Source organism: Streptomyces tuirus (assembly GCF_014701095.1).
GTDB classification, from domain to species: Bacteria; Actinomycetota; Actinomycetes; order Streptomycetales; family Streptomycetaceae; genus Streptomyces; species Streptomyces tuirus.
The window spans coordinates 2,119,559-2,176,729 of sequence record NZ_AP023439.1; the positions used below are offsets into that span (position 1 = coordinate 2,119,559).

Consider the following 57,171-nt stretch of genomic DNA (forward strand, 5'->3'; position numbering starts at 1 on the left):
CAGGGCGGCGGCGGAGTAGATCAGGGTGCGATCGAGGTCGCTCGCGACGAGGACGGGCATCAGACCGACACCGCCTTGCCGTCGGCGCCGGTCGCGCCCCGGGTGTACTTGGGGTGGATCAGGCCGACGCAGGTGTAGGGCAGTGCGTCGACCTCCTCCACGGGCACGCCGCGTTGCTCGGCCAGCAGGCGCACATGGTCGAGGTCGCTGCCCGCCCCGGCGCGCGCCAGGACCTTCCATGGCACGCGGCGCAGCATGACCCGGGTGGTCTCGCCGACGCCGGGCTTGACGAGGTTCACGTCGTGGATGGCGTACTCCTCGCTGATGCGCTCGACGGCGGCCCAGCCCTCCCAGGTGGGTGAGCGGTCGGTCGCGAGCAGTTCCTTGGCCTGGGCGCAGGCGGCGTCGGCGACCTCGGGGAAGCGGGCGGACACGGCGTCCAGGAAGGCCACCGAGACGTCGGTGCCGGCGAGTTCGCGGTAGAACTTCGCGCCGTGGAAGTCGTCGGGGCCGACCAGGTCCGCGCGCAGCACGGTCCGCGAGATGAGGCCGGAGACGGTGGAGTTGAGGCAGGCGGAGGGGATGAGGAAGTCCTCGCGGGTGCCGTAGGTCCGGACGCAGGAGCCCGGGTCGGCCAGGACGGCGATCTCGGGGTCGAAGCCGGTGATGCCGTCGGACTTCTCGAACTCCTCCAGGGCCTGGGCAAGTTCGCGGGTGATGGCGCCCTTGCCGGTCCAGCCGTCGACGAAGACGACGTCCCGGGGGTCGTGGTGCCGGGCGAGCCAGCGCAGCGCGTTGGCGTCGATGCCCCGGCCGCGGACGATCGACACGGCGTAGTGCGGCAGATCGAGGCCGTGCCGGTGCTGGGCCCAGCGGCGCATGAGGATGCCGACGGGGGTGCCGGCGCGGGCCAGGGAGACCAGCACGGGGCGCGGGGACCGCTCGGCGAGGACCGTCTCGGTGACGACGCCGACCGCCTGGGCGATACGGGCCGCCGAGTCCTCCAGCGCGGCGTGGAACAGCTCCTGGTACTGCTCGCTCGGCTGGTACTCCACGGGCAGCGACTCCGCGTAGTGCGCGCCGCCGCTCTGGATCGCCTCCTCGCGCTCCTCGGTCGGCGCCTCCAGCGTCACGTCCGAGAGGTCCTGGAGCAGCCAGCCGACCTCCTCGGGCGCGTACGAGGAGAAGGCGGGGCCGCGGAGGGGCTCGGGCAGCATGGAGGGCCTTTCGGGGGCGTACGACGGTATGACGGCGAGCAGGACCCGGGGCGTGTGCGCGGCGAGGCGGGCCAGCAGACCGTCGGGCGCGTGCAGCGCGGGGGTGTCCCCGGCCGAGTCGACCACCGCGACGACGGCGTCGAATCCGGCGCCGGCGACGTTGTAGGCGTAGCGCTCGCCGGGGCCGTCGGCGGGGTCGTCGTGGGCGGGGAAGGCGAGGCGGGTGCGTATCGCGTAGCCGGGGTCGTCGACGGCCAGGACGGGTGAGCGGGTGGTGGTGGAGTAGCGGACCTCGAGGTCCGTCGCCCGTTCCAGCTCCCGGGCCAGCCTCAGCGGCGCGTACATCAGCTCTTCGAAGCCGAGGATGTGCACGCGGCGGGCGTGGTGAGGCAGGGCCTCGGCGATCCTGGCCGCCATCGCGGGGAGGGCGTCCTCCAGGAGCTCCCGATGCGCGGGGGTGAATCCGTGTCGGCCCCCGTCGGGGAGACCGGCGGGCCAGTGCAGGTCTATCCGGCTGTCGTCCGGGTGCGGGTCGGTGGGGGCCGCTCGCGCAGTTCCCCGCGCCCCTGGGGGCGCGGGGAACTGCGCGAGCGACCACGACGGCGCCGCACTCTCCGACTCGTACCGCGCCACCAGCTCCTGCCCCTTCTCCAGCACCCCCTCGGGCAGCCGCACGGTCCCTCTGGCAGCCGTCACCAGATCGACCCGGGCTCCGATCTCCTCGGCGAAATCCGCGAGGCGCCCCGCATCGGCAGCCGACCGCATGTCCACCAGCGCCACCACGACATACCTCCGCCGCGGATACCGGGCATGAAGATCGCGCACGGTGTTCAGCACCGTGTTCCCCGTGGAGAACTCGTCGTCGACCAGGACCAGCGGCCCGTCGCCGCCGAGCAGCGCCGGGTCCTCCGGCAGGAGCAGGTGCGAGGTCGCGTGGGAGTGGGCCTCCTCGAAGCCGCCGGCCGCCGCGACACCGGCGACCGGGCGGCGGGTGGAGTGCAGATAGGGGGCGAGGCCCAGCCCGTCGGCGACGGAGTGGCCGAGGCCCGTCGCGGTCTCCGCGTAGCCGAGGACGACGGCCCGGCCCGCTTCCTCCGCGCCCAGCAGCTCCCGCACCCGGCGGCCCAGCTCGACGCCGTAGCCGTAGACGACGGACGGCGACTGCGGCACGTGCTTGCCGAGCACGTTCGACACCAGCAGATGGGCCCGCTTGGGGTTGCGGCGCAGCGCCAGCCCCAGCAGGCCGGTCAGCGGGTCGTCGCCGACGAGCTCGACGCCGAGCCGCTCGGCGACCCAGCTGCCGGACCAGACGCGGTCGCCCTCGTCGCACACCTGATGCTCCCCCTCGTTCACTGCCGTCTCAGCCTTCTCAGCCTTCTCCATGGATCCCCTGCGCCGTGCCGTCAGCCCGGCAGACCCGCCGCCAGCAGTTCCACGAAGCCGATGTCCTGGTTCGCCACGCCGAAAACCTCGGCCCGCAGCAGGGTCCGCTCGGCCCAGGCCCGGTGCGGCTTCACCTCGTTCATCTTGTTCGTGTACGCCGATCTCAGCACACCCCCGCCACCGCGCTCGGGCCGCAGGATGTCCTGGGCGTCCGAGAACTCCTCGTGACTGACGACCGACAGGGCGTGCACCGGCAGTACGTGTGAGGGGTGGATGCAGGTCTTGCCCAGCAGGCCGTTGGCATGGTCCAGGGAGATCTCCCTCAGCAGGCCGTCCATGGCGTGCTCAATCAGCTTCTCGCGCAGTTCCGCGGCCTGCACCTCAAGGAAGGGGCTCTGCCGCAGCTGCGGCTTGAACATGCGCTCCTGGACCCGGAAGTACTCCCACACGGGCCCGGTCACGGTGAAGCCGGTCCCGTCGGCGCGGCCGAGCATGTTCACCACGTCGGCGATCACGGAGGCGACGATCTGCACGTCGTAGGCCGTCATGTCGGGTCCCCGGCGCAGGCCGTAGGAGGAGCAGAAGTCCGTCACGCCGAGGCGCAGGGCGAGCACGCGGTCGCGGTACTTGTCGATCGCCCGGGAGATGCCCTCCAGGGTCTCCACGCGGGACTCCCGGTAGAGCAGCTCCGGGGACTCCAGCACGGGCATGGCGAAAAGGCGACGGCCGCTTTCGGTCTCGGCGGTGGCCAGGGCCTCCAGGAACGGGATGCCGCGTTCCTCGGTGAACTTGGGCAGGACGAACCCGGACAGCTGCCGGACGGCGGGGCCGAGGCGGCGCACCAGGTCGGGTATCTGCTCGGGGGTGCGGACCCGGATGAACAGCAGCGGCAGATCGGCGTCCGGGAGGTCGTCCAGGGCCGTCAGCTGGCGGACGAGGTTCTCCTCGCCGGGGCCGACGTCCGCGTCGTCGATCGAGTCCTCCAGGCACAGCACCATCGACACCACACCGCGCCCGGCCTGCTTGAGGACGTCGTCGGCGAGGCGCGGCCTGGTGGCCGGGCTGTACAGCGTGGCGCCCAGGGCGGCGGCGAGCAGCCGGGCCGGGGAGTCCGGGGTGAACACGCCCGGCTCGCGGTGGAAGAGACGCTTCCGCACCTCAGGGGCGACGTGCCCGAAATGACGCATGAGACTCCCCCGTGGTGGTGGTGCGACCTGTGAATCGACGAAAGGTGGCCGGTAATAGTACGTAGAAGCCCATGTCAGAGGTTCCCGCCAGGCATGAATTTCAGGTAACGCGGGCAATCACAGCCAGTACCCGGCCAGGACAACCGTATTCCGCGACGGCGGTCGGCGCCGCTCGCGACCAGGCCCCCCGCGTTGTCGTGAGCAGGACCGAGCAGGCAGGATGACCGCATGACGCACGCGATGCTGAAGGGGTCGAACGTCCCGCTGGAAGCCGCCACGGTGCGCGCCGTGCTGCGCTGGACGCCCGGGCAGGGGGTTCCGGACGTCGACGCCTCCGCGCTGCTCCTCGGCCCCGACGGCCGTGTGCGCTCCGACGAGGACTTCGTCTTCTACAACCAGCCCCGGCACCCGGCCGGAAAGGTGTGGCGGCTCGGTAAGAAGCGGGTCGCCGAGGGCCTGACCGACACGATCCAGACAGAGCTCACCGGTGTCGAGTCCGAGGTCGGCCGGATTCTGCTCGTCGCATCGGCGGACGGCGTGACGTTCGACCGGGTACAGGCCCTGCGCATCCTGCTGTACGACGCCGCGGACACCGGCGCGGAGGCGCTGGCGTACTTCGACGTCAAGCCGGAGACGGGCGAGGAGACCGCGCTGATCTGCGGCGAGCTGTACCGGCGCGGGGAGGGCTGGAAGTTCCGGGCGCTCGGCGAGGGCTATTCGAACGGGCTGAAGGGGCTCGCGACCGACTTCGGCATCTCGGTCGACGAGTCGGAGGCGCTGGAGGAGACGACCACGACGGTCCCCGCTCCTCCCACCACGAACACGCCCGCGCAGCCGACGACCGCCGGCCCCGCCCAGCAGTCCCCCGAGGTCTCCCTGCCGCTGCCCCCGGAGCAGCCGGCGGCGGCGCCCGCGCAGCCCGGCTACGGCTACCCCCAGCAGCCGCCGACGACGCAGCCGGCCTACGGCTACCCGCAGACCACCGGACGGCCCGCGTACGGCTACCCCCAGGCACCGGCCGCGGCGGGCGCCGTGGGGGCGCAGACCGGTTACGGCTATCCGCCTCCGGTCACGGCGGTCCCCGACCCCGACTTCCGGCTGCCCCCGCAGGGCCCGCAGTTCATCGGGCGCTAGGGCCCGTCGTCGGATCGGGTCGCGGATGCGGGGCCCGGCAACGCCTGCGCACGGCCGCGCAGCGGGTCGCACCGGGCCGCGCCGTCAGCGGTCGATCTTGCTCTTGTAGCCGCGCCCCCACTGCAGCCCCCACCCGTACAACCGGTCGAGCTCGGCCTGGAAGCCGTAGACGAACTTCGCCTCGCGGCGGACGACGATCTCGTCCTTCACCTTCTCGATCATGACGACGGCGCAGGAACGGGCCTGCGGCTGGCGTTCGTCGAGGTGGACCTCGATGCGGGGGCCGCTGCTCGGGTAGAGGGTGACGCTGGCGTGCGTGCGGTCGAAGGCGGGCGTCTGGTCGTAGATGTAGACGAAGACCAGCAGCCGCTTGATGCTGTCGCGGTGGTCGAGGTTGATGTACATCGTCTCGCCGGACCCGGAGCCGAACCGGTCGTCGCCGCTGAGCTTGACGTACGGCGCGGCGTTGGCGTCGCCGTAGTAGCCGCCGAGGGGCTGGACGACGCCCTTGCTGCCGTCCTGGAGTTCGTAGAGGCAGCCGAGGTCGAGGTCGACGTTGACCATGCTCTGGCTGTGGCCGACGACCTCGGGGGGCCTGAGTGCCCGGAAGGGATGGCGCAGCAGGCTCTCGCGCTGGGAGCCGCCGATGTCGGACGTGCGCATCCGCCAGCTGAGGTTGACGCGCAGATGACCGGAGGCCGCGCCCTGCTTGGTGAGTGATATCTGCGCCCGCCGCTTGGTCAGTTCGATCGCGTTGGTCGACGCGTCGCCCGAGTCGAACTGCACATCGCCGCGCCGGAGTCCGTCGAACAGTCCCATTCCGCCCCCACGTTCACTTGGAGACCGCAGGTCATCGCCGTACCCGCGGCCCATGACGACCGAACGGGGCGGCCGCCGAGGAGTCCTCGGTAACCGCCCCGCTCAGAGCGTTCCTCACTGACAGGGGTGTCACACCCCGGACGAGACCTCAGTCTTCTCGTCCGAGCCGGCCTTTCCCTCGGCCGCCGCGATCGCCCTGTTGCGGCGCACGGAGGACCAGAAGGAGGCGGCGATCAGGACGACGCCGATGAGGCCGGTGATGATCTCGTTGATCTGGTACTGGATGGTGACGAGCAGCAGCACGGCGAGGGCGCCGATGGCGTAGTGCGCGCCGTGCTCCAGGTAGACGTAGTCGTCGAGGGTGCCCTGGCGGACCAGGTAGACCGTCAGCGACCGGACGTACATGGCGCCGATGCCGAGGCCGAGGGCCATCAGGACGATGTCGTTGGTGATGGCGAAGGCGCCGATCACGCCGTCGAAGGAGAAGGACGCGTCCAGGACCTCGAGGTAGAGGAACATGAAGAACGCGGCCTTGCCGGCCAGCGCGACGGCGGAACGGGGCTTGCCGGTGCGCTCGGCCTCTTCCTCGGCCTCGTGCTCGCGCTCCTCCTCCTCTTCGAGCTTGTCCTCGAAGTAGCCGGAGAGCCCGCCGACGATCATGTAGGTGATCAGACCGGCGATGCCGGCGAGCATGACCGTCTCCGCCTTGTCGACATGGGTGCCGCCGTGCTGGTGGGCGTGGGTGGCGACGGTCATCGACGCGATCAGCAGGACGATCAGCGCGATGCAGACCGACAGCATGTCGACCTTGCCGAGCTTGGCCAGCGGGCGCTCCAGCCAGCCGAGCCACTTGATGTCCCGGTCCTCGAAGATGAAGTCCAGGAAGATCATGAGCAGGAACATGCCACCGAAGGCGGCGATCGACGGGTGGGCGTCGGTCACCAGCTGCTGGTAGCGGTCCTTGTCGTTCAGCGCGAGCTCGACGGCCTTGATCGGGCCCAGCTGGGCGCTGACCGCGACGATCACGACGGGGAAGATCAGTCGCATGCCGAAGACGGCGATCAGGATGCCGATCGTGAGGAAGATCTTCTGCCAGAAGGCATTCATCTTCTTCAGGATCCCGGCGTTGACCACCGCGTTGTCGAAGGACAGCGAGATCTCGAGGACGGAGAGGATCGCGACGATGCCGAGCGCGGTCCACCCGCCGAACAGGACCGCCGCGACCAGGCCGAGCGCGGTGACCGCGAACGACCACCCGAAGGTTTTCAGAACCACTGGCTACCCAATCGTGTGTGTACGGGGCTCCCCCGCGCCGTACCCGGCTTTACGAACTTTTGAAGCCGAAGTCTAGTCGTCCCCCCTCAGCACCCCACTGGGCCCCGGATTTTGCTCATAACGCGTTATGAGACGTTGACCCCGAAGTCCAGCGCGATGCCCCGCAGCCCCGACGCGTACCCCTGTCCCACGGCCCTGAACTTCCACTCGCCCTGGTAGCGATAGAGCTCGCCGAAGATCATCGCGGTCTCCGTGGAGGCGTCCTCGCTGAGGTCGTAGCGGGCGAGCTCCTGGCCGTCGGCCTGGTTCACCACGCGGATGAAGGCGTTGCTGACCTGGCCGAACGTCTGGCCGCGCTCGTCGGCCAGGTGGATCGAGACGGGGAAGACGATCTTGTCGCACTGCGGCGGCACCTTGGGGAGGTCGATCAGGAGCGACTCGTCGTCGCCGTCGCCCTCGCCGGTGAGGTTGTCACCGGTGTGCTCGACCGAGCCGTCCGGGCTCTTGAGCTGGTTGTAGAAGACGAAGAACTCGTCCCCGAGCACGCGCCCGCTGCTGCACATCAGGGCGCTGGCGTCGAGGTCGAAGGGCGCTCCGGTGGTGGAGCGCGCGTCCCAGCCGAGCCCGACCATCACCTGAGTGAGGTTCGGCGCGGCCTTGGACAGGGAGACATTGCCCCCTTTGGCGAGCGTGACGCCCATGATGCTGTCCCTCCCCTTGGGGCCACAGGCCCGGTGGTGTCACTGAGGTGGTCCTGCGCGTCCGGCGCCGCACGTAAACCGTGCGGCGCCGGACAAGAAGACCTTTCGTGCCCTGTCGCCAGGGCCCTCTCGGTGGTTCAGACGTTCACGCCGAAGTCCTGCGCGATGCCGCGCAGGCCCGAGGCATAGCCCTGGCCGATGGCGCGGAACTTCCACTCCGGGCCGTGCCGGTAGAGCTCACCGAAGACCATGGCGGTCTCGGTGGAGGCGTCCTCCGACAGGTCGTAGCGGGCGATCTCGGCGCCGCCGGCCTGGTTCACGACGCGGATGAAGGCGTTGCGGACCTGGCCGAAGGACTGCTGGCGGGTCTCGGCGTCGTAGATGGAGACCGGGAAGACGATCTTCTCGATCTCGGGCGGGACGGTCGCGAGATCGACCTTGATCTGCTCGTCGTCGCCCTCGCCCTCACCGGTGATGTTGTCACCGGTGTGCTCGACGGAGCCGTCCGGGCTCTTGAGGTTGTTGAAGAAGATGAAGTGCTGGTCGTTGCCGACCTTGCCGGAGTTGTTCAGCAGCAGCGCGCTGGCGTCCAGGTCGAAGTCCGTGCCGGTCGTGGTGCGGACGTCCCACCCCAGACCGATGATGACCGCGGTCAGGCCCGGCGCCTCCTTGCTCAGCGATACGTTGCCGCCCTTGCTGAGGCTGACTCCCACGAGTCCTCCATTGGTGTCCAGGGGCGGATGCCCCGTTGTGCTCGGATGTCGGATCAACGAGTCGATCCTAGTGACGGGTTCCCGCCCCTCGCAGGCCCTGGAGCCCAGATTTCGGCGGGTGTCGGGCGCATGCCGCCCGACCGGCGTCACAGGGAGTCGAGCGCCTTCACGTAGTCGTTCAGGTCGCGCGCGTCCGGCAGGCCGTTGACGACGGTCCACCGCACGACGCCCTCCTTGTCGATGACGAAGGTGCCGCGCACGGCGCAGCCCTTGTCCTCGTCGAAGACGCCGTAGGCGCGCGAGACGTTGCCGTGCGGCCAGAAGTCGGACAGCAGCGGGTACTCCAGGCCCTCCTGCTCGCCGAAGACGCGCAGGGTGTGGATGGAGTCGTTGGAGACGGCGAGCAGCTCGGTGTCGCGGTCGGAGAACTGCGGCAGGTTGTCGCGCAGCTCGCACAGCTCGCCGGTGCACACGCCGGTGAAGGCGAAGGGGTAGAAGAGCAGGACCACGTTCTTCCGGCCCCGGAAGTCGGACAGCCGCACGGCCCTGCCGTGGTTGTCCTTGAGCTCGAAGTCGGGGGCCTTCTCGCCGGCCTGGATCGCCATCGCTGTGGGTGTCCCTTCGTGGGGCTTTTCGGGTGAGACCACCCTACGCAGACACCGGCGCAGGCCGATGGGCGGGCCGACGACGCCGGCCCGCCCGCCGTACGACTAGCGCTTGGACTTGGCGGCCTTCGGCGTCGCCAGCCGGCTGCCACTCCAGTCCTTGCCGACGCTGACGCTCTTGGACGCCGTCAGACCCGCCGTGGTGGCGGCTTCCGAGATGTCACTCGGCTCCACGTACCCCGAACGGCCGGTCTTCGGCGTGAGGAGCAGGATCGCGCCGCCCTCTTCGATGTACGTGGTGGCATCGACCAGCGAGTCCGTCAGGTCGCCGTCGTCGTCACGGAACCACAGCACAACGGCATCGGCCACGTCGTCGTAGTCCTCGTCCACCAGGTCGGCCTCGATGATGCCCTCGATGGCCTTGCGGAGCTCCTGGTCCACGTCGTCGTCGTAGCCGATCTCCTGGACCACCTGCCCGGGCTGGAACCCCAGCCTGGCGGCAGGGTTCGTCCGCTCCTCCGCGTGGTCCGCGGTCGCGCTCACGGGTTGCCTCCTGATCATGTCTTGGGAATAACTCAGCCACGCGCGTGCGCGAAGCATTGGCCGTAGTCCACACGGGCGGGACGGATCGCGCAAGTACCCGGCCGTTCAGACCGCCGAAACGGTGACGATCCTGGCGGTGTCACCGCAACTTCAGGCACACCATCATGGCCCGAGGTGACGCACACCACACCTTTCTGCCCTGTTTGGGCGTTTGGGAATCGTCCGTGGGTACGAGACTCGAAGGTATTCGCCCCATACGTCACGGAGTCGATCTCGCGTCTGGGTTACCGCTGGGTAGAGATGACGTTTCCCGGCCCCGAGGTGGACCATGGGAGCGGCGCGCCCCCCAGCGACGACGCCCCGGCGACGACAGCGAAACAGCGGCCCTCGCAGGCCCTCTGACAGGTAAGGAACAGCGTGGCTTCCGCATCCGATCGCAACCCGATCATCATTGGCGGCCTTCCGAGTCAGGTTCCTGACTTCGACCCCGAAGAGACGCAGGAGTGGCTCGACTCCCTCGACGCCGCCGTCGACGAGCGCGGCCGGGAGCGGGCCCGCTATCTGATGCTCCGGCTGATCGAGCGGGCCCGTGAGAAGCGCGTGGCCGTGCCGGAGATGCGCAGCACGGACTACGTCAACACCATCCCCACCAAGAGCGAGCCGTTCTTCCCGGGCAACGAGGAGATCGAGCGCAAGGTCCTGAACGCCACCCGCTGGAACGCGGCGGTGATGGTCTCCCGCGCCCAGCGCCCGGGCATCGGCGTCGGCGGCCACATCGCCACCTTCGCGTCCTCCGCCTCCCTCTACGACGTCGGCTTCAACCACTTCTTCCGCGGCAAGGACGACGGCCTCGGCGGTGACCAGGTCTTCTTCCAGGGGCACGCCTCGCCGGGCATCTACGCCCGCGCGTTCCTGCTGGACCGGCTGAACGAGGGGAACCTGGACGGCTTCCGCCAGGAGAAGTCGAAGGCGCCGCACGGCCTGTCGTCGTACCCGCACCCGCGGCTGATGCCGGACTTCTGGGAGTTCCCGACGGTGTCGATGGGCCTCGGCCCGATCGGCGCGATCTACCAGGCGCGGATGAACCGCTACATGCACGCGCGCGGGATCGCCGACACCTCGCAGTCCCATGTCTGGGCGTTCCTCGGCGACGGCGAGATGGACGAGCCGGAGTCGCTGGGCCAGCTGTCCATCGCCGCGCGCGAGGGCCTGGACAACCTCACCTTCGTCGTCAACTGCAACCTGCAGCGCCTCGACGGCCCGGTGCGCGGCAACGGCAAGATCATCCAGGAGCTGGAGTCGATCTTCCGCGGGGCCGGCTGGAACGTGATCAAGCTGGTCTGGGACCGCAGCTGGGATCCGCTGCTCGCCCAGGACCGCGACGGCGTGCTGGTCAACAAGATGAACACCACGCCGGACGGACAGTTCCAGACGTACGCCACGGAGACCGGCGCGTACATCCGCGACCACTTCTTCGGCGACGACCACCGGCTGCGGGCGATGGTCGAGGGCATGACCGACGACCAGATCCTGCACCTGGGGCGCGGCGGCCACGACCACCGGAAGATCTTCGCGGCGTACAAGGCGGCCGTGGAGCACAAGGGCCAGCCGACGGTGATCCTCGCCAAGACGATCAAGGGCTGGACGCTGGGCCCGAACTTCGAGGGCCGCAACGCCACGCACCAGATGAAGAAGCTGACGGTCGACGACCTCAAGCGCTTCCGCGACCGTCTGCACCTGCCGATCCCGGACAAGGAGCTGGAGTCCGGCGCGCCGCCGTACTACCACCCGGGCCGGGACTCGGAGGAGATCCAGTACATGCACGACCGCCGCAAGGGTCTCGGCGGTTACGTCCCCACGCGCGTGGTGCGCTCCAAGCCTCTGGCGCTGCCCGAGGACAAGACGTACGCGACCGTGAAGAAGGGCTCGGGTCACCAGTCCATCGCGACGACCATGGCCTTTGTGCGGCTCCTGAAGGACCTCATGCGGGACAAGGAGATCGGCAAGCGGTTCGTGCTGATCGCGCCGGACGAGTACCGCACGTTCGGCATGGACTCGTTCTTCCCGAGTGCGAAGATCTACAACCCGCTCGGCCAGCAGTACGAGTCGGTCGACCGCGATCTGCTGCTCGCCTACAAGGAGGCGCCGAACGGCCAGATGCTGCACGACGGCATCTCGGAGGCGGGCTGCACGGCCTCGCTGATCGCGGCCGGCTCGGCGTACGCCACCCATGGCGAGCCGCTCATCCCGGTCTACGTCTTCTACTCGATGTTCGGTTTCCAGCGCACCGGCGACCAGTTCTGGCAGATGTCCGACCAGCTGGCGCGCGGCTTCGTCCTGGGCGCGACCGCCGGCCGTACGACACTGACCGGTGAGGGCCTCCAGCACGCGGACGGACACTCGCAGCTGCTGGCCTCCACGAACCCCGGCTGCGTGGCGTACGACCCGGCGTTCGGCTTCGAGATCGCGCACATCGTGCAGGACGGCCTGCGCCGGATGTACGGCGGCTCCGAGGAGCACCCCCACGGCGAGGACGTCTTCTACTACCTGACCGTCTACAACGAGCCGATCCAGCACCCGGCCGAGCCCGAGAACGTCGACGTCGACGGCATCCTCAAGGGCCTCTACCGCTTCAGCGAGGGCACGGCCGGCTCGATCCCGGCGCAGATCCTGGCGTCCGGTGTCGCGGTCCCCTGGGCGATCGAGGCGCAGAAGATCCTGGCCGAGGAGTGGAACGTCAAGGCGGACGTCTGGTCGGCGACCTCCTGGAACGAGCTGCGGCGCGAGGCCGTGGACTGCGAGGAGCACAACCTGCTGCACCCGGAGGAGGAGCAGCGGGTGCCGTACGTGACGCGGAAGCTGGCGGACGCGCAGGGGCCGGTCGTGGCCGTGTCCGACTGGATGCGGTCCGTCCCGGACCAGATCGCGCGCTGGGTGCCGCAGACGTACCAGTCGCTCGGCGCCGACGGTTTCGGCTTCGCGGACACGCGCGGCGCCGCCCGGCGGTTCTTCCACATCGACGCGCAGTCGATCGTGGTGGGGGTGCTGACCGAGCTGGCGCGTGAGGGCAAGGTCGACCGTTCCGTGCTCAAGCAGGCCATCGACCGGTACCAGCTGCTCGACGTGTCGGCCGCCGACCCGGGGGCCGCCGGCGGCGACGCATAACACGTCAAGCCCAGTCAAGGGGTGTGCGCATCACGGACACACCGTGAGCACACCACCCCTTCACATTTTCTACGATGCGGCCATGCAGCAGCAGTCGGCCCAACTCCGTTGGGAACAGCACACACAACGGCCCCTCTTCGGCCTGGCCCTGGCCTTCGCCGTCGCCTACGCCGTGCCGATCGTCCATCCGGACGCGGACCGGGACATCGTCGAGTTGTGCACCGCGGTCGAGTGGGTGGTGTGGGGCGCGTTCGCCCTGGACTACGCCGTGCGGCTGGCGCTCGCGCCGCACCGGCCGGCGTTCGTACGGACGCACTGGCTCGACCTGTGCGCGGTGCTGCTGCCCATGCTCCAGCCGATGCGGCTGCTGCGGCTGGTGTCGACGCTGCTGCTCGTCGGCCAGCGGGCCCGGATGGCCTCGCAGATACGGCTGACGACCTATGTCGTCGGTGCCGTGATCGGGCTGCTGATGTTCGGGTCCCTGGCCGTGCTGTCGGTGGAGCGGGACTCGCCGGACGGGAACATCAGGACGCTGGGTGACGCGGTGTGGTGGTCCTTCACGACCATGACGACCGTGGGATACGGGGACCACGCTCCGACCACCGGGCTGGGGCGGATGCTCGCGGTCGGGCTGATGCTCTCCGGGATCGCGCTGCTCGGTGTGGTGACGGCGAACATCGCGGCCTGGTTCATCGCCCGGTTCGAGAAGGACGACGTCGAGGAGCGGCGGCAGACCGAGGCGATACGGGAGCTGACGGAGGAGGTGCGGGCGCTGCGGGGGGAGCTGGCGGAGCTCAAGGGGACTCCGGTCGAGCCATGAGAGGGCCCCCGGCCGGGCGGCCGGGGGCTCTTCCCACACTCTTCACCCGGGTCAGAACATGCCGATGCCCGGTGTGGCCGCTCCGGACAGCCAGATGATGGCCAGGAGCGTGTCGATGGCGCCCAGGACCAGGGCGACGACGGCCGCGGTGGGCCGGGAGCCCGACCACGCGCGGCCCATGGCGAGCCAGCCGCAGACCATCGCGGCGGGACCGAGCACGATCCCCAGCACGAAGAAGCCCGCGACGGCGCAGATGACTCCGATGAGTCCGAGCGTCGCGCGATCCGTCCCGGCCCGTGACCACGTCCGGCCACGTGAGCGGGGGTGCCTGCGCGTACCGTGTCCAAAGCTCGCCATCATCAACTCCCGTAAACCCTCGATCGGTTGGGGTTCTCTTCGGGTATGACATGACGGGTACCCCGTCGGTGCGCGTTATTCCCGCTGCCTGCGCGCCACCCCCCTCCGGCAGCGCGCCGCAGCGTCCACCCTCCATGCCCTGCGGAGGACTTGACCCACTGTGACCTGCGGCGCGTGCCGGAGGGGAGGGTTCGGCGGCCGCGTTCACCCTGATGAGGGAACGAACCGCCGGGAACCGTCAGATGTGCGCCGCGCCCGCGCCGGCTTCCGCGTTCTCGCCGCGCTTGGTGAGGAACGCGACGAACACGGCGACGGCCGCCACACCCGCGGCGGTCAGAGAGGCCAGGCTCATGCCGTCGATGAACGTGGTGTGCGCCACTTCGGTGATCTTCGCGGCGATCTGCTCGGGCGTGCCCTCGGGCACCGGGGCGATGCCCTGCTGAACGGTCAGCGCGGCCTGCTCGGACTGGACCGGAGTGAGCGGCGGCAGACCCGCGTCCGCCCAGTTGCCCGCGAATTCACTGTCGACCTTGGAGGCCATGACCGCGCCCAGCACGGCCGTGCCGAGACTGCCACCGATCTGCATGGCGGCCTGCTGGAGACCGCCCGCGACGCCGGAGAGCTCCATCGGGGCGTTGCCGACGATGACTTCGGTCGCGCCGACCATGACCGGTGCGAGGCCGAGGCCCAGCAGGGCGAACCAGAGCGACATGATGCCGCTGCCGGTGTCCGTCTGAAGCGTCGACATCCCGTACATGGCGATCGCGGTGAGCGCCATGCCGCCCGCCAGCGGAAGACGCGGGCCGAACTTGGTGATCATCACGCCGGCGAGCGGGGAGCCGACGATCATCATCCCGGTGAGGGGCAGCAGGTGCAGCCCGGCGTCGATCGGGCTCATCCCGTGCACGTTCTGGAGGTAGAACGTCACGAAGAACAGGCCGCCCATGAAGGCGATGGCCATCAGGACCATGAGGACGACTCCCGCCGACAGCGGGAGGGAGCGGAACAGCCCCAGCGGGATCAGCGGCTCCTTCACCTTCGTCTCCCAGACGGCGAAGAGCCCGAAGCCGACGAGCGAGGCGATGATGAACGCCCAGGTCTTGAGATCCCCCCAACCCCACTCAGGCGCCTTGATCAATGCCCAGACGAGGCAGAACATCGCGGCGGACAACAGGAAGATGCCGAGCAGGTCGAAGGAGCGCGGGGCGTTCTCGGCACGGTGGTCGAGCAGGATCAGCACACCGAGGACGACGGCGAGGACACCGACGGGCACGTTGATGAAGAACACCGACTGCCAGTTGACGTGCTCGACGAGCACACCGCCGAGGATCGGGCCGCCCGCGGTGGACGCGCCGATGACCATGCCCCAGATGCCGATCGCCATGTTCAGCTTCTCGGCAGGGAACGTCGCCCGCAGCAGGCCGAGCGCGGCCGGCATCAGCAGCGCGCCGAACAGGCCCTGGAAGACGCGGAAGACGATGACCGCCGTGATGCCCTTGGACAGCCCGATGGCGGCCGAGGAGGCGGCGAAGCCCGCCACACCGATGAGGAAGGTCTGCCGGTGGCCGAAACGGTCACCGAGCTTGCCGGCGGTGATCAGCGAGACGGCGAGGGCGAGGAAGTAGGCGTTGGTGATCCACTGGAGATCCGACCAGGAAGCCCCGAGGTCCTTGCCGATCGCCGGGTTGGCAATGGCCACGATGGTGCCGTCGAGGGCCACCATCATGACCCCCACAGCGACGGTGATGAGGGTGAGCCAGGAGTGCCCTCGCAGCCCCTTGCCCGGCGTCGCGTCCGACGGATCCGCCGGTGCCTTGCCCCCCGGCCCCGTCGTGTCGATGGTGGTCTGACTAGTCATACCGCGAGGCTAATGACAGTCACTGACAATTGACAAACCAATTCACTAGTCGGTAACTGACACGACATGCCCGTATAGCCTGAACTGCGAGAACACTTCGGATGAGAGGCACGTCTTGAACCTGCGCGAACGCAAGAAACGGCGCACCCGGGACGCACTGCTGCGGGCCGCGCTGGAACTGTTCGCCACGCGCGGGTACGAGGAAACGACCGTCGACGACATCGCCGCCGCCGTGGACGTCTCGCAGCGCACCTTCTTCCGCTACTTCGCCGGCAAGGAGGAGACGGCGTTCTTCGTGCCGCGCCTGGCGGAGACGCTCGTCGTGGAGGCCCTGCGCACGCGCCCGCCGGACGAGACACCGCTGGAGGCGCTGCGCCGCGCCGTGCTGGAGAGCTGGGACGCGATCAACGAGGCCGTCGAGGAGCTCGTGCCGATCGACCTCCACATGCGCGTGTACCGGGTGATCGAGTCCACGCCCGCGCTGCTCGCCGCCCATCTGCGGCGCTCGGCGGAACTGGAGGAGCAGCTCGCCGGCATCATCGCCGAGCGCGAGGGGCTCGACGTGGACGCGGACCCCCGGCCGAGGATCGTCGTGGCCCTCTTCGGCGGGGTGATTCGTGTCACCGAACGGTTGTGGTCCGCGGGGGACGACGTCACTCTCGACGGAATGCGCGAACTCACCACGACATACCTGGATCAGGTGGGTCCCGCACTGGCCGGGAACTGGCGTGCGGGGCAGTCCCCTTAGCCCCTCCACCGAAACGTGATCCCGGTCACTTGGTTAACGCGAGACCCTCTCGTTCTCCTAGTGTGTCCTTTCAGTGACTTCCTTCGACACCTCCCCGCAACTGAACGTCTGGCGCGCACTGCTCGCTCTGGCCGTGGTGTTCGTGATGCTGGCGACCACCGGCTGGACGGCCCTGCGCAACCAGCGGGGCGCCACGCCGCTCCAAGCCTCGCTCTCCGCCTGGGAGCACGGCCGGATCGGCGGGCACCGGCTGCCGGACCCGCAGTCCGAGCCGACGAAGCTGGCGCGTTTCTTCTCCTCGCTCACCGAGCAGGAGCGTTCGACGCTGATCCGCACGTACTCGCTCGCGGTGGGCAACATGAACGGCGCGCCGGTCGAGGTGCGCTACCGCGCCAACCATCTGGCGCTCGCCAAGGCGCGCAAGGTCGAGCGGGAACGCATGCACGACGAGCGCCTCACCGCGGCCGGGAAGCACGAGGCGGGCCGCAGGATGCACCGCTTCGAGGACCTCATGGAGCCGGGCCGCCACATCCTGGCGTTCGACCCGGAGGGTTCGGGCCGGGTGGCGGAGGTGTTCGGCAACCTGCGCAGGGCCGAGCGGGTCTCGGTGGTCGTCCCCGGTGTCGACACCGACCTGCTCACCTTCCAGCGCACCGACCGCGAGTACTCCGCGCCCGTCGGCATGGCCAAGTCCCTGTACGCGGCCGAGCGGCAGACGAGCCCCTCGACCCGTACGGCCGTGATCGCCTGGGCCGACTACACCGCGCCCAGCGGACTCGGCATCGACTCGGCCACGGCGATGCGTGCCGAGGACGGTGCCGTACGGCTGAACGCGCTCGTGCGGGCCCTGCCGGGCGCCTCGCCCGTCTCGCTGTTCTGCCACAGCTACGGCTCCGTCGTGTGCGGGGTCGCCGCGCACTCGCTGCCGGGCCGGGTGTCCGACATCGCGGTGGCGGGCAGCCCCGGCATGCGGGCCGAGAAGGCCACCCAGCTGCACACCGGTGCCCGGGTGTGGGCGATGCGGGACTCCGACGACTGGATCCAGGACGTGCCCTACCTGGAGGTCGGCGGACTGGGCCACGGCGCCGACCCGGTGTCCGCCGGTTTCGGGGCGCGGGTGCTGTCGGCGGCGGGCGCGAAGGGCCACGCGGGCTACTTCGAGCCGGGCACGGCAAGTCTGTTCAATTTCGCAGAGATCGGCGTTGGCGCATACCGCTCGGTGCACTGCGCGCACGAAGACGGCGTCTGCCGTACCGGTTTGTCCGGCACGGCGGCTGCCTGACGCGCGTAGAGGCGAAGAAATTGCGGTCTGCTCGGAAGGGGGACGGAGGAGCTCGTGCCGCATACGATGAGCCGCATGGGTGACGTACTGGCCGGATTTCATGCCGCCTGGGAGTTCGAGTCCGACTCCGTGCTCATCCGCTACGAACGGGGGATTCGAGCACCCAAGCTCTTCCAGGCCCTCGGGGAACGCCGGGTGCCCCTGGAGGCGATCGCCGGGGTGACGCTGACCCGCGGGAAACGCGGCACGGTCGTGCTGCGCATGGAGCCGCGCCCCGGCGCGGACCCCTTGATGGAGGCGGCGGCCGGACAGCTGAAGGAGAGCGGCGACCCCTACCGGCTGGTGCTGCCCGCCGACCGGGAGGTCCTCGCGGAGTACTACGCCGACGAACTGCGGACACTGCTGACGGAGTCCGGGCCCGTGGACCGGTTCCTCGTGAAGCCGCCCGAGGGGCCGCTGTCGTTCAAGGCGTACGACGGGAAGGCGACCTTCGACGGACGCACCGTGAACTTCCGGTGGTTCTGGACGGGTGCGTCGTCGGCGAAGTGGAAGGCCGGCGACCAGAGCTTCCCCGTCGGGGAGCTGAACGGCGTGGAGTGGCGGTCGCCGGAGGTCTTCGAGGGGCATTTGCGGCTTTTGCGCCGAGATGGGGAGACCTCGGGGACGCAGGCCGACCAGGATCCCGCCGCGGTGGTGTTCGGGCTGGGCTACGGCCCCGTGCACGAGTCGCTGCCGTTCGCCGCCGCGGTGTTGGCGGCGGTGCGGACGTCCAGTCCGGTGGCGGCCGTGCCCGCGCCGCGGCGGGATCCTGCCGATATCGCCGAGCGCATTCGTCACCTGGGTGAGTTGCATCAGGCCGGATTGGTGACGGATGAGGAGTTTTCGGTCAAAAAGGCCGAGTTGTTGGCGGAGCTGTAGCGACACGGCCCCGCGCCCTGGGAACCTCTACTCCCGGCAGAACCTCTACTCCCGGCCCGCCGACGTGAACGCCATGTCCGCGTAGCGGTTGCCCGCCACCTGGGCCGCTATGCCGTCCAGCAGGTCCAGTTGTTCGTCGGTCAGGACGATCCTGGTCGCCGCCGTGTTCTCCTCGACCCTGGTGGGCTTGCGGGTGCCCGGGATCGGGACGACCGGGAGGCCGTGGACCGTCGCCTGCTGCTGGACCCACGCCAGGGCGATCTGACCCAGGGTCGCGTCATGGGCCTTGGCCACCGCGCGGATCAGCTCCAGCAGCGTCGCGTTCGCCGTGGCGTTCTCGCCGGTGAAGCGGGGCTGCCGGCGGCGGAAGTCACCGGCGCTGAGGTCCTGCTCGGCGTCGGTGAAGGAGCCGGTGAGGAAGCCGCGGCCGAGGGGTGAGTACGCGACAAGGGCCACGCCCAGTTCACGGGCCGCGGGGACGACGTGCGTCTCGATGTCACGGCTGAACAGCGACCACTCCGACTGCACGGCGGCGATGGGGTGGACGGCGTGGGCCGCGCGCAGTTCGCCCGCCGTGACCTCGCTCAGGCCGAGCTGCTTGACCTTGCCCTCGCGGACCAGGTCGGCCATGGTGCCGACGCTCTCCTCGATCGGCACGTTCACATCGCGCCGGTGCATGTAGTAGAGGTCGATGGCGTCGACGTCCAGCCGCTTCAGGCTCGCCTCGACGGCCTGCCGGATGTAGGGCGGGTCGTTGCGGATGATCCGGCGCGTCGGGTCGTCCGGGGGTATGGACAGGGCGAACTTGGTCGCGATGACGACCTCGTCGCGGTGGGCCTTGAAGAAGGGCGCCAGGAACCGCTCGTTCTCGCCGGCGCCGTACGCGTCGGCCGTGTCGTAGAAGGTGACGCCCAGTTCGAGCGCCCGCTCCAGCGTGGCCCGGGACGCGTCCGCGTCCGCGGGGCCGTAGCCGAAGCTCATGCCCATGCAGCCCAGGCCCTGGACGCTCACCTCGGGACCGTGGTCGCCGAGCTTCGCCGTCGTGATCCTGCCGTCCGTCATCGGGACCTCTCCGACGCCAGGGCCCGCCCGGCGTCCGCGTAGAAACTGATCTTCCGGTCGAGCACGGCGAGAGTGCCGCGGAGTTCGTCGATCCTGGCCAGGACGTCCTCGCGGGTGGTCTGGAGCAGTTCGAAGCGCTCGCCGTAGGTGTGGTCGCCCTCGCGCACGAGTTCCGCGTACCGGACCATGTCCGCGACCGGCATGCCCGTCAGGCGGAGCTTGCCGACGAGGTCGAGCCAGTCGAGGTCGCGGTTGGTGTAGCGGCGCTGGCCGGTGTGGGACCGGTCGATGTGCGGCATCAGGCCGATGCGCTCGTACCAGCGCAGGGTGTGTGCCGTCAGGCCGGTGAAGGCGACGACCTCGCTGATCGTGTAGTGGTCGTCGCCGTCCGGGCGCCGGTTCTGCTGCCGCGTCGGGCCGGCGCAGGTGTCGGTCCTGGTCCCCGTGGTCTCCATCACCGTCATGGCCCCAACGCTAGAACCTTGGAGTGCGCTCGAAGCAAGCGCCGACGGTAAGAAACCGGCAGGGCCTTTCCGGATCCGGCTGGCCGGCGGACGGACCCATCAGTGTGGTCCGACCCTTTGCCGGAGCTCGCGCTCTGAGCGCATAGGCTCGAACGCATGTCGCTGAAGAGCCTCGCGTTGATCGATAACTGGCCGGTTCCCACCGCTGCGGCGGGTGTCGTACGGGCGGACGGCACCATCGTCGGCACCCACGGACCGGCCGGGCAGCGGTTCCGGCTCGCGTCGGTGACCAAGCCGCTGGCCGCCTACGCGGTGCTCGTCGCGTACGAGGAGGGGGCCATCGAGCTCGACGAGCCGGCCGGTCCCCCCGGGTCGACGGTCCGGCACCTGCTCGCGCACACCTCGGGCCTCGCCTTCGACGAGCACAAGGTCACGGCCCCGCCCGGGGAGCGGCGGCTGTACTCCAACGCCGGCTTCGAGCAACTGGGCGACCATGTGGCGAAGGCCACCGACATCCCGTTCGGGGAGTACCTGCGGCAGGCCGTGCTGGAGCCGCTGGGCATGACCTCCACGACCCTGGAGGGCTCCCCGGCCAAGGACGGGGTGTCGACGGTGGCGGACCTGCTGCGGTTCGCGGCCGAGGTGCAGGCGCCGCGGCTGCTGGACCCCCGCACGGTCGCCTCGGCGATGACGGTGCACTTCCCGGGCACCAAGGGCGTCCTGCCGGGGTACGGCCACCAGAACCCCAACGACTGGGGGCTCGGCTTCGAGATCCGCGACTCCAAGTCGCCGCACTGGACGGGCTCTTCGTCCTCGCCCCGCACGTTCGGGCATTTCGGGCAGTCCGGTACGTTCCTGTGGATCGAACCGGTCGCGGGCGCGGCCTGCGTGGCCCTGACGGACCGGGCGTTCGGGGCCTGGGCGATCGAGGCGTGGCCGGCGTTCACTGACGCGGTGCTGGCAGAGCTCTAGGGCATCTCCCAGACCAGCAGCTCCGCATCCGTCACGCCCTCGGCCTCCAGGCCCTTGGCGTCCGTGATCCGGGCGGCGTCGCCGGCGCCCAGTTCCTCGCCGTCCAGGCGGACGCCGCCGCGTACGACGTGCACGTACGCGTACGGCACGTCCGGCACCGCCGTGCGCTCCCCCGCCCCCAGGCGCCGCACGTGCAGCATCGCGCCGGCCTCGGGGACGGCGTAGGGCGTCGAGTCGGCGATGCCGTGGACGACCTCGTAGGACGGGTCGCCGCCGGGCCGCAGGGGCGCCAGCCACATCTGGATGAAGGTCAGGGGCTCCGGGCCGTCGTTGCGCTCGACGTGCCGCACCCCGCCCGCCGAGCTGAGCCGCTGCACGTCCCCGGGGCGTACCACCGACTCGTGCCCGGTGGAGTCCCGGTGGGTCAGCTCGCCCTCCACCACCCACGTGACGATCTCGGTGTGGCTGTGCGGGTGCTCGTCGAAGCCGGCCCCGGGCGCCAGCCGCTCCTCGTTGCACGCCAGCACCGCGCCGAACCGGAGGTTGTCCGGGTCGTAGTGGGACCCGAAGGAGAAGGCGTGCCACGACTCGATTCCGGCCGCCGGGTCGCCGCCCCGGTAGCGCTCGCCCGCGCGCCGAATGTCCATCACGCGGTCCACCGTAGACCCGGCGGCCCACCTTCCCGTCCGGATAAGGCAGTCTTGTCCCCGTGCCCGAACCCGAAACCGGCAAGAACGAAGCCGCAGCCCACGACGCCCATGCCCATGCCGCGACGCTGAAGCGGCTGGAGAAGTCGTCCGGATCGCTCGCCGCGCAGGCCATCGCGCGGATGGACGAGACGCTGCCCTGGTACCGGGCCATGCCCCCGGAGAACCGTTCCTGGATCGGTCTGGTCGCGCAGGCGGGCATCGCCGCGTTCACCGAGTGGTTCCGGCATCCGGACGCCCCGCAGGCCATCTCCACCGATGTGTTCGGCACCGCGCCGCGCGAGCTGACCCGGGCGATCACCCTGCGCCAGACCGTGGAGATGGTGCGCACCACCATCGAGGTCATGGAGAGCGCGATCGACGAGGTCGCGGCCCCCGGCGACGAGCGGGTGCTGCGCGAGGCACTGCTCGTCTACGCCCGGGAGATCGCCTTCGCCACGGCCCAGGTCTACGCCCAGGCCGCCGAGGCACGCGGCGCCTGGGACGCCCGGCTGGAGTCCCTGGTCGTGAACGCCGTGCTCAGCGGCGAGGCCGACGAGGGGGCCGTGTCCCGGGCCGCCGCCCTGGGCTGGAACTCCCCGGAGCATGTGTGCGTGGTGCTCGGCACCGCACCCGACGGGGACTCCGAACTGACCGTGGAGGCGATCCGGCGGGCCTCCCGGCACGCCAAGCTCCAGGTGCTCACCGGGGTGCTCGGCGACCGGCTGGTCGTCATCGCCGGCGGCAGCGACAACCCGCTGGCCGTCGCCAAGTCGCTCATCGGCCCGTTCGCGGCCGGGCCGGTCGTGGCGGGCCCGGTGGTGCCGGACCTGCTGGCCGCGACCCGGTCCGCGCAGGCCGCCGCGGCGGGGCTGAAGGCGTGTTCCGCCTGGCAGGACGCCCCGCGCCCGGTTCTGGCGGACGATCTGCTCCCGGAGCGGGCGATGGCCGGTGACCCCTCGGCCCGCGAGCAGCTGGTGGAGGAGATCTACAGACCGCTGGAGGAGGCCGGGGCCGCGCTCCTGGAGACCCTCAGCGTCTATCTCGAGCAGGCCAGCAGCCTCGAGGGCGCCGCACGGATGCTCTTCGTCCATCCCAACACCGTCCGCTACCGGCTTCGACGTGTGACTGACGTCACCGGTTGGTCACCCTCCGATGTACGCTCTGCGTTCACACTGCGGATCGCGTTGATCCTGGGGCGTCTGGTCGATGGAGATCTCCAGCCCTAAGGTTTTGTCGGGGCTCGACAAAACCCCCCCGTGTTCTTCGTCCTTGTCCCCACGGGCGGCCGTGCCCGTACCCAAGAGAGAGTGTGAGAGTGCTCGTACTCGTCGCTCCCGGCCAGGGCGCTCAGACGCCCGGCTTCCTGACCGAATGGCTCGACTTCCCCGGTGTTCGCGGTGCCCTCGAGGCCTGGTCCGACGCCGCGGGACTCGACCTGATCCGTTACGGCACCGAGGCCGACGCGGAGGAGATCCGCGACACCGCGGTGGCGCAGCCGCTGCTGGTCGCGGCCGGACTGGCCTCCGCCGCCCTGCTGTTCGACGACCCGGCGGAGCTGCCGCAGAAGGTCGGCGCGATCGCCGGGCACAGCGTCGGTGAGTTCACCGCCGCCTCGCTCGCCGGAGTGCTCCCCCACGAGGAGGCACTCCGCCTGGTCCGCACCCGCGGGCTCGCCATGGCCGAGGCCGCCGCCGTCACCGAGACGGGCATGGCCGCGCTGCTGGGCGGCGATCCGGCGGTGACGGTTCCGCACCTGGAGAAGCTCGGTCTGACCCCGGCGAACATCAACGGGGCGGGCCAGATCGTCGCGGCCGGCACGAAGGAGCAGCTCGCCGCGCTGGAGGCGGACAAGCCCGAGGGCGTGCGCAAGGTCGTCGCGCTGAAGGTCGCCGGCGCGTTCCACACGCACCACATGGCACCGGCCGTCGACACGCTGGCCAAGGCCGCCGAGGCCCTGGCGCCCGGCGACCCGAAGGTCCGTTACGTCTCCAACAAGGACGGGCAGACCGTCGCCGGCGGCCCCGAGGTGCTGGAGCGCCTGGTCGGCCAGGTCGCCAACCCGGTCCGCTGGGACCTGTGCATGGAGACCTTCAAGGAGCTCGGCGTCACGGCCCTGATCGAGGTGTGCCCCGGCGGCACCCTCACCGGCCTCGCCAAGCGGGCCCTGCCCGGAGTGAAGACGCTGGCCCTGAAGTCCCCCGCCGACCTCGACGCGGCTCGCGAGCTCATCGCCGAGCACGCCTGAACGCCGCCCCCAAGGAGCCGACCGCATGGCGAAGATCAAGCCCAGCAAGGGCGCCCCGTACGCGCGCATCCTCGGCGTCGGCGGCTACCGCCCGACCCGGGTGGTGCCGAACGAGGTGATCCTCGAGACGATCGACTCGTCCGACGAGTGGATCCGCTCGCGCTCCGGCATCCAGACGCGGCACTGGGCGAACGACGAGGAGACCGTCGCCGCGATGTCGATCGAGGCGTCCGGCAAGGCGATCGCCGACGCGGGGATCTCCGCCGAGCAGATCGGCGGCGTGATCGTGTCGACCGTCTCGCACTTCAAGCAGACCCCGGCCGTCGCCACCGAGATCGCCGACAAGCTCGGCACGAACAAGGCCGCCGCGTTCGACATCTCGGCGGGCTGCGCGGGCTTCGGCTACGGCCTCACGCTCGCCAAGGGCATGATCGTCGAGGGCTCGGCGGAGTACGTCCTGGTGATCGGTGTCGAGCGGCTGAGCGACCTGACCGACCTGGAGGACCGCGCGACGGCCTTCCTGTTCGGTGACGGGGCCGGCGCGGTCGTGGTCGGCCCGGCCCAGGAGCCCGCGATCGGCCCGACCGTGTGGGGCTCCGAGGGCGACAAGTCCGAGACGATCAAGCAGACCGTGCCGTGGACGGACTACCGTTCCGGCGAGGTCGCGAGGTTCCCGGCCATCACGCAGGAGGGCCAGGCGGTGTTCCGCTGGGCCGTCTTCGAGATGGCGAAGGTCGCCAAGGAGGCGCTGGACGCCGCCGGCATCACCGCGGACGACCTGGACGTCTTCATTCCGCACCAGGCCAACGAGCGGATCATCGACTCGATGGTGAAGACACTCAAGCTGCCGGAGTCCGTCATGGTCGCCCGTGACGTTCGCACCACCGGCAACACCTCGGCCGCCTCGATCCCGCTCGCGATGGAGCGGCTCCTGGCGACCGGTGAGGCGAAGAGCGGCGACACCGCGCTCGTCATCGGCTTCGGGGCGGGTCTCGTCTACGCCGCGACTGTCGTTACCCTCCCCTAGGCACTCCGTGCCGGATCATGCGATCCGGCACAGGAGGAAACACCTGCCACACCCTCTGGATATCTACGAAGGAGCGCCAACATGGCCGCCACTCAGGAAGAGATCGTCGCCGGTCTCGCCGAGATCGTGAACGAGATCGCCGGCATCCCGGTTGAGGACGTCCAGCTGGACAAGTCCTTCACCGACGACCTGGACGTCGACTCGCTGTCCATGGTCGAGGTCGTCGTCGCCGCCGAAGAGCGCTTCGACGTCAAGATCCCCGACGAGGACGTCAAGAACCTCAAGACCGTCGGCGACGCGACCGACTACATCCTCAAGCACCAGGGCTGATCGGCCGATCAGGCCTTTGGGCTGACTGCCCCGCCACCCGGCGGTGGCGCCGCTTAATCCTCGTAACCGTTGGAGAAAGAATTCCCGTGAGCCCGACCAATCGCACCGTGGTCGTCACCGGTATCGGCGCAACCACACCGCTGGGTGGCGACGCAGCCTCTACCTGGGAGGGCCTGATCGCCGGCAAGTCCGGCGTCAAGCCCCTCGAGCAGGACTGGGCGGCCGACCAGGCCGTCAAGATCGCGGCCCCGGTCGCCGTGGAGCCCACCGAGGTCATCCCGCGGCCGCAGGCCCGCCGACTGGACCGCTCGGCGCAGTTCGCGCTGGTCGCGGCCAAGGAGGCCTGGGCCGACGCCGGTTTTGAAGCAAAGGCCGGCGAGGACCCGAACATCGACCCCGACCGGCTCGGCGCGGTCATCGCCTCCGGCATCGGCGGCGTGACGACGCTGCTCGACCAGTACGACGTGCTGAAGGAGAAGGGCGTCCGTCGCGTCTCCCCGCACACCGTGCCCATGCTGATGCCCAACAGCCCCTCGGCCAACGTGGGTCTGGCCGTGGGCGCCCGTGCGGGCGTGCACACGCCGGTCTCCGCCTGCGCCTCGGGCGCCGAGGCCATCGGCTACGCCATCGAGATGATCCGCACCGGGCGCGCCGACGTCGTCGTCGCGGGTGGCACGGAGGCGGCGATCCACCCGCTGCCCATCGCCGCGTTCGGCAACATGATGGCGATGTCCAAGAACAACGACGACCCGCAGGGCGCGTCGCGTCCCTACGACACCGCCCGCGACGGCTTCGTCCTCGGTGAGGGCGCCGGTGTCGTGGTCCTGGAGTCCGCCGAGCACGCCGCGAAGCGCGGTGCCCGGGTGTACGCGGAGGCGGTCGGGCAGGGCATCTCCGCCGACGCGCACGACATCGTGCAGCCGGAGCCGGAGGGGCGGGGCATCTCGCACGCCCTCCAGAACCTGCTGGAGCGCACCGACCTGAACCCGGCGGAGATCGTGCACGTCAACGCGCACGCGACGTCCACGCCGGCGGGTGACATCGCCGAGCTGAAGGCGCTGCGGAAGGTGTTCGGTGACGACGCCGACCACTTCGCGGTGTCCGCGACGAAGTCGATGACCGGGCATCTGCTGGGTGGCGCGGGTGGTGTCGAGACGGTGGCGACGGTGCTGGCGCTGTACCACCGGGTGGCTCCGCCGACGATCAACGTGGAGAACCTCGACCCGGAGGCCGAGGCGAATGCCGATGTCGTTCGGGGTGAGGCTCGGAAGCTGCCGGTCGAGGGCCGGATCGCCGCGTTGAACGACTCGTTCGGGTTCGGTGGGCACAACGTGGTGCTGGCGTTCCGGACGGTTTGATTCGCCCTTACGGCGAGTGGCCCGGACTCTTCTTGAGTTCGGGCCACTCGCCGTTTTGTGTCACGTTGCCTGCCGGGTGCGGGCGGGTGGGGGCTTGTCGCGCAGTTCCCCGCGCCCCTGAGGGGCGCGCCCCTGAGGGCGCGTCCCCCAAAGGCGTTTACACCACCTGGTGCAACCAGCGGACCGGGGCGCCTTCGCCCGCGTAGCGGAAGGGTTCCAGTTCGTCGTCCCAGGGCTTGCCGAGCAGCTTGTTGAGTTCGGCCTCCAGGTCGGTCTCCCCCTGCCGGCTGCGCTGGAGGGCCGCTCTGAGCCGGTCCTCGGGGATGAGGATGTCGCCGTGGATGCCGGTGACGGCGTGGTAGATGCCCAGGTCGGGGGTGCAGCTGTAGCGCTCGCCCTCGGCGGTCGGGCAGGGTTCGGCGGTGACCTCGAAGCGCAGGAGGTGCCAGCCGCGGAGCGCGGAGGCGAGTTTGGACGCCGTGCCCGCCTGGCCCTGCCAGGAGAACTCCGAGCGCCAGGTGCCCGGGGCGGCCGGCTGACGGATCCAGTCCAGGCTGACGCGTGTGCCGAGCACCCCGGCGACGGCCCACTCGACGTGCGGGCACAGCGCGCGCGGCGCGGAGTGCACGTACAGAACTCCACGTGTCGTCACCGGAACCTCCGGGCAGAGCGGGACATGGTGCAAACGGGCGGAACGGCTGTGACCGGGCGGGTCACGTTGATGGCGAGGCTACCGTGCGGGGGCGCAAGGAGTGTGACGTACGGTCGGTCCAGGGGCCGGGAAACGCCTCCCATTCACCCAGGGGGACGCTTGTACGGGTGTGAGCCGTTGCACCTGATCGGCCGGGAACCCTCGTGCGTTGTTATTGGTTGGGGAGACAGGCACGGCGTGGCGAGGGGATGGACCAGGGATGCGGAAGCGAGGCCGTCGTACACGGGGCGCTCTGGCCGTGGTCGCCGCGGCCGCGCTGGGTGTCGCGGGGTGTGATGCCGTGGGCGGTGATTCCGCCGCGCCCTCCGAGAGCGCGAAGCCGTCGCCGAAGCCCACTCCCCTGTGGGACCGCAGCCCGGCGTCCGTCGCGGCCGTCGGGGACTCCATCACACGCGGGTTCGACGCCTGTGACGTGCTGTCGGACTGTCCGGAGGCGTCCTGGGCGACCGGTGCCAGCCCCGAGGTCGACTCGCTCGCGGTGCGGCTGCTGGGCAGGACCGGGGCCGCGCAGCGCAGTTGGAACTACGCGGTGACCGGGGCGCGGATGGCCGACCTGCCCGGGCAGATGGCGCAGGCGGTGCGCCGCGAGCCGCAGTTGGTGACGGTGATGGTCGGGGCGAACGACGCCTGCCGGCGTACGCCTTCGGCGATGACTCCGGTCTCCGCCTTCCGCGCCGACTTCGAGGATTCCCTGCGCTCCCTGCGCAAGGCCCTGCCCAAGGCGCAGGTGTTCGTGGCGAGCGTGCCCAATCTGAAGCGGCTGTGGTCGGAGGGCCGGAGCAGCCCGATGGGCAAGCAGGTGTGGAAGCTGGGCATCTGCCCGTCGATGCTGGGCGACGCGGACGCCCTGGACTCGGCGGCGACCCTGCGGCGGGACACGGTGCACAAGCGGGTGGAGGACTACAACAAGGTCCTGAAGGAGGTCTGCGCCGAGGACGAGCGGTGCCGCTACGACGGGGGCGCGGTGTACGACTACCGCTTCGGCATCGGCCAGTTGAGCCGCTGGGACTACTTCCACCCCAGCGTGAACGGACAGGCCCGGTTGGCGGAGATCGCGTACCGCACCGTCACCGCGAAAGAGCCCCTGACTTAAAGTTCCGCACATGAACGAACTCTTCGGCACACTTTCCGACGGGACCCCGGTGCACCGCTGGACCCTGGAGCGGGCGGGCGTGCGGGTGCGGGTCCTGTCGTACGGCGGGATCGTGCAGTCCGTGGAGGTGCCGGACCGGGACGGCCGGGCCGGGGGCGTGGTGCTGGGGTTCCCGGATCTCGACGGGTATCTCGCCCATCCGGAGCCGTACCTGGGCGCCCTGATCGGGCGGTACGCCAACCGGATCGCCGGCGGCCGGTTCACCCTGGACGGCCGGACGTACGCGCTGGAGCCGAACAGCGGACCGAACTCGCTGCACGGCGGCGCGCGCGGTTTCGACAAGCGGCTGTGGGACGCGGAGCCGGTCGAGCACGGGGTGCGGCTGACGCGGATCAGTGCGCACGGCGAGGAGGGGTTCCCGGGGCGGCTGGAGGTCTCGGCGACGTACACGCTCGACGCGTCCGGCGCGCTGCGGATCGCCTACGAGGCGGTGACGGACGCGCCGACCGTGGTGAACCCGACGAACCACAGCTACTTCAACCTGGCCGGTTCCGGTGACGCCGGCGGTCATGAACTGCGGCTGGCCGCCTCCCGGTACACGCCGGTCGACGCCGACCTGATCCCGGCCGGCGGGCCCGAGGACGTGACCGGCACGGGCTTCGACTTCCGTGAGGCCCGCAAGACCGGCTCCGGCTACGACCACAACTTCGTGCTCGACAAGGGTGTGACGGACACTCCGGTGGAGGTCGCCGAGCTGCACGATCCGGCGTCCGGCCGGGTGCTGACGGTGGCGACCACCGAACCCGGTCTCCAGCTCTACACCGCCGACCAGCTGTCCGGCCCCTTCGCGCCCGGCGACGGCATCGCGCTGGAGACGCAGCACTTCCCCGACTCGCCGAACCGGCCGGACTTCCCGACGACCGTGCTGCGGCCCGGCGAGGAGTTCCGCTCGGAGACGGTCTACGGGTTCGGCGTCCGCTGACGGGCGGCCCCCTGACAGACCTGACCGGCGGCCCCCTGACAGACCATGAGCCCCGGTCCGGAGGTCAGGTCCCGGACCGGGGCTGCTTGGTGGGGAACTTGTCCCGGATCAGACGTTAATCGTCGCGGTGGTCCTGCGGTCCGTGATCGAGCGTCCGACCGGGATCTCGTACGAACCCTTCACATACGACCACGAGCCGGTCGCTTCGCCCCAGATTTCGAAACCTCGGCGTGGCAGTTCGAGGGTGGCTTCGGCGCTCTCAGGCGACGGCGAAGATCCCCGGCTGAGCCACGCCCATGGCGTGGACCACACCCGTCACGCGATACTTCGGCCGTCCGGCACCGACCCCCACCGCGACGGAAGGCCTGAACACCCTTGAATTCCATACGCGTTCGCCTCGGCGTCCTCGGTCTCGCCCTGCTGACCGGCTTCACCGCGCCGACGGCGGCGAGCGCCGCCCAGGCGGCCCCCTCCCCCACCGTCGAGGAGCAGCGGCTCGGCAGAGCGGCCCCCCAGGAGATCCTGCGCCGCTCCGGATTCGACACGGCGGCCCCACGCCTGGCCCGGGCGCTGGAGGGGGCCCGCTCCTACGGGGAGGCACGCCGGGCCGTGACGCGTGAGGGCGCGCGGCTGTGGCAGCGTGCGGTCGACCGGGCGCAGGGGCGCGGGCCGGCGGGCGGGGACCTGAGCCGGGACGACGACCGGCCGCTGTACTGGGCGCGGCTCGGGATGACGCGTGACGTGCGCACCTGGGAGCCGGAGTTCGGCCTGACGGACGGGCAGCGGGCCGCGCTGCTGGACGAGCTGGAGCGCACCTCGCGCGGCCAGGACGCCATCCGGTATCCGCACGGCAAGGGCCTGAAGCGGATCCTGCTCACCGGCTTCGACCCGTTCACCCTGGACCGGGACATCCGCATCTCCAACCCGGCCGGCGCCACCGCGCTGGCCCTCGACGGCACGGTGATCGAGACGGCGGACGGCCCGGCCCGGATCGAGACGGCCGTGTTCCCGGTGCGCTGGCAGGACTTCACCGAGGGCACGGTGGAGCGGGCCCTGCGGCCGCACCTGCCGAAGGTCGACCTGTTCACGACGGTGAGCCAGGGCCGGGTCGGGCGGTTCGACATCGAGCGGACCAACGGGGCCTGGCGGGGCGGCTTCGGGGACAACGAGAACATCGGCCGCACCGAGACCGTGCCGGTGAGCGACCCGGCCTCGCAGCCGCAGTGGACGACGACGACGCTGCCGTACGCGGCGATCACCGCCGCGCAGACCGGCCGTTTCCCGGTGTACGACAACACGAGCGTCACCGAGATCCCGGCCGGCGGCACCGATCCCGTCGTGCGCCCCGACGGGCCGACGCCCGGCTCGACCGCACGTGCGGGCGGGGGCGGCGACTACCTGTCCAACGAGATCGCCTACCGGGCCACGCTGCTGCGGGACCGGCTGGGGCTGCACGCGACGCTGCCGGGCGGGCATGTGCACACACCGCTGCTGCAGTTCGCCGCCGGGAACACCACCGAGGTCACCGACCCGGAGTTCGTGCGCAACCGGCTGGACATCATCGCCCAGGTGCGGGCGATCCTGAAGGTGGCTGCGGAAACGTCGTAGCGGCCTGGTCGCCCGCCTCGCCGCCGTCGCCACCCTCGTCGATCTCCTCGCCCAGGAGGTCACGCGCCATGAGGGTGGCGCCGGCGACCGCGCCCGGCATCAGGAACACCGCGACGAACGGCACCAGGAAGGCCGCGGCGAGCGGTGTGCCGAAGCCCCAGACGAGGGCCTTGCGGGAGCGCAGCAGGGTGAGGCGGGTGCGCAGTTCGACGCTGCGGCGCTGGAGGGCGACGGCGGTCAGTTCCTCGGTGAGGAAGAACCCGGTGATGAAGAACCCGATCACCGGGACGGCCGTCTGCCCGACCACCGGGATGAAGCCGCACGCGAACAGCAGCACACCCCACAGGGCGGCCCGCACCACGATCCGCAGGCTGTCCCGGGCGGAGATCCACAGTTCGCGCCAGAGCGGCAGCCCCGACTCGGGGGCGTGCCCGTCCGGGGACACGTCCCGGTCGACCTTCTCGGAGAGGTTCTCGTAGAAGGGCTGCCCGATCAGCAGGGTCACCGCGGTGAAGGTCACGACGGCCAGGAGCAGGGCGAGGGCGAACAGCACGGCGGTCAGGAAGCCGCGGAAGAGCCCCTGCCACGGGCTGGTCCAGTCGTCGGCGAAGGGCGTCGCCCAGCCCACGGCGTCCTCGCCCCACAGGGCCAGCGCGACGAGCGCCGCCGCGTACAGAACGAGGGTGATCAGGCCCGGGAGCAGCCCGAAGCCGTACTGCCTGCCGTGCCGGGCCACCCATCGCTGGCCCTTCAGGAGGTACCGGAAACCCGCCCCTAGATCGCGCATGGGGAAACCCTATCCGGGCAGGCCCGGTCGCTCCCCGACAGGGCCGTACGGGGCTGTGGTGACACCAAGGCGCCCTTGTTGCCGTTGAGTCGAAGCGGTACACCTCGCCGTACCGATCTCAGGAAGCCCCGGAGGAGGCACGCGTGCGCACCACGAGAAGCGTTCCCGCGAGACCTGCATTGATCGCCGCCCTGGCCCTGGCCACGGCGGGTTCCCTCCTGCTCACCCCCGGCTCGGCGGGCGCGGATCCGAAGCCCGTCACCCGTGCGGGCGCCGCCGTGGACGACCGCGCGGCGGGGGCTCCCGCGAGCGCGACGCGACGCGCGTTGACCGAGGGCGTCCCCACCGGCACCGCCACCCGCGCCTATCCCCGCCGCCTCGTCCTCTCCCCCGATCCGGAGAACCCCGGCGACAAGTCCCTGAAGCTGGGCCTCACGCCGTACCACGCGATCGCGCCGAAGCTGAACGCGTTACAGCGTCTGGGCGACCGAGTGAGTGTGGAGGTGACGGGCCGCTCGGCCGGCGGCCACCGCCTCTACCTCGTCACCGTCACCGCCCCCGAGTCCACCCGGCAGGCCCGCGCCCAGGAGCGGATGCGCGAGCTGATCCGGGACGCCCCCGCCGCTGCGGCCAAGTCCCGTGAGATCAAGCGCGACTACAAGACGCCGGTCTTCGTCAACGGCAACATCCACGGCAACGAGTGGGAGGGCACGGACGCCTCCCTGAAGACCATCGAGCGGCTCGCCACGGCGAAGGACGCGAAGACCAGGGACCTCCTCGCGCACAGCCGCCTGTACTTCAACATCACGGCCAACCCGGACGGCCGGATCGCCGGGACCCGCGCCAACGCGAACGGCTTCGATCTGAACCGGGACTTCGTCACCGCCTCCCAGCCGGAGACCCGGGCGATGCGGCAGATCGAGCTCGGCACGCAGCCGGCCGTCCTGCTCGACCTGCACGGCTACGTCAACGGCACCCTGATCGAGCCCACCACTCCCCCGCACGGCGAGAACTACGAGTACGACCTCTTCCTGAAGAACACCTACGCCAACGCACTCGGCATGGAGTCCGCGGTCAACGCGCTCGGCTACACCCCGGCGAAGGACGGCGTGGAAGCGGCCCAGATCCCGTTCCGCGACCAGGAGGAGGGCTGGGACGACTGGCCGCCGATCTTCACCCCGCAGTACGCGGCCTTCCACGGCACGGTGGCCGCCCACACGGTGGAGATCCCGCTCGCGGTGAACAACGAGGAGTACGACGAGCTGCCCGTACCGGAGCTGCGCCGCCGCTCGGCGATCAACACGGCCGTGGCGGGCGCGGCGATCGGCGCGACCCTGGCCCATGTCCGCGAGCACCGCGGCACCCTGATCACCGACCAGATCGAGGTCTTCCGCCGGGGTGCGACGGGCGCCGCGCAGGTGCCGGTGTCGGCGGAGACGGTCCCCGGCGTCCCCGGCATCGGCCCGGAGGACGTCTACACGACCAGGTTCCCGCGCGCCTACGTCATCCCGGCCGGTGACGCCCGCACCCAGCGCTCGGGGCCGGCCGCCGCCCGTCTGGTCGACCACCTCATCGCCAACGACGTCCGCGTCACCCGCGCCACCCGCCCCTTCCGGCTCGCCGGACGGACCTACCCCCAGGGCTCGTACGTCGTCGACATGCACCAGTCCAAGCGCGGCATGGCGAACGTGCTGCTGTCCGACGGCCGGGACATCAGCGACAAGGTCTCGGTGATGTACGACATCTCCGGCTGGAGCCTGGGCCGTCTGTGGGGCGCCACCGTCGAGCGGGTGCCGTCGGGCAGCCTGCGGGGCGCGCCGCTGCGCGCGATCGGCGAGGCCGCACCGGTCGCGCGGGTGCCCGCGCACGGCGATCTGCGGCTGCGCCTGACCGACCCGCGCGAGATCGCGGCCCTCAACTCCCTGCTCCGGCAGGGCGTGCCGGTCCGGCGGGCGGACGACGGCAGCGTCGTCGTCCCGGCGTCGGCCCGCCGCGCGGCGCGCACGGCCGCCCGCGAGCACGACGTCACCTTCACGGCCACACGGCAGACCGGCACCGCACCGCTGCGCCGCCTCCGCGTCGCCGCCGCCGTCACACCGGGTGAGCTGTTCGCCCTGCGGGAGATGGGCTTCGACGTCACACCGGTCTCGACGGCCGTCCTGAACGCGGGCTTCGACTGGTCCGGGACGGACGTGCTGTTCGTGTCCGCGGGTCTGGAGCACGCGGAACTGACCGCCCCCGCCCGGCAGGCCCTGGACAGCTTCCTGGACGGGCACGGCCTGGTCGGCCGGGGCGCGACGGGGGCGGCGCTGAACGCGGCGGCGGGCCGGCTGGCCGTCAAGCCAGTGGAGGGCAACGCGGATGCGAACGGCGTGGTGAAGGTGACCAACGCGGGCGGCATCACGCGCGGCGCACCGGACCACGGCTTCGTCTACGCCCCGCTCTGGTTCACCGACCCGGGCCCGGGCGTGCGCGTGGAGCAGTCGTACGCGACCGGGAATCCGCTGGTCTCCGGGCACTGGCGGCCGCTGCCCGGCGGCACCGGCGGTCCCGCCGCTGCCGCCGGGCAGGCTTCGGTCGTCAGCGGAGGCAGCACGGTCCTGTTCGGCACCGAACCACTCTTCCGGGACCACCCCAAGGGGGAATTCCCGCAGGTGGCGAGGGCATTGTTCACAGTGGCACACAGCGCTTCAGTCAAGGAGAGCGGATGACGCAAGAGATCCACGGCACCGTGGCGGACGGCTTCGAGGCGGTGCGCGAGGAGTTCACCGCGTTCGTCGCCGGGGAGCGAGCCGACTACGAGGGGCAGCTGTGCGCCTACGTCCACGGCCGGAAGGTCGTCGACCTGTGGGCGGGGACCGGCGCGGACGCCCTCTACGGTGTGTTCTCGTCCACCAAGGGCGCCGCCTACCTGGTCGTGGCTCTGCTCGTCCAGGACGGCACGCTCGAACTGGACCGCAAGGTGACGTACTACTGGCCGGAGTTCGCGGCCGAGGGCAAGGGCGCCCTGACCGTGCGGGATCTGCTGGCGCACCGGGCGGGCGTGGTCGGCACGGACACCGGCTTCACGCTCGCGGAGCTGGCCGACGACCGCCAGCTCGCCGAACGCCTCGCCGACCAGCGGCCGTTCTGGCGCCCGGGCACGGCGTTCGGCTACCACGCGCTGGTCGCAGGGGCCCTGGCCGGCGAGGTCGTACGCCGCGCGACGGGCCGCACGCTGCAGGAGGTCTACCAGGAGCGGATCAGGACCCCGTACGGGCTGGACTTCCATCTGGGACTGCCCGCGCCCGGGGAACCGCGCTTCCGCACCACCCAGCCGATGGATCCGACGCCCGAGCAGCAGGCCGTCCTCGACGCCGTACCCACGGGTCCGCACACGCTGGCCTCGATCGCGTTCAACCGCAACGCGGCGGAGCCGACCGACCTCGTCTCCCTGCCGAACATGCCGCTGATCCGCGCCAAGGGCCCGGCGTCGGTGGGCGGGGTGGCGTCCGCGCGGGGCCTGGCGGGGATGTACGCGGCGGCGATCAGCGAGGTGGGTGAGCAGCCGGCGCTGCTGAAGCCGGACACGGTGGCCGAGTTCGGCCAGTGCCACTCGGCGGGCCACGACCTGGTGGCCCGGGCCCACAAGTCGTTCGGGCTCGGCTTCCAGATGACGGCTGACACGTGGCACCCGTTCCTCGGTGCCGGGACGATCGGGCACAGCGGCGCGGGCGGCTCCCAGGCCTTCGCGGACCCGTGGAGCGGCCTCGCCTACGGCTACACGCGCCGCCGGTTCGCCTTCCCGGGCGGGGCGGCCCCGGAGAACGGCCGGCTGGCGCGGGCGGTGCACGCGGCGGCGCTCGCGCTCTGAGGATCCAGCGGCCGGGGCACGGGCGGAGGCCGCACCCCACGTCCAAGGGTGCGGCCTCCGCGTGCGGAACGACTGCGGTCAGACCAGCGTCACGGTGATGTTGCCGCGGGTCGCCTTCGAGTACGGGCAGACCTCGTGCGCCTTCTCGATCAGCGACCGCGCGGTGCCCCGGTCGACCTTGGGGATGTCGGCCGAGATCTCGACGATGATCCCGAAGCCGTCCCCGTTCTTGCCGAGGCCGACCTTCGCGGTCACGGTCGAACCGGCCAGGTCGGCTCCCTCCTGACGGGCGACGACACCGAGAGCGCCCTGGAAGCAGGCGCTGTACCCGGCGGCGAAGAGCTGCTCCGGGTTGGTGCCGGCGCCGCTCCCGCCCATCTCCTTCGGGGGGTTGACGACGACGTCGAGCGTGCCGTCGTCGGTGGCGACCCGGCCGTCGCGCCCGTTCTCTGCGGTGGCGACGGCGGTGTACAGGACGTCGGACTGCTGGATCGGCATGCGGTTGTGTTCCTTAGGTCGTCCGCCGCGGCTCGCGCCCGGGCCGGGACGGATTCGGAAACAAGTTACCGCATGCCGGAATCCTGAAGGAAGGTGGGCGGCCTCCCGCGCTGTCAGAGCTTGACGATCATCTTCCCGGTGTTGTCGCCGCGCAGCACACCCAGGAACGCCTCCAGGTTGTTCTCGATGCCCTCGACGACGGTCTCGCGGTACTTCAGCTCGCCGGAGGCGACCCAGGGGGCGACCTCCTGGACGAACTGGGGCTGCAGGTCATAGTGGTCGCCGACCAGGAAGCCCTCGATGCGGCCGCGGGTCGCGATCAGGCGCGCGAGGTTCCTGGGGCCCGGGGCGGGCTCGGTGTTGTTGTAGACGGAGATCATGCCGCAGACGGCGATCCGGCCGCCCTCGTTGAGGGAGCCGATGGCCGCCTCCAGGTGGTCACCGCCGACGTTGTCGAAGTAGACGTCGATCCCGTCGGGGGCGGCGGCGCGCAGCTGCTGCGCGACGGGCCCGTCCTTGTAGTTGAAGGCGGCGTCGAAGCCGTACTCGTCCTTGAGGAGCTTCACCTTCTCGTCCGACCCGGCGGAGCCGATGACGCGGGAGGCGCCCTTCAGCCGGGCGATCTGCCCGACCTGGCCGCCCACGGCTCCGGCGGCGCCGGACACGAAGACGGCGTCGCCCTCCTTGAAGGCGGCGGTGCGCAGCAGACCCGCGTAGGCGGTGAGGCCGGTCATGCCCAGCACGCCGAGGTACGTCGACAGCGGCGCGGCGTCCGGGTCCACCTTGACGGCGTTCTTCGCGCCGACGACCGCGTACTCGCGCCATCCGAAGAAGTGCAGCACATGGTCCCCGACGGACAGCCCCTCGGCGTTCGAGGCCACGACCTCGCCGACGGCGCCGCCCTGCATGACCTTGCCGAGCTCGAAGGGGGCGACGTAGGACTTGGCGTCGCTCATGCGGCCCCGCATGTACGGGTCCACGGAGAGGTACTTGTTCCGGACGAGGACCTGCCCCTCACCCGGCTGCGGGATCTCGGCCTCGACGAAGGCGAAGTCCTCGGGCTTCGGCCAGCCGACGGGACGGCTCGCCAGGTGCCACTCACGGCTGACGGCGGGGAGAGTGGGGGTGTCGGTCATGATGCGCCTGTCCTCACTGGCTCGATGAGAATACTTCAGTACCTGAAACAACCATGCTCCTGAAAATTTCAGGTTGTCAAATAACCGGGTACCCTCGATGGCATGGCCTCCACCACACCGACGCCCCAAGAGATGACCAACCGCCCGGATCCGCTGACCCTCGAGGTCGTCGAGCTGATCGGGGAGGTCGTGGCGCGGTTCCACGAGGACTACGAGTCGGGGGCGGCGGAGCACGCCCTGACCGGTGCGCAGGCGCGGCTGCTCAGCCTGCTGTGCCTCGAACCGCTGCCGATGCGCAGGCTGGCCCAGCAGCTGAAGTGCGAGCCGTCCAACGTGACGGGGATCGTGGACCGGCTGGAGGCGCGGGGCCTGGTCGAACGACGGCCGGACCCCGCCGACCGCCGCGTGAAGGTGGCGGCGGCGACGGAGGAGGGACGCCGGGTGGCCCGGAGTCTGAGGGAGTCACTCCGCTTCGCCCGGGAGCCCCTGGCGGGGCTCTCCGAGGGGGAGCGGGTGGCACTGCGGGACACACTGCGGCGGATGCTGGGCTGACCGGCGGCCGGATCGGCCTACGGCCAGCACCCATCGGCCTACGGCCTGCGGCCACCGCCCATCGACCCACGGCCTACGGCCTACGGCCACCAGCAAAGGACCCCGCGGTCGGGCACCGGTGCCAGGGGAAACGGTGGCCCAGGATCGTCCGCAGCCGCGAACTCCGCGTGTGCGGGGACATCCCGAGGGCGGTAGGCAGCGGTTCCGCTCCTGCGGTACCGGCGAAGCCGGCCGGGCCGGACGCTACGTGCACCACCACAGGAACCGCTTGCACGGCTCGGACTCGGACGGTTCCGGTTCCGGGGCCTGCGTGGTCGGGCCCGAGGTCGGGGCCGGCTCCGGGGCGGGCGGGGCGGCCGTGGGGCCGGAGGACGGGCGGCTGGGGTCGCCTCCCGCCGTCGCCGACTCGGCGTCCTTCGTCGGTTCGTCGCCCTTCGGGGACTCCGACTTCTCGTCCTTCGGGGACTTCGAAGCGGACGGCGAATCGGATGCGGAGGGCGAGGCGGATGCCGACGCGCCGTCGGCCCCTGATGTCCTGCCGTCCGGCCCGCGGCCCGTCTCCCCCGCCTCCACCGAGGCGTCCCCGTCCGCCGACTCGCCCCCGGCCGCGGCCGGCTTGGGCGTCGAGCTGGGGGCGTCCATGCCGAGTTCCGCGAGGCTCAGGCCACCGGCCGCCAGCACGAACCCGGCCGCCACGAACAGGGTCCGGCGGCGCCGCCGGCGGTGTGCCGCGGCCTTGCGGTCCCGCCGGCTCGCCCCGCCCGGGCCGTCGGCGGCCGGACCGTGCCCACGCCCGCGCCGCCGGGCGGCGCGCCCGAGGTGCTCGCCGTCGTCATCGGTGTCGTCGGCAGCATGGTCGTCGTCGCCGTCGTCGTGGGCATGGGGGTCGTCGTACCCGTCGTACCCCTCGCGCCCGTAGGCGGGGGCGCCCGGTGCATCCGGTCCTTGCGGCCCGTCCGCCCCTGTCGGCCGTCCCGGCTCGGCGCCGGGGTGTCCGGCCGCGGTGGCGCCGTACGCGCCGTACTCCTGCCCGCGCCCGCGCAGCGATTCGGCCGAGGTGCCGCACCCAGGGCAGGCAAGGGCGCCGTTGAGGTGCCTTCGGCACGGGTCGCAGTAGTCCATGACGCGGGAAGATTAAGTTCCGCTCAGGTCACGTTCCTAGATCCAGCTGTGAAGGTTCTGTAGGGACCCGGTCCACCCAAGGTTTCGAAACCGTCGAAACCGTTATGCGCGCGACCCATTGACACCCCCATCGCCCAATCCTTACTGTCACGCCAGCATTTCGAACGTGTGACGAAATCTCGAACAGACCGAGTCGCCGGAGCACGAGCGGGACGCTGACGGAACACACTGACGGAACTGAGCCGACGAAGCTGCGAGGGACAACCGCCGTGCGCATCACCGGAATCAGCACACACGTGGTCGGGACGCCGTGGCGCAACCTGACGTACGTCCAGGTGCACACCGACGAGGGGATCACCGGAGTCGGCGAGACCCGGATGCTGGGACACACCGACGCCCTTCTCGGATACCTGAGGGAGGCCGAGGCCAATCACATTCTCGGCTCCGACCCGTTCGCTGTCGAGGACCTGGTCAAGCGCATGAAGTACGGCGACTACGGCCGTGCGGGCGAGATCGTCATGTCCGGTATCGCCGTGATCGAGATGGCCTGCTGGGACATCAAGGGCAAGGCCCTGGGCGTCCCCGTATGGCAGTTGCTGGGCGGCAAGGTCACCGACAAGGTCAAGGCGTACGCCAACGGCTGGTACACCACCGAGCGCACCCCGGAGGCCTACCACAAGGCCGCCCAGGGCGTGATGGAGCGCGGCTACCGGGCACTGAAGATCGACCCCTTCGGCACCGGTCACTTCGAGCTGGACCACCGGCAGACCCTGTACGCCGTCTCCCTGATCGAGTCGGTCCGGGACGCCATCGGCCCCGAGGCCGAGCTGATGCTGGAGATGCACGGCCGCTTCTCCCCCGCCACGGCCGTGCGCCTGGCCAAGGAGCTGGCGCCGTTCAAGCCGGCGTGGCTGGAGGAGCCCGTCCCGCCGGAGAACCTCAAGGCGCTGGAGAAGGTCGCCGCCAAGGTCGACATGCCGGTCGCCACCGGTGAGCGCATCCACGACCGGATCGAGTTCCGGGAGCTGTTCGAGAGCCAGGCCGTCGACATCATCCAGCCGGACGTCGGCCATATCGGTGGCATCTGGGAGACCAGGAAGCTCGCCGCGACCGCCGAGACGCACTACATGCTGGTGGCCCCGCACAACGTGGGCGGCTCGGTCCTGACCGCCGCGTCCCTCCAGGTCGGCTTCACCTCCCCGAACTTCAAGATCCTGGAGCACTTCAACGACTTCGCCGACGCGGAGATCAAGAAGGTGGTCAAGGGCGCCCCGCAGGTGAACCCGGAGGACGGCTGCTTCCACCTCTCCGACGCCCCGGGCCTCGGTGTGGAGCTGGACGTCGACGCCGCCGCCGAATTCCCCCAGCAGCAGGCCCGGTTCGACCTCTGGGCGGAGGGCTGGGAACAGCGCAAGCCGAAGGGCGCGCAGTGAGCACCGCGGTCGTCGTCGACGCACCCGGCGAGCACCGTCTGGTGCCGCACGAGCCCCGGCGGCCCGAGGCCGGCGAGGCGCTGGTCCGGGTGCACGCCTCGGGGATCTGCGGCAGCGACCGCGAGGTCTACCAGGGCAACCGCCCCGAGGGTTATGTGCGTTACCCGCTGACCCCGGGCCACGAGTGGTCCGGGACGGTTCAGGCCGTGGGCGCCGGTGTCCCGGAGTCCCTCGTGGGCCGCAAGGTCGTCGGTGAGGGCTTTCGGAACTGTCAGGTCTGCGACCGCTGCCACGCGGGCGACACGACGCTGTGCACGGCCGGTTACGAGGAGACCGGGTTCACCCAGCCGGGCGCGATGGCGGCCACGCTGACCCTCCCGGCCCGTCTTCTGCACACCCTCCCGGACGACTGCGACCTCACGGCCGCGGCCCTCCTGGAGCCCGCGGCGTGCATCGCGGCCGCCGCGCTGAAGGGCAACGCCCGGCCCGGCGAGCGTGTCGCCGTGGTCGGCACCGGCACCCTCGGCATGTTCGCCGTGCAGTTCCTGAAGGCGAACTCGCCGTCCGAGCTGCTGGTCGTCGGCACCCGCCGGGACCGTGAGGCGCTGTCGCGGAGTTACGGCGCGACGGACTTCCGGACGAAGGACCGGCAACTCCCGGACGACTTCGACGTGGTGATCGAGACGGCCGGGTCCGCGGACGCCGCCCGGATCTCGGCCGGCCTGCTCCGGCGGGGCGGCCGGCTGGTCCTGACCGGCATCCCGGCGCCGGGCGCGGACGGCCTGGACCCGACGGACCTCGTCGTGAAGCAGTTGGAGGTGCACACGGTCTTCGGTGCCCCGCCGGACGCCTGGGCGCACACGGTGCGGGTGTTCGCCGCCGGTCTGCTCGACCCGCTGCCGCTGGTGACGCACGAGCTGCCGCTCACCGCGTTCTCGCAGGCCATCGAGCTGGTCGGGGCCGGTGATCCGAAGGTGGGCAAGGTCCTGTTGCGCCCCTAGACGTACGCCGGTACGGGAGCGACCTGACGGCTCCCGTACCGGCGTACCCCAGCCTCGCCCTACCCAGAGCCGCGAACCTCGTCCGATATCTCGAACCGAAGGACATTCCTGTGACCGACGCTTCCACCACGGCAGCCCGCCGGCCCGGTGAGCCGGCCCTCGCCGCGCTGGGCCTGAGCGCACCCGACCCCGATCCCGCCGACACTTCCGCGCACACCTTCCCCGGCGGTGGCCGCTGGCGCACCGAGATCCCCTCCTGCGAGGGCCCCGAGGCGCTCGCGGTGGTGCTGAAGGAGGCCTCGCGGCTGGACGTGCCGATCCACCGGATCAGCCAGGGCAGCGGCGTGTGGATGCTGACCGACGCCGAGATCACCGAGATGGTCGAGTCGACCGGCGAACGCGACATCGAGCTCTGCCTGTTCACCGGCCCGCGCGGCACCTGGGACATCGGCGGGTCCACGCGTACCGACTCGCGGGGGGCCGGGCTGCGCGCCCGCGGCCACGACGCCGTCGCCGGCTGTGTCGAAGACGCCGTCAGAGCCACGGAGTTGGGCGTGAAGTGCCTGCTCGTCGCCGACGAGGGCGTGCTGTGGACGCTGCACCGGGCGCGGGCCGCCGGGATCATCCCGGCCGACACGACGCTCAAGGTCTCCGCGCTCATCGGTCCGGTCAACCCGGCGGCGTACGCGGTCTACGAGCGCCTCGGCGCGGACTCGGTCAACGTGCCCAGCGACCTGACGCTCGATCACCTCACCGAGATCCGGCGGGTGTCGGGCGCTCCGATGGACATGTACATCGAGGCCCCCGACGACCTCGGCGGCTATGTGCGGATGTACGAGGTCGCCGAACTCATCCGTCGCGGCGCCCCGTTGTACCTGAAGTTCGGCCTCTCCAAGGCGCCCGGGATCTACCCGTACGGGCACCACATGCGGGAGCTGACCCTGGCCACCGCGAAGGAGCGCGTGCGACGCGGCCGGCTCGCCCTGGATCTCCTGGCCCGTCACGGAGCGGACGGCGACATGGCGCCGCTCGGCTCCCGCCTGCCGGGCGATCTGCGGCGGTTCGACATCTCGTCATAACGTTCCGGCTACTCGCCTTACAAAAGAAGACACAGTCGCGCACAATCCCACACATCTCTTCTCGGTCTTTCCGGCACGACCACCCGGAGCCACTTCGCGCCTGAGACCGAGCCCTGCCACAGATCAAGGATGATGATCATGCGTAACCGCAGAGCCGCTCTCACCGCCATAGCCGGAGCCGCCTCCCTCGCCCTCACCCTGTCCGCCTGCGGCCAGAGCGGTGAGGGGGGCAGCAAGGAGAGCGAGGGCGACGCCAAGGGCGCCACGATCGGCATCGCGATGCCGACCAAGTCCTCCGAGCGCTGGATCGCCGACGGCAAGAACGTCGTCACGGACCTCGAGTCCAAGGGCTACAAGACCAAGCTGGTCTACGGCGAGGACGACCCCGACCAGCAGGTCTCGCAGGTCGAGAACCTGATCACGCAGGGCGTCAAGGCGCTGATCATCGCCGCGATCGACAACAAGTCGATGAACAACGTGCTCCAGCAGGCCAAGGACGCGAACATCCCGGTCATCTCCTACGACCGCCTGATCCTCGGCACCGAGAACGTCGACTACTACGCCTCGTTCGACAACGAGAAGGTCGGCGAGCTCCAGGGCACCTACATCGTCGAGAAGCTCGGCCTGAAGGACGGCTCCGGTTCGTCGTCGAAGGGCCCCTTCAACATCGAGCTGTTCGCCGGCTCCAACGACGACAACAACACCCGCTACTTCTTCCAGGGCGCGATGAGCGTCCTGCAGCCCTACATCGACAAGAAGCAGCTCGTCGTCCGCTCAGGACAGACCAAGCTCAACCAGGTCACCACCCTGCGCTGGGACGGCGGCACCGCCCAGAAGCGCATGGACGACATCCTGACCTCGGCCTACAAGAGCCAGCGCGTCGACGCCGTCCTGTCCCCCTACGACGGCATCTCCATCGGCATCCTGTCGGCGCTGAAGTCCGACGACTACGGCTCCAAGAGCAAGCCGCTGCCGGTCGTCACGGGCCAGGACGCCGAGGTCGCCTCGGTGAAGTCGATCATCGCCGGCCAGCAGTCGATGACCGTCTACAAGGACACCCGCCAGCTCGCCAAGGTGTCCTCGAACATGGTCGACGCGCTGCTCAACAAGAAGAAGCCCGAGGTCAACGACACCAAGACCTACGACAACGGCGCGAAGGTCGTCCCCGCCTACCTGCTGGAGCCGGTCGCGGTGGACAAGGCGAACTACCAGAAGGAGGTCGTCGACTCCGGCTACATCAAGGAGAGCGACCTCAAGTAGTCCCCGCCATCCACCGACGATTCACCACTGATTGGAAGGCACGACCATGGCGGGACCCGTCCTGGAAATGCGCTCGATCGTCAAGACCTTTCCCGGCGTCAAGGCGCTGTCGGACGTCACGCTGACCGTCCGGCAGGGCGAGGTCCACGCCATCTGCGGGGAGAACGGCGCCGGCAAGTCGACCCTGATGAAGGTCCTCTCCGGCGTCCACCCGCACGGCACGTACGAGGGCGACATCCTCTTCGAGGGAGAGGTCTGCCAGTTCAAGGACATCCGGGCCAGCGAAGAGCGTGGCATCGTGATCATCCACCAGGAACTGGCCCTGGTGCCCTACCTCTCCCTCGCCGAGAACATCTTCCTCGGCAACGAGCACGCCACCCGCGGGATCATCAGCTGGACCGAGACCCTCCGGCACGCCACCGAACTGCTGCGCCGGGTCGGCCTGTCGGACCACCCCGACACCCGCGTCGCCGACATCGGCGTGGGCAAGCAGCAGCTGGTGGAGATCGCGAAGGCCCTGTCGAAGAAGGTCAAGCTGCTGATCCTCGATGAGCCGACGGCCGCGCTGAACGACGAGGACAGCGGCAAACTCCTGGATCTGATCCTGGAGTTGAAGAAGCAGGGCATCACCTCGATCATCATCTCCCACAAGCTCAACGAGATCCGCAAGGTCGCCGACTCGGTGACGATCCTGCGCGACGGCAAGACCATCGAGACCCTCGACGTGAAGGCCGCGGAGACCACCGAGGACCGGATCATCAGCGGGATGGTCGGCCGCGACCTGGAGAACCGCTTTCCCGAGAGGTCGCCGCACGAGCCCGAGGAGGGCGCGGCGCCCGCCCTGGAGATCCGGGGCTGGACCGTGCACCACCCCATCGACCAGCAGCGCAAGGTGTGCGACGACGTCTCGCTCCATGTGCGGCGCGGGGAGATCGTCGGCATCGCGGGCCTGATGGGCGCCGGGCGCACCGAACTCGCGATGAGCGTCTTCGGCCGGACCTACGGCCGGTACGCGGACGGCACGGTCCTCAAGGACGGCAAGGAGATCCGCACGAAGACCGTCCCGGAGGCGGTCAAGCACGGCATCGCCTATGTGACCGAGGACCGCAAGCACTACGGCCTCAACCTCATCGACACCATCAACCGGAACATCTCGCTGAGCGCCCTGGGCAAGGTCGCGAGGCGCGGTGTGGTCGACGAGCACGAGGAGCGGCAGGTCGCCGAGAGCTTCCGCACGTCCATGAACATCAAGGCCCCGACGGTGTTCGAGCCGGTGGGCAAGCTGTCCGGCGGCAACCAGCAGAAGGTCGTCCTCAGCAAGTGGATCTTCTCGGGTCCGGACGTGCTGATCCTGGACGAGCCGACGCGCGGTATCGACGTCGGCGCCAAGTACGAGATCTACACGGTCATCGACCAGCTGGCCGCCCAGGGCAAGGCGGTCGTCTTCATCTCCTCCGAGCTGCCCGAGCTGCTCGGCATGTGCGACCGCATCTACACGATGGCCGCGGGGCGGCTGACGGGTGAGTTCTCGCGGGCCGAGGCCTCCCAGGAATCGCTGATGCGTCAGATGACGAAGGACAAAGAGGTAACCCGATGAGCACGGACGTGACCGCCAAGAGCCCGGCCCCCGCGCCGCCGGGCAAGAGCGGAGGGGCCGCGGGCGACGGCCTGTTGCAGCTGGTGATGGACGGCCTGCGCCGCAACATGCGGCAGTACGGCATGCTGATCGCGCTGGGCCTGATCGTGGTCCTGTTCGCCGTCTGGACCGACGGTGACCTGCTGCTGCCGCGCAACGTCTCCAACCTGGTGCTGCAGAACAGCTACATCCTGATCCTCGCGATCGGCATGATGCTGGTCATCATCGCCGGCCACATCGACCTCTCGGTCGGCTCACTGACGGCGTTCGTCGGGTCGATGGCCGCCGTCTTCATGGTCAAACAGGACCTTCCCTGGCCCCTCGCCGTTATCCTCTGCCTGGCCGTGGGCGCGGTCGCCGGTGCCGTCCAGGGGTTCTTCATCGCGTACGGCGGGATACCGTCGTTCATCGTGACCCTGGCGGGCATGCTGATCTTCCGCGGTCTGACGGAGATCTTCCTGGAGGGCCAGACCCTCGGCCCCTTCCCGGACGGGCTGCAGAAGGTCGCCAATGGATTCCTGCCCGAGGTCGGGCCCAACACGAACTACCACAACCTCACACTGCTGCTCGGCTTCGCGATGATCGCCTTCGTGATCTTCCAGGAGGTCCGTGACCGCAAGCGGCAGCAGGAGTTCGACCTGGACGTCCCGCCCGCCAAGCTGTTCCTGCTGAAGCTGGTCGCGATCGGCGCCGCGGTGCTGACGCTCACCATGCTGCTGGCCAGCTACAAGGGCGCCCCGATCGTGCTGCTCATCCTGGGCGTGCTGCTCGTCGGCTTCGGCTACGTCATGCGCAACGCGATCATCGGCCGTCACATCTACGCGATCGGCGGCAACCTCCCGGCGGCCAAGCTGTCGGGTGTGAAGGACAAGAAGGTCACCTTCCTGGTCTTCCTGAACATGGGCATGCTCGCGGCCCTGGCGGGTCTGGTCTTCGCCGCCCGCTTCAACGCGGCCTCTCCCAAGGCCGGCCTCAACTTCGAGCTGGAGGCGATCGCGGCCTCGTTCATCGGCGGTGCGTCGATGAGCGGCGGTGTCGGCACCGTGCTCGGCGCGATCATCGGTGGCCTGGTCCTGGGCGTGCTGAACAACGGTATGAACCTCGTCGGCATCGGCACCGACTGGCAGCAGGTCATCAAGGGCCTGGTGCTGCTGGCGGCGGTCGGGTTCGACGTGTGGAACAAGCGCAAGGTCGGTTCGTAAGTCAGATCGGGGCCCCGCCACAACGGCGGGGCCCTCTCCTTGTTATGGGAGCCGCACATGGAACTGAACAGACGCACGGTCATCGCGGGAGCAGCGGCGGCGGGCATGGCCGCCACCACGCTCGGCGGCACGGCGCACGCCACGGGAGGCAGGAAGCCGGTGAAGACGCTCTTCGGCAAGCTGGCCGACGGCACCAAGGTCCACAGCTGGTCGCTGGAGAACGGCGGCACCCGCCTGAAGGTCCTCTCCTGGGGCGGAGTCGTCCAGTCCCTGGAGATCCCCGACCGTCGCGGCCGCTACGCCAATGTCTCCGCGGGCTTCGACAACCTCGCGGACTACGTCGCCAAGACCCCGTACTTCGGCGCGCTGATCGGCCGGTACGGCAACCGCATCGGCAAGGGCAGGTTCACCCTCGACGGCACGAACCACCAGCTGTCCGTGAACGACGGCGAGCAGAGCCTGCACGGCGGCGTCCAGGGCTTCGACAAGCGCGTGTGGGACGTCGAGCCGTTCACCGAGGGCTCCGACGTCGGCCTGCACCTGTACTACACGAGCGTCGACGGCGAGATGGGCTACCCGGGCACGCTCAGGACGAAGGTGACGTACACGCTCACCCGGCACGGCGACTGGCGCATCGACTACGAGGCGACCACGGACAAGGCCACCGTCGTCAACCTCACCAGCCACGTCTACTGGAACCTGGCCGGCGAGGGCAGCGGCACGATCGAGGACCACGAGCTGCACATCGCCGCGTCCCGCTACACGCCCACCGACGCGGGCCTGATCCCCACCGGCGAGCTGGCCAAGGTCGCGGGCACGCCGTTCGACTTCACGCGGGCGAAGCCGATAGGCCGGGACATCCGCGTCTCGCACCCGCAGCTGGTCACCGCCAAGGGCTTCGACCACAACTGGGTCCTCGACAAGGGCGTCACCACCCGGCCCGAGCACGTCGCGACCCTGCGCGACCCGGCCTCCGGCCGGTCCTTGAAGATCGCCACGAACGAGCCGGGCCTGCAGTTCTACTCGGGCAACTTCCTCGACGGCACGCTGACCGGCCCGTCCGGCCGCACCTACCGGCAGGGCGACGCGCTCTGCCTGGAGACGCAGCACTTCCCGGACTCGCCGAACAAGCCGAAGTTCCCCTCGACGGTGCTGCGACCGGGGCAGACGTACCGCACGACCACGATCCACACGTTCGGTCGCTGAGGCCGCTGACGGGCCTTCACACCATGGGCGCCCCGTTCCGGCCGTTCTCCCGACGGTTGAACGGTGTCCCTGTGGCCTCCGTATGAAGGGGCGGCCCGTGCTCCCCCGCGCGGGCCGCCCTTAAACGTCGGGTCCGTCCGTCCCCAACGGGCCCGCCCCATACGGAGGTTCCATGGCCGACAACGTCACGTCGCTGTTCCGCAGTACCGCGGCACACAGCCCGTCGATGGCGGCTCTGACACGTGAGGGCGGCGAGGGAGCCGGCCCCGTGGACTTCTGTATCCCCTGCAACCCGTACTTCCCGACCCCGGCCATGTTCGAGGACATGGCGGGCCGGCTGCGCGACATCATCACCTACTACCCGAGCAGCGCCGACACGATCACCGCCGAGCTGTGCAGCCTGCTGCAGCTCCCGCCGCAGTGCGTGGCCATGGGCAACGGCTCGACCGAGCTCATCACCTGGATCGACCATCTGCTGGTCCGCGAGTCACTCGCCGTCCCCGTCCCCACCTTCGGCCGCTGGACCGACCAGCCCATGGAGACCGGCAAGCGGGTCGACATGTTCCCGCTCCAGGAGTCCAGCGGCTTCGCCCTCGACCTCGCGCAGTACGCCGAGTTCATCCGGGCCCGCGGCACCCGCGTCGCGGTGATCTGCAACCCCAACAACCCCGACGGCGGTTTCCTGCACAAGCACGCCATCGTGCAGTTCATGGACGCCATGGCCGACCTCGACCTGGTCGTGATCGACGAGTCGTTCCTGGAGTTCGCGGACGCCGAGGCCGAGCCGTCGGTCGTCCAGGAGGCGATGCTGCGGCCCAACGTGGTCGTGCTGCGCAGCCTCGGCAAGAACTTCGGCCTGCACGGCATCCGCTTCGGCTATCTCGTCGCCAACCCGGCGCTCGCGGGCCGGGTCCGCTCGATGCTGCCGAAGTGGAACCTCAACTCCTTCGCCGAGCACGTCGTCTTCATGCTCAAGGAGCACGGCGCCGAGTACGCGCAGAGCCTCCAGCAGGTGCGCCGCGACCGCCTCGACATGGCCGGCCAGCTCTCCTCCCTGCCCGGGCTCACGGTCTACCCCTCGCAGGGCAACTTCCTCTTCGTGCGCCTCCCCGTGGGCGCCGAGGGCACCGTGGTCCGGGACCGCATGCTCACCGAGCACCGGATCCTGGTCCGCGAGTGCGGCAACAAGATCGGTTCGTCCAGTCGCTTCCTGCGTCTCGTGGTGCGCCCCCAGGTGGACGTGCGTCGCCTGGTGTCCGGCCTGGAACAGGTGCTCTACGGGACGTCCAGGAGGGGAGCCGCCGTACCCGAGCTGGGCAATGGGACCAGCTACAGCTCGGGTACGGCGGCCGTGGACCGGCTGGTGAGCGAGACGAACGGGTCGGGCATGCGGGGGCTCGCGGCGCAGGCGGTGGGGATGGCCGCGGCGCAGGCCCCCGCCGCGGCCACGGGGGCCGTTGGGCCGGGGCTCGCCCCGGCGGCCGCGAGCACGGGTGGGGCGGGGTTCGCTCCCGCCGCGGCGGCCGCCGCCCCGGCTCCCGCTCCGGCCACCGGTATCGGCATGCCGCTCCCCGCCGCCGCGTCCGCCGTGCCGGCGGGTACGAGCGGCGGGATGCCGATGCCGGCTGCGGCGCAGATGCCGCAGCCGCAGGTGCCGCAGCCCCAGATGCCGCAGGCGGTGCCGCAGCCCGCTCCCCAGCCGGTGGCCGCCCCGGCGCCGCCCCTGGCGCCGGTGGCCCAGGCCCCGGCTCCCGCGCCCGCGCCGTCGCCCATGGCCGCTCCGTTCACCGGGCCCACGCCGCCCGGTGTCCCGGCCCGTGGGGGCCTGACGGCGGCGCAGGTGCGCGGCACGAACGGGCTGACGCCCGCGCCGGCCACGGGCTGGCCCGCGGCGCAGAGCTGGCCGAACGCGGCGGGGATGGGGCAGGCGGGGTAGCGCCCTCCCGCCGCCGCACCGTCCGGCCGGCCCCCGGCGCCACCGCGGCCGAGCCGGCCGTGGGCGCGGCAGCCCGGCACCGAGGCCCCCGACGGCCGGGCCGCGACCGCCCGCGCCGCCGCAGTCGTCTGCACGCCTCACCAAGGGAGGCCCGAAGGCCCCTGCCGCCTCGACGGACAGCACGTCCGCTCCGACATCCGGGAGGACAGGACCGGCATCCACCTGAAGCTGACGCTCACGACATCGGCGGGCTACGCCGGTGCGCTGACCCTGGGTGTGGAGCGGGGCTGACACGGCCCCGGCGGCCCGGAGCCCACCGGCTTCAGTGGACTCCGGGCCGCTTTCGTCACCGTCGGCCGCCGAACTCCCACGCGTGCACCTCGACGCTCGCGTACCGCCCCCGGGGCAGCACGGCACGCGCCGCCTCCGCGTCCGGGGCCCGGAGCAGTGCGGCCGTGCCCACCCAGACCTCACCATCGTCGGACAGCAGGGGCCCGAACGCGATCAACTCGTCCCGTTGCTCGGGTACTTCGAGAGCTGAGCCGGTCGAGGGGCCGAGGCCGAGCACGAGATGACGGTCGCCGCCCGTCCGCCCGCCCGGGTACTCCCACATGGTCCGCCCCAGCAGATTCCGCCAGCGCCGCAGCAGGACGTCCCGGTACACCCCGGCCTGGTAGTTGGGCTCGTCGAAGGCGAACGCCCGCGCGGCGGCGGCATCCGGCAGGCCGACGATGTGCACACTGCCGGTGGGGGTCTCCCCGTCATCGGCGAAGGTCGGCCCCCGGGCGATCAACTCCGCCTCGAACCGGTCCATATAGGCCCAGTGCGCCTCCCCCAGCTCCTCCCGCAGCGGCAGGGAGCCGGGCCGGTCGCGGTGGTGGCAGAAGAACTCCATGGCTCATCCAACCTCAGTGGCTACGCTCGTGTCTCCCGTCGTCGTGACCACAGGAGAGCAGACCGTGCGCAGCGCCGCCGTAACGCCCGAGGGCGACCAGATCCGCTGGGTCGAACTGCCGGGGCGGCAGCCGCCGCGCGTCTATGTGCACGGACTGGGCGCCACATCGCCCGCCTACTTCACCGAGGCCGCGGTCCATCCGCTGCTGGCCGGGCACCGTTCGCTGCTGATCGACCTGCTGGGCCACGGCATCAGCGACCGCCCGACGACCTTCGACTACACGCTCGAATCGCACGCCGACGCGCTCGCCGACGCCCTGACCGCCGCGGGGGTTTCGGACGCCGAGGTGATCGCGCACAGCATGGGCGGCTCGGTGGCGATCGTCCTGGCGGCCCGCCATCCCCGTCTGGTGTCCCGGCTGGTGCTCGTCGACGCCAACCTCGACCCGGTCCCGCGTACGCCCGGCTCCTCGGGCAGCAGCGGCATCGCCGCCTACTCCGAGGAGGAGTTCGTGACCGGCGGCGGCTGGGAGGAGGTCCGCGACCGGGCCGGCGCCCACTGGTGGTCGACGATGCGTCTGGCCGGCCGCGAGGCCCTGCACCGCAGCGCGTTCCATCTGACGCGCGGCACGGACCCCACGATGCGGGAGCTGTTGCTGGATCTGAGGATTCCCCGCACGTTCCTGCTTCCCGAGGCGGACGGGCCGCTCCCGGGCTCCGACGCCCTCGGCGCGGCGGGCGTGTCCGTCGTCGCGATCCCCGGCTGCGGTCACAACATCATGCTGGACAACCCGGAGGCGTTCGCGCGGGCCACCGCGGCGGCGCTGGCGCCCCGGGGCTGACCGGCCCTCGCCGCGGGGTCCGCGCGGGAACACGGGGGCGGCCCGCCGGACCACCGGCCCGGTGCGGCCGCCCCCGTTCACACCGTCACGACTTCTTCGGGCACTCCTTCCACGCCAGGTGGTACACCGTGCTGATGTCCCCGTCCGTGGAGTCCATCGTCATGAAGCTGACCTTGTCGGCCGACTGGGTGCCGGCGTTGACGCGGATCTCGGTGTTGATGTTGAAGTTGCGCTGGACTCCGCAGGGTGCGTAGACCAGCTGGGCCCAGTCGGTCTCGTCGGTGGCCTGCCAGTTGTCGTTGAGGGGGCCGCTGAAGGGGTGGTTCCTGTACACCGTGCTGGGCGAGCCCTGGAAGTAGTACGAGGCCCGCTGGGTGGCGCTCGCGCCCCGCTGGAGGGCGGCGAATCCCCGGTAGTCCGCGCTCGCGATGGCGTAGGTGAAGCCGCCCGGGACGTGGACCTTCAGATTGAGCTGGCAGTTCCGGCGGAACGCGGTCGGGTCGGAGTTTCCGCCGGCCTGCGCCAGGTAGTCGCTGTAGGTCACCGTGAAGGCGGTGTTGTCCTCGGAGACGGCGACCGCTGCCGTGCCCTGCGGGCAGCCGGAGCCGTTCACCGTGGCGACCTGGATGATGATCTTGTCCGGGGGCGGGTCGTCGAACCCGCCGGAGGACGGGGTTTGTGCGGGAAGTGCGCTGGTGAGGAGCGCGGCTACCGCACCGCTCAGGAGCAGGCCACCGGCCATGGTTCTCCCATCGGTTCGTGGGGGGTGGATCGTGACAGAGAAAGATCATGCGCATGTCAAAGTGACAGGCGCATGCGCCCCCGACCTGTGACCATTCCATGGAGGGGATGTGAAGAGCGGGAGCGGTCGCATCGTACGCAGCGCGGCAGGGGTGGGCCAGGGCGCTCTCCGGCCATTCACACTGGCGGGAATTCACTGGGACACCGGCAGGCACATAGGGTGCGTTCGACCAGTGCGTCAGACCGAGGACATCCCGAGGACGGAATGAGGATCACGCACAGCGCCGCGCACGGCCGCAGCCCCTCAGGGGTTCTCCCAGGCCGCCGGTTCCGCCGCCAGACGCTCCACCGGCTCCGGCAGCGCCCCGGCCGCGAGGTCGGCGATCGTCACGCCCTCCAGGATCCTGCGCACATTGGCCCGCAGGGCGATCCACAGCGGCAGCAGCGGCTCGGCGGTGCCGGAGTAGGCGAGACCGGTCGGCCGTTCGCCGCGCACCGAGACGATCGGCCCGTCCACGGCCCGGATCACGTCCGCGACCGTGATCTCCGCGGCCTCCCGGGCCAGCCGGTAACCGCCGCCCCCGCCGCGCCGGCTGTCGACGACCCCGCCGCGCCGCAGATCCCCGAGGATCCCCTCCAGGAACTTGTGTGGGATGTCCTGCGCGGTGGCGACGGCCTCCGCCTTGACCGGCCCCTCCCCCTGCCGGACGGCCAGCTCCACGACCGCTCGTACCGCGTAGTCCGCTCGTGCCGAGATCCTCATAGGACCATTGTCGCCGTGACCCTGTAGACATTGAGCACACGCACCGCGCACCACAGCGAGCACACGCACCCCGCACGACGAGCACACGCACCTCGCACCACGCATCACGTATCGCAAGGCACAACAGGAGGCGCTCCCTTGGAGCTCAGCAGGCGTACCTTCCACGCTCTGGCCGGCACGGCGGCGCTCGGCTTCGCGCTGACCGGCAGCGGGTCGCCGACCTCCGCCCACCCGGCACGCACCGCGCCCACCGGCCCGCCGCCCCCGGTGCCGAGCGCGGACGGCCGACCGCACGAGATCGGCTTCGACTCCTACTCGCTGCTGGTCGACGGCCGCCGCCTGGTGCTCTGGTCGGGCGAGATGCACCCCTTCCGGCTGCCGAGCCCGTCGCTGTGGCGGGACGTGCTGGAGAAGATGCGGGCGCACGGCTACAACGCCGTCAGCGTGTACGTCGCCTGGAACCACCACTCCCCCGCCCCCGGCCGCTACGACTTCACCGGCGTGCGCGACCTGGACCTCTTCCTGCGGACGGCCGCCGAGGCGGGGCTGTACGTGATCCTGCGGCCCGGGCCGTACATCAACGCCGAGGTCGACGCGGGCGGCTTCCCGGGCTGGCTGACCGCCACCGAGGGCCGCGCCCGGACCTCCGACCCGACGTATCTGAAGTACGTCGACGAGTGGCTGACCGCCGTCAACGCCATCGTCGCGAAACGCCTGTTCACACGGGGCACGGGCACGGTCCTGCTCTACCAGATCGAGAACGAGTACGACGCGCACGTCGACGAGCCGTCCGGGCGCGCCTACATGTCGTATCTGTACGAGAAGGTCCGCGCCGACGGCATCGACGTACCGCTGTTCCACAACGACAAGGGCCGCAACGGTCACTGGACCCCGGGCTCGTTCTCCACCGGCGGGGAGAAGGGGCGCTGGCTGTACGGGTTCGACGGGTACCCGGAGCCGGACCGGGCGCCGTCCGACTGGGGGCTCTTCGGGACCGGCGGCGCCAAGGGCGGGGCCACGGCCAGTCCGAGGACGCCCGGGTTCGTGCCCGAGTTCGGCGGGGGCCGGTTCGACCCGTGGGGCGGGGCGGCGTTCGACGGCAAGGGGTACGCCGAGGCGCGCCGGACCCGGGACGCGGCGTACGAGCGGCGCTTCCACCTCACCAACCTCGCCAACGGCATCACCCTGCACAACGTCTACATGACCTTCGGCGGCACCTCCTGGGGCTGGCTGCCCGCGCCGGCCGTCTACACCTCGTACGACTACGGCGCCGCGTTCGACGAGGCCCGCAACGCCACCCCGAAGCTCGCGCCGATGCACCAGACCGGGCAGTTGCTGCGGTTCGTGCCCGACCTCGCCAAGCTGCACCGGGCGAAGTCCGTGCGCGCGACCGACGAGCGGATCAAGGTCTACCACCTGACCAACCCCGACACCGGGGCCCACTTCTACGTTCTGCGCAACGACTCCGGCGAGGCGGTCTCGGTGACGCTGCCGGACGCCGGGATCAACGTGCCGGTCATGGTCCCCGCGCGGGACGCCAAGCTGATCGCCGCCGATCTGAGGCTCGGGAAGCGGACGCTGGTGCACGCCACCGTCCAGCCGATGCTGAGCCTGACCGCCGGACGGCAGGACATCGCCGTGTTCGCGGGCCGGCGGGGCGATCTCGCGCAGGTCGTGCTGGAGTGCCCCGACGAGCCCACTCCCATGCGGCTGGACGCGGAGCCGGCGTGGTCCTGGAACCTCAACAAGCTGAACATCACCGCTCCGCTCGGCGCCGGCGGGCTGAGCCGGGTGCGGGTCGAGGGCGACGGCGTGGACACACCGATGCTGGTGCTGTTCGCCGACGACGCGACCTCCCTGCGGCTGTGGCCGTACGAGACGCCGTCCGGCCCGCTCCTCGTCTACGGCCCCGCCCTGCTGCGGTCCGCCACCCTGCGCGGCTCGACGGTCCACCTCACCGGTGACACCGTCGGCGCGACCGGCCTGGAGGTGTGGGGACCGCCCGGGATCACCCATGTGACGTGGAACGGGCGCGCGGTGGCCACCCGGATCAGCGCCTCCGGCAGCCTGCTGGCGCTGCGGCCGCTGCCCGGGGTGACCCGGCCGGCCCTGCCCGCGCTCGACGGCTGGCGACGGCAGACCGGGAATCCGGAGTCCGAGCCGGACTTCGACGACTCGGACTGGACGACGGCCGACAAGGAGACGACCTTCAGCACCACGCCCGTCCCCGACGGGCAGCCCGTCCTGTTCGCCGACGACTACGGCTTCCACTACGGCGACGTCTGGTACCGGGGCGAGTGGAGCGACGAGAACGGCATCGAGTCGGTCTCCCTCGCCTACAGCACGGGCACGCAGGGCCTGCTGATGGCCTGGCTGGACGGCGAGCCGCTGGGCACGCACCGGATGCCCGTACCGGACAAGGAGCGGGCGCGGCAGGGGACGTGGACCGCCAAGGCCGCCTTCGCCCTGCCCGAGGAGCTGCGGGAGAGGTTCCGTGAGGCACGGGACGGGAAGCGCGACCGGCACGTGCTGTCCGTGCTCGTGCGGCCGATGCAGCACGACATGGACGGCGAGGCCCTCGACACGCACAAGGCCGCGCGGGGTCTGACCGCCGTCACCTTCGAGGGCGGCTCCCCCGAGGTGACCTGGCGTGTCCAGGGCGCGTCCACGCTCGATCCCGTGCGCGGGCCGATGAACAACGGCGGGCTGCACGGGGAGCGCGAGGGCTGGCATCTGCCCGAGTACGACGACGGGGACTGGAAGGACACCGAACTCCCCCGGGCCGAGCGGCGGCAGGGCGTCACCTGGTACCGGACGGACTTCCGGCTGGATGTCCTCCCCGGGGTCGACGCCTCGATCGGGCTCGTCCTCGACGACGACCCGGGCCGGGCCTACCGCGTCCAGATCTTCCTCAACGGCTGGAACATGGGCCAGTACATCAACGACGTGGGCCCGCAGCACACCTTCGTGCTGCCCAACGGGATCCTGCGCACACGGGGTGCCAACACACTGGCGCTGGCGGTGCTGTCCGACGGGACCACACCGTCCGGGCCCGGAGAGGCACGGCTGACCCTGCTGGGCGCGGCGGCCGGAGGCGTGCCCGTGAAACCGGCTGGATCGGTCACGCCAGGCGGATCACGTTCCAGGACAGCGGCTCCAGAACGGCGCTGAGCGTGCCGTCCCGGAGGGCCGTGCCGTCGACCGTGTGCGGGGCGACGCGCTCCGGGTCGCCGAGGGTGTTGCGGGCGTCGGGGTCCGCGTCGGCGAGGGCGCTGTGCTCGACGACGCCCGTCAGCTCCAGTCCGTTCAGGGTGACCTCGAGCGGCAGGGAGTCGGTGCGGCTGCGGTTGACCGCGAACAGGGTGACCGAGCCGTCCTCGGCGCGCACCGCGGTGGCGTGCAGCAGGTCGGTCTCGCCGTACTTCTGTGTCTCGTACGTCGGCGAGTCGACGCGGACGTCGAGGACCTCGCCACGGCCGTACCGCGAGGCCTGGGCGAACGGGAAGAACGTGGTCTGGCGCCAGGCCGGGCCGCCCGGCTCGGTCAGGATCGGGGCGATCACGTTGACGAGCTGGGCGAGGCAGGCGACGGTGACGCGGTCGGCGTGGCGCAGCAGGGCGATGAGGAGCGAGCCGAAGACGACCGCGTCCAGGACGCTGTAGTTGTCCTCCAGGAGGCGAGGGGCCTCCGCCCAGTCCCGGGCGCCGGAGTTCTCGATCTCGTGCCACTCCGACATGTACCAGACGTTCCACTCGTCGAAGGAGAGGTTGATCCTCTTCTTCGACTTCAGCTTCGCGCCGATGTGGTCGGCGGTGGCGACCACGTTCTCGATGAAGGACTCCATGTCGACGGCGGACGCCAGGAAGGAGTCGAGGTCGCCGTTCTCGGGCTGGTAGTAGGCGTGCAGGGAGATGTGGTCGACGAGGTCGTACGTCTCCTCCAGGACCGTCGCCTCCCACGCGG

The 57,171-nt window shown here is 70.6% G+C and carries 51 protein-coding genes and 1 pseudogene (2 of these 52 only partly in view); 28 read left to right on the plus strand and 24 right to left on the minus strand.

Annotation, left to right across the window (positions count from 1 at the left end; genetic code table 11):
- The 3 genes in view from IGS69_RS09840 to IGS69_RS09850 are tightly spaced (at most 20 nt apart) and all read right to left on the minus strand, a layout consistent with a single transcriptional unit that may run on beyond the window.
- Nucleotides 1–60 carry the start of an HAD family hydrolase gene (locus IGS69_RS09840; RefSeq protein ID WP_190898370.1) on the minus strand. 774 nt of this gene lie to the left of the window's left edge, so the window shows 60 of its 834 coding nt (coding positions 1–60); the start codon lies at nt 58–60; the stop codon falls past the left edge of the window.
- On the minus strand, nt 60–2,600 hold the full coding sequence (locus IGS69_RS09845) for a phosphoribosyltransferase (protein WP_232543473.1): 2,541 nt from the start codon (nt 2,598–2,600) through the stop codon (nt 60–62). The genes IGS69_RS09840 and IGS69_RS09845 overlap by 1 nt, the downstream gene beginning before the upstream one ends.
- A gap of 20 nt (nt 2,601–2,620) precedes the next feature.
- Entirely contained in the window at nt 2,621–3,787 is a 1,167-nt protein-coding gene (locus IGS69_RS09850; protein WP_190898371.1) for an HpcH/HpaI aldolase/citrate lyase family protein, read from the minus strand.
- 228 nt (nt 3,788–4,015) lie between these two features.
- On the opposite strand from IGS69_RS09850, the gene IGS69_RS09855 reads away from it, so the two are divergent.
- Nucleotides 4,016–4,921, plus strand: a complete 906-nt coding sequence (locus IGS69_RS09855; protein WP_190898372.1) for a TerD family protein — start codon at nt 4,016–4,018, stop codon at nt 4,919–4,921.
- A gap of 84 nt (nt 4,922–5,005) precedes the next feature.
- Here the strand turns inward: IGS69_RS09855 and IGS69_RS09860 are convergent, their stop codons facing one another.
- From IGS69_RS09860 to IGS69_RS09885, 6 genes are all read right to left on the minus strand, one after another.
- The gene (locus IGS69_RS09860; RefSeq protein ID WP_190898373.1) at nt 5,006–5,740 is read right to left on the minus strand and encodes a TerD family protein; all 735 of its coding nucleotides are present in this window, start codon (nt 5,738–5,740) and stop codon (nt 5,006–5,008) included.
- Nucleotides 5,741–5,869: 129 nt separating this feature from the next.
- A complete protein-coding gene (locus IGS69_RS09865) occupies nt 5,870–7,015 on the minus strand; it encodes a DUF475 domain-containing protein (RefSeq protein WP_190898375.1) in 1,146 nt (381 codons plus the stop codon).
- Nucleotides 7,016–7,140: 125 nt separating this feature from the next.
- The gene (locus IGS69_RS09870; protein ID WP_190898376.1) at nt 7,141–7,716 is read right to left on the minus strand and encodes a TerD family protein; all 576 of its coding nucleotides are present in this window, start codon (nt 7,714–7,716) and stop codon (nt 7,141–7,143) included.
- A 137-nt stretch (nt 7,717–7,853) separates the two neighbouring features.
- Nucleotides 7,854–8,429, minus strand: a complete 576-nt coding sequence (locus tag IGS69_RS09875) for a TerD family protein (protein WP_190898377.1) — start codon at nt 8,427–8,429, stop codon at nt 7,854–7,856.
- 146 nt (nt 8,430–8,575) lie between these two features.
- Complete coding sequence (locus IGS69_RS09880) at nt 8,576–9,034, minus strand: peroxiredoxin (RefSeq protein ID WP_031104106.1); 459 nt, start codon at nt 9,032–9,034, stop codon at nt 8,576–8,578.
- A gap of 105 nt (nt 9,035–9,139) precedes the next feature.
- A complete protein-coding gene (locus tag IGS69_RS09885) occupies nt 9,140–9,577 on the minus strand; it encodes a DUF3052 domain-containing protein (protein WP_031104104.1) in 438 nt (145 codons plus the stop codon).
- Nucleotides 9,578–9,994: 417 nt separating this feature from the next.
- On the opposite strand from IGS69_RS09885, the gene aceE reads away from it, so the two are divergent.
- Nucleotides 9,995–12,742 carry a pyruvate dehydrogenase (acetyl-transferring), homodimeric type gene (gene aceE / locus IGS69_RS09890; RefSeq protein WP_190898378.1) on the plus strand — a complete coding sequence of 916 codons (2,748 nt, stop codon included), beginning with the start codon at nt 9,995–9,997 and terminating at the stop codon, nt 12,740–12,742.
- Nucleotides 12,743–12,824: 82 nt separating this feature from the next.
- Nucleotides 12,825–13,562 (plus strand): potassium channel family protein, encoded by a 738-nt coding sequence (locus tag IGS69_RS09895; RefSeq protein ID WP_190898380.1) that lies wholly within the window; start codon nt 12,825–12,827, stop codon nt 13,560–13,562.
- Between the two features lie 51 nt (nt 13,563–13,613).
- On the opposite strand, the gene IGS69_RS09900 is transcribed toward IGS69_RS09895, so the two are convergent.
- Together IGS69_RS09900 and IGS69_RS09905 are read right to left on the minus strand one after the other, a co-directional pair.
- Nucleotides 13,614–13,922, minus strand: coding sequence for a small hydrophobic protein (locus tag IGS69_RS09900; RefSeq protein WP_053672151.1), 309 nt, complete (start codon nt 13,920–13,922; stop codon nt 13,614–13,616).
- A 235-nt stretch (nt 13,923–14,157) separates the two neighbouring features.
- Complete coding sequence (locus tag IGS69_RS09905) at nt 14,158–15,777, minus strand: MFS transporter (protein WP_190898381.1); 1,620 nt, start codon at nt 15,775–15,777, stop codon at nt 14,158–14,160.
- Nucleotides 15,778–15,892: 115 nt separating this feature from the next.
- Here IGS69_RS09905 and IGS69_RS09910 point away from each other — a divergent pair, with 115 nt between their 5' ends.
- The 3 genes from IGS69_RS09910 (at nt 15,893) to IGS69_RS09920 (ending at nt 18,725) form a co-directional block, all read left to right on the plus strand.
- A complete protein-coding gene (locus tag IGS69_RS09910; RefSeq protein WP_232543474.1) occupies nt 15,893–16,525 on the plus strand; it encodes a TetR family transcriptional regulator in 633 nt (210 codons plus the stop codon).
- 73 nt (nt 16,526–16,598) lie between these two features.
- Entirely contained in the window at nt 16,599–17,807 is a 1,209-nt protein-coding gene (locus IGS69_RS09915) for an alpha/beta hydrolase (protein WP_190898382.1), read from the plus strand.
- Between the two features lie 66 nt (nt 17,808–17,873).
- Nucleotides 17,874–18,725, plus strand: coding sequence for a DUF4429 domain-containing protein (locus tag IGS69_RS09920; RefSeq protein ID WP_190904439.1), 852 nt, complete (start codon nt 17,874–17,876; stop codon nt 18,723–18,725).
- Between the two features lie 45 nt (nt 18,726–18,770).
- Here the strand turns inward: IGS69_RS09920 and IGS69_RS09925 are convergent, their stop codons facing one another.
- Nucleotides 18,771–19,787: an aldo/keto reductase gene (locus IGS69_RS09925; protein WP_190898383.1), complete on the minus strand. Its 1,017-nt coding sequence runs from the start codon at nt 19,785–19,787 to the stop codon at nt 18,771–18,773.
- The gene (locus tag IGS69_RS09930; RefSeq protein ID WP_190898384.1) at nt 19,784–20,251 is read right to left on the minus strand and encodes a MerR family transcriptional regulator; all 468 of its coding nucleotides are present in this window, start codon (nt 20,249–20,251) and stop codon (nt 19,784–19,786) included. The genes IGS69_RS09925 and IGS69_RS09930 overlap by 4 nt, the downstream gene beginning before the upstream one ends.
- Nucleotides 20,252–20,407: 156 nt before the next feature.
- On the opposite strand from IGS69_RS09930, the gene IGS69_RS09935 reads away from it, so the two are divergent.
- Nucleotides 20,408–21,223, plus strand: a complete 816-nt coding sequence (locus IGS69_RS09935; RefSeq protein ID WP_190898386.1) for a serine hydrolase domain-containing protein — start codon at nt 20,408–20,410, stop codon at nt 21,221–21,223.
- Here IGS69_RS09935 and IGS69_RS09940 read toward each other — a convergent pair.
- Entirely contained in the window at nt 21,220–21,873 is a 654-nt protein-coding gene (locus IGS69_RS09940) for a pirin family protein (RefSeq protein ID WP_190898387.1), read from the minus strand. The genes IGS69_RS09935 and IGS69_RS09940 overlap by 4 nt on opposite strands.
- A gap of 59 nt (nt 21,874–21,932) precedes the next feature.
- Here IGS69_RS09940 and fasR point away from each other — a divergent pair, with 59 nt between their 5' ends.
- From fasR to fabF, 5 genes are all read left to right on the plus strand, one after another.
- On the plus strand, nt 21,933–23,138 hold the full coding sequence (gene fasR, locus IGS69_RS09945) for a fatty acid biosynthesis transcriptional regulator FasR (RefSeq protein ID WP_190898388.1): 1,206 nt from the start codon (nt 21,933–21,935) through the stop codon (nt 23,136–23,138).
- Between the two features lie 89 nt (nt 23,139–23,227).
- Nucleotides 23,228–24,157: an ACP S-malonyltransferase gene (locus tag IGS69_RS09950; RefSeq protein WP_190898389.1), complete on the plus strand. Its 930-nt coding sequence runs from the start codon at nt 23,228–23,230 to the stop codon at nt 24,155–24,157.
- 25 nt (nt 24,158–24,182) lie between these two features.
- A complete protein-coding gene (locus IGS69_RS09955) occupies nt 24,183–25,184 on the plus strand; it encodes a ketoacyl-ACP synthase III (protein WP_190898390.1) in 1,002 nt (333 codons plus the stop codon).
- 81 nt (nt 25,185–25,265) lie between these two features.
- A complete protein-coding gene (locus tag IGS69_RS09960; protein ID WP_003989952.1) occupies nt 25,266–25,514 on the plus strand; it encodes an acyl carrier protein in 249 nt (82 codons plus the stop codon).
- A gap of 86 nt (nt 25,515–25,600) precedes the next feature.
- A complete protein-coding gene (gene fabF, locus IGS69_RS09965; protein ID WP_190898392.1) occupies nt 25,601–26,872 on the plus strand; it encodes a beta-ketoacyl-ACP synthase II in 1,272 nt (423 codons plus the stop codon).
- 157 nt (nt 26,873–27,029) lie between these two features.
- On the opposite strand, the gene IGS69_RS09970 is transcribed toward fabF, so the two are convergent.
- Nucleotides 27,030–27,524 carry a DUF3145 domain-containing protein gene (locus IGS69_RS09970; protein WP_190898393.1) on the minus strand — a complete coding sequence of 165 codons (495 nt, stop codon included), beginning with the start codon at nt 27,522–27,524 and terminating at the stop codon, nt 27,030–27,032.
- A gap of 259 nt (nt 27,525–27,783) precedes the next feature.
- On the opposite strand from IGS69_RS09970, the gene IGS69_RS09975 reads away from it, so the two are divergent.
- Together IGS69_RS09975 and IGS69_RS09980 are read left to right on the plus strand one after the other, a co-directional pair.
- Entirely contained in the window at nt 27,784–28,677 is an 894-nt protein-coding gene (locus IGS69_RS09975; RefSeq protein WP_190898395.1) for an SGNH/GDSL hydrolase family protein, read from the plus strand.
- A gap of 10 nt (nt 28,678–28,687) precedes the next feature.
- The gene (locus IGS69_RS09980; RefSeq protein ID WP_190898396.1) at nt 28,688–29,659 is read left to right on the plus strand and encodes an aldose epimerase family protein; all 972 of its coding nucleotides are present in this window, start codon (nt 28,688–28,690) and stop codon (nt 29,657–29,659) included.
- Between the two features lie 108 nt (nt 29,660–29,767).
- Here IGS69_RS09980 and IGS69_RS09985 read toward each other — a convergent pair.
- Nucleotides 29,768–29,923: pseudogene (locus IGS69_RS09985) on the minus strand (fibronectin type III-like domain-contianing protein); the annotation flags it as partial.
- A gap of 111 nt (nt 29,924–30,034) precedes the next feature.
- On the opposite strand from IGS69_RS09985, the gene IGS69_RS09990 reads away from it, so the two are divergent.
- Nucleotides 30,035–31,267: a pyroglutamyl peptidase gene (locus IGS69_RS09990; protein WP_190898398.1), complete on the plus strand. Its 1,233-nt coding sequence runs from the start codon at nt 30,035–30,037 to the stop codon at nt 31,265–31,267.
- Here IGS69_RS09990 and IGS69_RS09995 read toward each other — a convergent pair.
- Nucleotides 31,218–32,054, minus strand: a complete 837-nt coding sequence (locus IGS69_RS09995) for an EI24 domain-containing protein (protein WP_190898400.1) — start codon at nt 32,052–32,054, stop codon at nt 31,218–31,220. The two genes, IGS69_RS09990 and IGS69_RS09995, sit on opposite strands and share 50 nt — an antisense overlap.
- 143 nt (nt 32,055–32,197) lie before the next feature.
- On the opposite strand from IGS69_RS09995, the gene IGS69_RS10000 reads away from it, so the two are divergent.
- On the plus strand, nt 32,198–34,765 hold the full coding sequence (locus tag IGS69_RS10000; RefSeq protein WP_190898401.1) for a M14 family zinc carboxypeptidase: 2,568 nt from the start codon (nt 32,198–32,200) through the stop codon (nt 34,763–34,765).
- Nucleotides 34,762–35,907 carry a serine hydrolase domain-containing protein gene (locus tag IGS69_RS10005; RefSeq protein ID WP_190898402.1) on the plus strand — a complete coding sequence of 382 codons (1,146 nt, stop codon included), beginning with the start codon at nt 34,762–34,764 and terminating at the stop codon, nt 35,905–35,907. Before IGS69_RS10000 ends, IGS69_RS10005 begins: the two co-directional genes overlap by 4 nt.
- A gap of 78 nt (nt 35,908–35,985) precedes the next feature.
- Here the strand turns inward: IGS69_RS10005 and IGS69_RS10010 are convergent, their stop codons facing one another.
- Together IGS69_RS10010 and IGS69_RS10015 are read right to left on the minus strand one after the other, a co-directional pair.
- A complete protein-coding gene (locus IGS69_RS10010) occupies nt 35,986–36,405 on the minus strand; it encodes an organic hydroperoxide resistance protein (RefSeq protein ID WP_190898404.1) in 420 nt (139 codons plus the stop codon).
- A 113-nt stretch (nt 36,406–36,518) separates the two neighbouring features.
- The gene (locus IGS69_RS10015; protein ID WP_190898405.1) at nt 36,519–37,541 is read right to left on the minus strand and encodes an NADP-dependent oxidoreductase; all 1,023 of its coding nucleotides are present in this window, start codon (nt 37,539–37,541) and stop codon (nt 36,519–36,521) included.
- A 102-nt stretch (nt 37,542–37,643) separates the two neighbouring features.
- Between IGS69_RS10015 and IGS69_RS10020 the strand changes: the two genes are divergently transcribed.
- Nucleotides 37,644–38,093 carry a MarR family winged helix-turn-helix transcriptional regulator gene (locus tag IGS69_RS10020; protein ID WP_190898406.1) on the plus strand — a complete coding sequence of 150 codons (450 nt, stop codon included), beginning with the start codon at nt 37,644–37,646 and terminating at the stop codon, nt 38,091–38,093.
- A 243-nt stretch (nt 38,094–38,336) separates the two neighbouring features.
- Here the strand turns inward: IGS69_RS10020 and IGS69_RS10025 are convergent, their stop codons facing one another.
- On the minus strand, nt 38,337–39,215 hold the full coding sequence (locus IGS69_RS10025) for an SCO2400 family protein (RefSeq protein ID WP_190898407.1): 879 nt from the start codon (nt 39,213–39,215) through the stop codon (nt 38,337–38,339).
- Nucleotides 39,216–39,484: 269 nt separating this feature from the next.
- On the opposite strand from IGS69_RS10025, the gene IGS69_RS10030 reads away from it, so the two are divergent.
- The 8 genes from IGS69_RS10030 (at nt 39,485) to IGS69_RS10065 (ending at nt 49,968) form a co-directional block, all read left to right on the plus strand.
- On the plus strand, nt 39,485–40,648 hold the full coding sequence (locus IGS69_RS10030; RefSeq protein WP_190898409.1) for a mandelate racemase/muconate lactonizing enzyme family protein: 1,164 nt from the start codon (nt 39,485–39,487) through the stop codon (nt 40,646–40,648).
- The gene (locus IGS69_RS10035) at nt 40,645–41,649 is read left to right on the plus strand and encodes a zinc-dependent alcohol dehydrogenase (RefSeq protein ID WP_190898410.1); all 1,005 of its coding nucleotides are present in this window, start codon (nt 40,645–40,647) and stop codon (nt 41,647–41,649) included. The genes IGS69_RS10030 and IGS69_RS10035 overlap by 4 nt, the downstream gene beginning before the upstream one ends.
- Nucleotides 41,650–41,759: 110 nt before the next feature.
- Nucleotides 41,760–42,728: a hypothetical protein gene (locus IGS69_RS10040; RefSeq protein WP_190898412.1), complete on the plus strand. Its 969-nt coding sequence runs from the start codon at nt 41,760–41,762 to the stop codon at nt 42,726–42,728.
- A gap of 138 nt (nt 42,729–42,866) precedes the next feature.
- A complete protein-coding gene (chvE, locus tag IGS69_RS10045) occupies nt 42,867–43,988 on the plus strand; it encodes a multiple monosaccharide ABC transporter substrate-binding protein (RefSeq protein WP_353784457.1) in 1,122 nt (373 codons plus the stop codon).
- Between the two features lie 46 nt (nt 43,989–44,034).
- On the plus strand, nt 44,035–45,585 hold the full coding sequence (gene mmsA / locus IGS69_RS10050; protein ID WP_190898414.1) for a multiple monosaccharide ABC transporter ATP-binding protein: 1,551 nt from the start codon (nt 44,035–44,037) through the stop codon (nt 45,583–45,585).
- Complete coding sequence (gene mmsB, locus IGS69_RS10055) at nt 45,582–46,826, plus strand: multiple monosaccharide ABC transporter permease (protein WP_190898416.1); 1,245 nt, start codon at nt 45,582–45,584, stop codon at nt 46,824–46,826. Before mmsA ends, mmsB begins: the two co-directional genes overlap by 4 nt.
- Nucleotides 46,827–46,883: 57 nt before the next feature.
- A complete protein-coding gene (locus IGS69_RS10060) occupies nt 46,884–48,032 on the plus strand; it encodes an aldose epimerase family protein (RefSeq protein WP_190898417.1) in 1,149 nt (382 codons plus the stop codon).
- Between the two features lie 172 nt (nt 48,033–48,204).
- A complete protein-coding gene (locus IGS69_RS10065) occupies nt 48,205–49,968 on the plus strand; it encodes a pyridoxal phosphate-dependent aminotransferase (RefSeq protein ID WP_190898418.1) in 1,764 nt (587 codons plus the stop codon).
- Between the two features lie 346 nt (nt 49,969–50,314).
- On the opposite strand, the gene IGS69_RS10070 is transcribed toward IGS69_RS10065, so the two are convergent.
- On the minus strand, nt 50,315–50,863 hold the full coding sequence (locus IGS69_RS10070) for a YciI family protein (protein ID WP_190898419.1): 549 nt from the start codon (nt 50,861–50,863) through the stop codon (nt 50,315–50,317).
- A 64-nt stretch (nt 50,864–50,927) separates the two neighbouring features.
- Here IGS69_RS10070 and IGS69_RS10075 point away from each other — a divergent pair, with 64 nt between their 5' ends.
- Nucleotides 50,928–51,704, plus strand: coding sequence for an alpha/beta fold hydrolase (locus tag IGS69_RS10075; protein ID WP_190904440.1), 777 nt, complete (start codon nt 50,928–50,930; stop codon nt 51,702–51,704).
- 85 nt (nt 51,705–51,789) lie between these two features.
- On the opposite strand, the gene IGS69_RS10080 is transcribed toward IGS69_RS10075, so the two are convergent.
- Both IGS69_RS10080 and IGS69_RS10085 read right to left on the minus strand, forming a co-directional pair.
- Nucleotides 51,790–52,446 carry a DUF4360 domain-containing protein gene (locus IGS69_RS10080; protein WP_190898420.1) on the minus strand — a complete coding sequence of 219 codons (657 nt, stop codon included), beginning with the start codon at nt 52,444–52,446 and terminating at the stop codon, nt 51,790–51,792.
- A 303-nt stretch (nt 52,447–52,749) separates the two neighbouring features.
- Nucleotides 52,750–53,208 (minus strand): RrF2 family transcriptional regulator, encoded by a 459-nt coding sequence (locus IGS69_RS10085; protein WP_020272842.1) that lies wholly within the window; start codon nt 53,206–53,208, stop codon nt 52,750–52,752.
- A 138-nt stretch (nt 53,209–53,346) separates the two neighbouring features.
- Between IGS69_RS10085 and IGS69_RS10090 the strand changes: the two genes are divergently transcribed.
- Nucleotides 53,347–56,379: a glycoside hydrolase family 35 protein gene (locus IGS69_RS10090; RefSeq protein ID WP_190898422.1), complete on the plus strand. Its 3,033-nt coding sequence runs from the start codon at nt 53,347–53,349 to the stop codon at nt 56,377–56,379.
- On the opposite strand, the gene arfA is transcribed toward IGS69_RS10090, so the two are convergent.
- Nucleotides 56,330–57,171, minus strand: partial view of an arabinosylfuranosidase ArfA gene (arfA, locus tag IGS69_RS10095; protein WP_190898423.1) — the 3' portion only. 670 nt of this gene lie beyond the right edge of the window; the window shows 842 of its 1,512 coding nt (coding positions 671–1,512); its start codon lies beyond the right edge, outside the window; it ends in the stop codon at nt 56,330–56,332. The genes IGS69_RS10090 and arfA overlap by 50 nt on opposite strands.

Excerpts from the sequence above, each read along its gene's own strand:
- IGS69_RS09845 (WP_232543473.1), bottom strand. The coding sequence starts at position 2,600 with ATGGAGAAGGCTGAGAAGGCTGAGACGGCAGTGAACGAGGGGGAGCAT.
- IGS69_RS09850 (WP_190898371.1), bottom strand. The coding sequence starts at position 3,787 with ATGCGTCATTTCGGGCACGTCGCCCCTGAGGTGCGGAAGCGTCTCTTC.
- IGS69_RS09855 (WP_190898372.1), top strand. The coding sequence starts at position 4,016 with ATGACGCACGCGATGCTGAAGGGGTCGAACGTCCCGCTGGAAGCCGCC.
- IGS69_RS09860 (WP_190898373.1), bottom strand. The coding sequence starts at position 5,740 with ATGGGACTGTTCGACGGACTCCGGCGCGGCGATGTGCAGTTCGACTCG.
- IGS69_RS09870 (WP_190898376.1), bottom strand. The coding sequence starts at position 7,716 with ATGGGCGTCACGCTCGCCAAAGGGGGCAATGTCTCCCTGTCCAAGGCC.
- IGS69_RS09880 (WP_031104106.1), bottom strand. The coding sequence starts at position 9,034 with ATGGCGATCCAGGCCGGCGAGAAGGCCCCCGACTTCGAGCTCAAGGAC.
- IGS69_RS09895 (WP_190898380.1), top strand. The coding sequence starts at position 12,825 with ATGCAGCAGCAGTCGGCCCAACTCCGTTGGGAACAGCACACACAACGG.
- IGS69_RS09900 (WP_053672151.1), bottom strand. The coding sequence starts at position 13,922 with ATGATGGCGAGCTTTGGACACGGTACGCGCAGGCACCCCCGCTCACGT.
- IGS69_RS09905 (WP_190898381.1), bottom strand. The coding sequence starts at position 15,777 with ATGACTAGTCAGACCACCATCGACACGACGGGGCCGGGGGGCAAGGCA.
- IGS69_RS09920 (WP_190904439.1), top strand. The coding sequence starts at position 17,874 with ATGAGCCGCATGGGTGACGTACTGGCCGGATTTCATGCCGCCTGGGAG.
- IGS69_RS09925 (WP_190898383.1), bottom strand. The coding sequence starts at position 19,787 with ATGACGGACGGCAGGATCACGACGGCGAAGCTCGGCGACCACGGTCCC.
- IGS69_RS09930 (WP_190898384.1), bottom strand. The coding sequence starts at position 20,251 with ATGACGGTGATGGAGACCACGGGGACCAGGACCGACACCTGCGCCGGC.
- IGS69_RS09935 (WP_190898386.1), top strand. The coding sequence starts at position 20,408 with ATGTCGCTGAAGAGCCTCGCGTTGATCGATAACTGGCCGGTTCCCACC.
- IGS69_RS09955 (WP_190898390.1), top strand. The coding sequence starts at position 24,183 with ATGGCGAAGATCAAGCCCAGCAAGGGCGCCCCGTACGCGCGCATCCTC.
- IGS69_RS09960 (WP_003989952.1), top strand. The coding sequence starts at position 25,266 with ATGGCCGCCACTCAGGAAGAGATCGTCGCCGGTCTCGCCGAGATCGTG.
- IGS69_RS09975 (WP_190898395.1), top strand. The coding sequence starts at position 27,784 with ATGCGGAAGCGAGGCCGTCGTACACGGGGCGCTCTGGCCGTGGTCGCC.
- IGS69_RS09980 (WP_190898396.1), top strand. The coding sequence starts at position 28,688 with ATGAACGAACTCTTCGGCACACTTTCCGACGGGACCCCGGTGCACCGC.
- IGS69_RS09995 (WP_190898400.1), bottom strand. The coding sequence starts at position 32,054 with ATGCGCGATCTAGGGGCGGGTTTCCGGTACCTCCTGAAGGGCCAGCGA.
- IGS69_RS10005 (WP_190898402.1), top strand. The coding sequence starts at position 34,762 with ATGACGCAAGAGATCCACGGCACCGTGGCGGACGGCTTCGAGGCGGTG.
- IGS69_RS10010 (WP_190898404.1), bottom strand. The coding sequence starts at position 36,405 with ATGCCGATCCAGCAGTCCGACGTCCTGTACACCGCCGTCGCCACCGCA.
- IGS69_RS10015 (WP_190898405.1), bottom strand. The coding sequence starts at position 37,541 with ATGACCGACACCCCCACTCTCCCCGCCGTCAGCCGTGAGTGGCACCTG.
- IGS69_RS10020 (WP_190898406.1), top strand. The coding sequence starts at position 37,644 with ATGGCCTCCACCACACCGACGCCCCAAGAGATGACCAACCGCCCGGAT.
- IGS69_RS10025 (WP_190898407.1), bottom strand. The coding sequence starts at position 39,215 with ATGGACTACTGCGACCCGTGCCGAAGGCACCTCAACGGCGCCCTTGCC.
- chvE (WP_353784457.1), top strand. The coding sequence starts at position 42,867 with ATGCGTAACCGCAGAGCCGCTCTCACCGCCATAGCCGGAGCCGCCTCC.
- mmsA (WP_190898414.1), top strand. The coding sequence starts at position 44,035 with ATGGCGGGACCCGTCCTGGAAATGCGCTCGATCGTCAAGACCTTTCCC.
- mmsB (WP_190898416.1), top strand. The coding sequence starts at position 45,582 with ATGAGCACGGACGTGACCGCCAAGAGCCCGGCCCCCGCGCCGCCGGGC.
- IGS69_RS10060 (WP_190898417.1), top strand. The coding sequence starts at position 46,884 with ATGGAACTGAACAGACGCACGGTCATCGCGGGAGCAGCGGCGGCGGGC.
- IGS69_RS10065 (WP_190898418.1), top strand. The coding sequence starts at position 48,205 with ATGGCCGACAACGTCACGTCGCTGTTCCGCAGTACCGCGGCACACAGC.
- IGS69_RS10070 (WP_190898419.1), bottom strand. The coding sequence starts at position 50,863 with ATGGAGTTCTTCTGCCACCACCGCGACCGGCCCGGCTCCCTGCCGCTG.
- IGS69_RS10080 (WP_190898420.1), bottom strand. The coding sequence starts at position 52,446 with ATGGCCGGTGGCCTGCTCCTGAGCGGTGCGGTAGCCGCGCTCCTCACC.
- IGS69_RS10085 (WP_020272842.1), bottom strand. The coding sequence starts at position 53,208 with ATGAGGATCTCGGCACGAGCGGACTACGCGGTACGAGCGGTCGTGGAG.